Here is a 56,711-nt window from a genome sequence, read left to right as displayed (position 1 = left end):
GGTTGCCCCATTTGTGAAGCAACATAACGACAAATTAACCATTACGCTGTGGCTGAGCGGAGAAAATCCGCCGTCTCGCGTGACGTTGCGCTCAGAATTCGATAATGAAGAAATCTCACTGGCGATGCGCAAACAGCGCCGCCAGCCGCAGCCGGGCGTGACGGCGTGGCGAGCGACGCTCAATATCGCGTTAGGGCAACCCCGTCGCCGTTACAGCTTTAAATTGCTTTGGCATGATCGCCAGCTTTGGTTTACGCCACAGGGATTTAGCCGTTTTCCGCCTGCGCGTCTGGAACAATTTGCCGTTGATGCGCCGGATAGCGGCCCGCAGTGGGTCGCCGATCAAATTTTTTATCAGATCTTCCCGGATCGTTTTGCCCGCAGCGCGACGCGTGAAGCCGATCAGGACCGGGTGTACTACCATCATGCCGCAGGTCAGGAGATTGTGCTGCGCGACTGGGACGATCCTTTAACTCCCCAAGCGGGCGGTTCCACCTTTTACGGCGGCTGTCTGAATGGCATTTGTGAGAAGCTGCCGTATCTGAAAAAACTGGGCGCCACAGCGCTATATCTGAATCCGGTATTTACCGCGCCGAGCGTCCATAAGTACGACACGGAAGATTATCGCCATGTCGATCCGCAATTTGGCGGCGATCGGGCGCTGCTACGCCTGCGGCGTGAAACCCAGGCGCAGAGCATGAGGCTGGTGCTGGATGGCGTGTTTAATCATAGCGGCGACTCGCATGCGTGGTTTGACAGGCATAACCGCAGCACTGGCGGCGCGTGCCATCACCCGGACTCGCCGTGGCGCGACTGGTACTCCTTTTCACCACAAGGCGTGGCGCTGGACTGGCTGGGTTATCCGAGCCTGCCGAAACTCGATTATCAATCAGAAACGCTGGTGGATGAGATCTATCGCGGTGAGGACAGTATCGTTCGTCACTGGCTAAAGGCTCCGTGGAATATGGACGGCTGGCGGCTGGATGTCGTACATATGCTGGGCGAGGCGGGCGGGGCGCGCCATAATTTGCAGCACGTTGCCGGCATTACCCGGGCGGCAAAAGAGGCGCAGCCTGAAGCCTATATTGTGGGGGAACATTTCGGCGATGCGCGGCAGTGGCTACAGGCCGATGCGGAAGATGCCGCCATGAATTATCGCGGCTTCACCTTCCCGCTGTGGGGATTTCTCGCCAATACTGATATCGCTTACGAACCACAGCATATCGATGCCCGGACCTGTATCGCGTGGATGGATAACTACCGCGCCGGGCTGTCACATCAGCAACAACTGCGTATGTTTAATCAACTCGACAGCCATGATACTGCGCGCTTTAAAACCCTGCTGGGTAAAGACGCGGCGCGCCTGCCGCTGGCGGTGGTCTGGCTGTTTACCTGGCCCGGCGTGCCATGTATTTATTACGGCGATGAAGTCGGCGTGGACGGTGCAAATGACCCCATGTGCCGCAAACCGTTCCCGTGGGATGAACGCAGGCAGGACGGCAACTTGCTGGCGCTGTACCAGCGTATGGCGAAACTGCGTCAGCGCAGTCTGGCGTTGCGTCGTGGCGGATGCCAGGCGCTGTATGCCGAAGGTGACGTAGTGGTATTCGTGCGGGTTTATCAGCAGCAGCGGGCGCTGGTGGCGATTAACCGGGGCGAGGCCTGTGAAGTGGCGCTGGAAGCGTTGCCGTTGCTGAACGTGGCCGGATGGCAATGTAAAACGGGAAGCGGTAACATCCGCGAGGGAAGACTTAGTTTACCCGCGATTTCCGCGACCGTATGGATGAATCGTTGAGGCGAGGTGGTTCGTAACACCTCACGCATAAAAAAGGCTCGCATTCGCGAGCCTTTTATCAATGCACTGACTTACAGGCTGGAAATGTTCTCAGCCAGGTATTTAGCCACGCCGTCCGGAGAGGCGTTCATGCCTTCTTTGCCTTTTTCCCACTGCGCCGGGCAGACATCGCCGTGCTCTTCGTGGAACTGCAGCGCGTCGACCATACGCAGCATTTCGTCGATGTTACGACCCAGCGGCAGATCGTTTACGACCTGGTGGCGAACAATACCGTTTGCGTCAATCAGGAAAGAGCCGCGCAGCGCAACGCCTTCGTCCGGATGTTCGATACCGTAAGCTTTCTGAATTTCACGCTTCACGTCGGCGACCATTGCGTATTTCACCGGGCCAATGCCGCCTTTATCGACAGGGGTGTTACGCCATGCGTTGTGGACAAACTCAGAGTCGAAAGAAACGCCGACTACTTCAACGCCGCGCTTCTGGAATTCTTCATAACGTTTATCAAAGGCGATCAGCTCAGACGGGCAAACAAAAGTGAAGTCCATCGGCCAGAAGAACAGAACGGTCGTTTTACCATTGGTGTGCTGTTTGAAGTTGAATTTATCAACAATCTCACCGCTACCCAGTACCGCCGCAGCGGTGAAATCCGGGGCCTGACGAGTAACCAGTACCATAATAATTCTCCTGCAATATTAAGGGTTTTAGAACGCAACGCGGGCAGTATAGGGAGGGCGAAGCGACAAAACAATGCGGTCTTGACAATCAATGAGACAGCTTTTGCCTATCGATCGGGTCATTATAAATCGTAATGATGACCCCTTTATGACAGCGAACGATCTTTCTGCCAACGGCGGATCTGACGCACGCCCTCGCTATCAGGCCGTCACAGCGCTTTGCGGGCGGCCTGTGCCATCATACGCGGATAAAAATGCCAGAAGCGCTCTTCTAACGCGTCGTAGTGCGCGTCCAGATCGTACCAGGAATCACGCAAGGCATCCAGCCGGGGACGGCGATTCGCCATGCCATTCAGCACGTTTTGAATGAAATCCATATCGCGATACCGCTCTAACCATTTTTCTGACCAAAGATAATCATTCAGGTTGACAAAGCGCGGCGGGGAGTCGGGCAGAATCGTCGCGACCTGCGCATGGGCGTAGCCGACAAACGCCTGAAGTGGAAAATCGGGAGAGATTTGCGTCCAGTGGCGCGATAAAAAATGATCCCACATGACGTCCAGCGTAATGGGCGCCACGCGCCGAGTTTCATGGCGGAACCACTCTCGCGCCTCACGAACTTCCGGCAGGTTGTCGGTCATGACGTCAATACGCCGATGCATATAAATACCCTCTACCACGTCAGGAGGATAATGCGTTGCCGGGTTACCGCGGACAAAATCGGCCAGAAGATTACCGGAAAGCGAGCTGTCGGCAAGGTGCGCCAGATGCAGGTGAGCAAGAAAATTCATTATTGATTCTCTGTCCAAAAAGCGGGTAACGGTTGCAGCGGGAACGCCCCGGCACTAGACTACCCGCCTCTTATTTTAGTCTGAGTCAGAGTCATGCGCGTTACCGATTTTTCCTTTGAACTACCCGAATCCCTGATTGCCCACTACCCACAGCCGGAACGCAGTCGCTGCCGTTTGCTGTCATTAGAGGGGCCGACGGGCGCGCTGACGCACGGTACTTTCACCGATCTGCTCGATAAGCTCAACCCTGGCGATTTGCTGGTCTTCAATAATACCCGCGTGATCCCGGCGCGGCTCTTTGGCCGTAAAGCCAGCGGCGGCAAGATAGAAGTGCTGGTCGAACGTATGCTCGATGATAAACGCATCCTGGCGCATATTCGCGCTTCTAAAGCGCCAAAACCGGGCACGGAACTGCTACTGGGCGACGACGAAAGTATCCACGCGACCATGGCTGCGCGTCACGGCGCTCTGTTTGAAGTTGAGTTTAATGACCCGCGTCCGGTGCTGGATATTCTCAACGCCATCGGCCATATGCCGTTGCCGCCGTACATCGACCGTCCGGACGAGGACGCCGACCGCGAACTGTACCAGACGGTCTACAGTGAAAAACCGGGCGCCGTCGCCGCGCCGACCGCCGGGCTGCACTTTGATGAGCCGCTGCTGGCGGCGCTTCGTGAGAAAGGTGTCGAAATGGCGTTTGTTACGCTACACGTAGGCGCGGGCACTTTCCAGCCGGTGCGTGTCGATACCATTGAAGATCACATCATGCACTCCGAATATGCTGAGGTGCCGCAAGAGGTGGTCGACGCGGTGCTGGCGGCGAAAGCGCGCGGCAACCGGGTTATCGCCGTCGGCACCACCTCGGTACGCTCGCTGGAAAGCGCGGCGCAGGCGGCAAAAAGCGATTTGATAGAGCCGTTCTTCGGCGATACGCAAATCTTTATTTATCCAGGTTATCAATACAAAGTGATTGATGCGCTGATCACCAACTTCCATCTGCCGGAATCGACGTTGATTATGCTGGTTTCCGCATTTGCCGGTTATCAACACACCATGAATGCCTATAAGACTGCGGTAGAACAAAAATATCGCTTTTTTAGCTACGGGGACGCGATGTTTATCACGTACAATCCGCAGGCTATTTTTGAGCGTCCGTAAGAAGGCTATCTCACTTGCCATTTTGACGCCGGGCAGTGCTCGCCATCCTCACGTACTGCGTGTACGCTCCGGTGGCTGTGCGCTGGTCGACCCCAAACTGGCTGCGCCGATGACGCCTTCGGGAATTTATTAGCTATGGAATCATTCCGTAGCGAGTCGTTAAACGTCGGACTGTTTTTCTGACGCAGGAGTGATAATGAAATTTGAGTTAGATACCACCGATGGTCGCGCGCGTCGCGGTCGTCTGGTGTTTGATCGTGGCGTAGTGGAAACGCCTGCTTTTATGCCTGTGGGTACTTACGGTACGGTCAAAGGCATGACGCCGGAAGAAGTAGAAGCGACCGGCGCGCAGATTATTCTCGGCAACACTTTCCACCTGTGGCTGCGCCCGGGTCAGGAAATCATGAAGCTGCATGGCGACCTGCACGATTTTATGCAGTGGAAAGGGCCTATTCTCACCGATTCCGGCGGCTTCCAGGTCTTCAGCCTCGGCGATATTCGTAAGATTACCGAGCAAGGCGTGCACTTCCGTAACCCGATCAACGGCGATCCGATTTTCCTCGATCCGGAAAAGTCGATGGAGATCCAGTACGATCTCGGTTCCGATATCGTGATGATCTTTGATGAATGTACGCCGTATCCGGCAGACTGGGACTATGCTAAACGCTCGATGGAGATGTCGTTGCGTTGGGCGAAGCGTAGCCGTGACCGTTTTGATAGCCTTGGCAATAAGAATGCGCTTTTTGGCATCATTCAGGGCAGCGTTTACGAAGATTTACGCGATATCTCGGTGAAAGGTCTGGTAGAGATTGGCTTTGATGGCTACGCTGTCGGCGGTTTGGCTGTCGGTGAGCCGAAAGCAGATATGCACCGCATTCTGGAGCACGTTTGCCCGCAGATCCCGGCTGACAAACCGCGTTACCTGATGGGCGTGGGTAAACCGGAAGATCTGGTGGAAGGGGTTCGTCGCGGTATTGATATGTTTGACTGTGTCATGCCAACGCGAAATGCCCGCAATGGTCATCTGTTTGTGACCGACGGCGTGGTGAAGATTCGTAATGCAAAGCATAAAAGCGACACCAGCCCGCTTGACGCCGAGTGCGATTGCTACACCTGTCGCAATTATTCACGCGCTTACTTGCATCATCTCGACCGTTGCAACGAAATATTAGGTGCGCGTCTCAATACCATTCATAACTTGCGTTACTACCAGCGTTTGATGGCGGGTTTACGCAAGGCTATTGAAGAGGGTAAATTAGAGAGCTTCGTAACCGAGTTTTACCAACGTCAGGGGCGACCCGTTCCACCTTTGAACGTTGATTAATTTTAATAATGAGGGAATTTGAATGAGCTTTTTTATTTCTGATGCGGTAGCGGCAACAGGTGCTCCGGCGCAGGGCAGCCCGATGTCTCTGATTTTAATGCTGGTGGTGTTTGGTCTGATTTTCTATTTCATGATCCTGCGCCCGCAGCAGAAGCGCACCAAAGAGCACAAAAAGCTGATGGACTCCATTGCGAAAGGTGATGAAGTTCTGACGAATGGCGGTCTGGTCGGTCGAGTGACCAAAGTAGCGGAAGCCGGCTACATTGCCATCGCGCTGAATGACACCACGGAAGTGGTTATCAAACGTGACTTCGTAGCTGCCGTTCTGCCGAAAGGCACCATGAAGGCGCTGTAATATTTCGTTTTCCCAAAGGGAACTGCCGTGTTAAACCGTTATCCTTTGTGGAAGTACATCATGCTGGTCGTCGTGATTATCGTCGGCCTGCTTTACGCACTTCCCAACCTGTATGGTGAGGATCCGGCTGTTCAAATCACTGGCGTGCGCGGCGTCGCCGCCAGTGAGCAAACGCTGATCCAGGTCCAGAAAACGTTACAAGAAGAAAAAATTCCCGCTAAGTCTGTGGCACTGGAAGAGGGCGCTATTCTTGCGCGCTTCGACACCACCGATACCCAGCTACGCGCCCGTGAAGCGCTGATGAGCGTGCTGGGGGATAAATATGTCGTGGCGCTTAACCTTGCGCCGGCTACGCCGCGCTGGTTGGCGGCTATTCACGCCGATCCGATGAAGCTCGGTCTTGATCTGCGCGGCGGCGTTCACTTCCTGATGGAAGTGGATATGGATACCGCGTTAGGTAAACTCCAGGAACAAAATATCGATAGCCTGCGCAGCGATCTGCGTGAGAAAGGCATTCCTTATACCACCGTTCGTAAAGAAAATAATTATGGGCTGAGCATCACGTTCCGTGACAGCAAAGCGCGTGATGAGGCGATCGCCTATCTGACGCCGCGTCATCGTGACCTGGTGATTTCCAGCCAGAGCGGTAATCAACTTCGCGCGGTAATGACCGATGCGCGCCTGAGCGAAGCGCGTGAATACGCCGTTCAGCAGAACATTAATATTCTGCGTAACCGTGTTAACCAACTGGGCGTCGCGGAGCCTGTCGTACAGCGTCAGGGCGCAGACCGTATTGTGGTTGAGCTGCCGGGTATCCAGGATACCGCTCGCGCGAAAGAAATTCTCGGCGCGACCGCGACGCTGGAATTCCGTCTGGTGAATACCAACGTTGACCAGGCCGCCGCTGCTGCCGGGCGCGTACCGGGCGATTCCGAAGTGAAACAGACCCGCGAAGGTCAGCCGGTGGTATTGTACAAACGCGTGATCCTCACCGGCGACCATATCACCGACTCGACGTCCAGCCAGGATGAATATAACCAACCGCAGGTTAACATCTCGCTGGATAGCGCAGGCGGCAATATCATGTCTAACTTCACTAAGGACAATATCGGAAAACCGATGGCGACCCTGTTTGTGGAGTATAAAGACAGTGGTAAGAAAGACGCTAACGGTCGCGCCGTACTGGTGAAACAGGAAGAGGTGATTAACATTGCCAACATCCAGTCTCGGCTGGGTAACAGCTTCCGTATTACCGGTATCAGCAACCCGAACGAAGCGCGTCAGCTCTCGTTGTTGCTGCGTGCGGGCGCCCTGATTGCGCCGATTCAGATCGTTGAAGAGCGCACCATTGGCCCGACTCTGGGTATGCAGAACATCAAGCAGGGCCTGGAAGCCTGTCTGGCCGGTCTGGTGGTCTCCATCCTGTTCATGATCTTCTTCTATAAGAAGTTTGGTCTGATTGCGACCAGCGCGTTAGTGGCTAACCTGGTGTTGATTGTCGGTATCATGTCGCTGTTGCCGGGGGCAACGCTCAGTATGCCGGGGATTGCGGGTATCGTGTTAACCCTTGCGGTGGCGGTCGACGCCAACGTTCTGATTAACGAACGTATCAAAGAAGAGTTGAGTAATGGCCGCACGGTACAGCAGGCGATAAACGAAGGCTATGCCGGCGCGTTCAGTTCCATCTTCGATGCGAACATCACGACGCTGATTAAAGTCATCATTCTGTATGCCGTTGGTACCGGGGCAATTAAAGGGTTCGCGATTACGACCGGTATCGGTGTGGCGACGTCGATGTTTACCGCGATTATCGGTACGCGTGCTATCGTAAACCTGCTATATGGCGGCAAGCGCGTCACTAAGCTGTCAATCTGAGGAGTGCGATGTGGCACAGGAATACACTGTTGAACAACTAAACCACGGCCGTAAAGTCTATGACTTTATGCGCTGGGACTTCTGGGCATTCGGCATCTCCGGGCTGTTGCTGATCGCGGCCATTGTCATTATGGGCGTACGCGGGTTTAACTGGGGGCTGGATTTCACCGGTGGTACGGTAATTGAAATCACACTGGAAAAACCGGCTGAAATGGACGTGATGCGCGAAGCGCTGCAAAAAGCGGGCTATGAAGAGCCGCAGTTGCAGAACTTTGGCAGCAGTCACGACATTATGGTGCGTATGCCGCCAACCGAAGGTGAAACCGGCGGTCAGGTACTGGGTAGCAAAGTGGTGACGATCATTAATGAAGCCACCAACCAGAACGCGGCCGTGAAGCGTATTGAATTCGTGGGGCCAAGCGTGGGCGCCGATCTGGCGCAAACCGGCGCTATGGCGCTGCTGGTGGCGTTGATCTCTATCCTCGTTTATGTCGGTTTCCGCTTTGAGTGGCGACTGGCGGCAGGGGTGGTCATCGCGCTGGCGCACGACGTGATCATTACGCTGGGGATACTGTCGCTTTTCCATATCGAGATTGACCTGACCATTGTGGCATCGTTGATGTCGGTGATCGGTTACTCGCTGAACGACAGTATCGTGGTCTCCGACCGTATTCGTGAAAACTTCCGCAAAATCCGTCGCGGGACGCCTTACGAAATCTTTAACGTGTCGCTGACCCAGACGCTACACCGTACGTTGATTACCTCCGGTACGACGTTAGTGGTAATTCTGATGCTGTACCTCTTCGGCGGTCCGGTACTGGAAGGCTTCTCGCTGACGATGCTGATCGGTGTCTCTATTGGTACGGCATCTTCTATCTATGTCGCATCGGCGCTGGCGCTGAAACTCGGTATGAAGCGCGAGCATATGCTGCAGCAGAAAGTCGAAAAAGAAGGGGCGGATCAGCCGTCCATTCTGCCGTAAACGCGTATTTAAGTGTTATCTGAATCCCGGTCATGCGATCGGGATTTTTTTTATTTATGTACCATGACGATAAACATTACTGACAGTATGCTGTCAGGAGCCCTGTCATACACTCCTCATGAATTTACCCACACTCGCAGGAGGATGTATGAAAAACTTGATTAACTGGTTTGAAATTCCAGTTACTGATATGGCGCGTGCAATCGCCTTTTATGAGCAAGTGATGCAGATATCGTTACGTCGGGAAACCATGGATGGGGCGGACCTGGCCGTATTCCCGTATGTTGAACCCGGACCCGGCGGAGCGCTGATAAAGCAGGATGATGTCGCTCCAGTTGCGCAGGGAGTCGTTATTTATCTGCATACCGCCGATTTGTTAGCCTCGATTGAACGTGTCGTCCTTGCTGGTGGCAAGTGTGTTCTGGAACCCATGGTTCCCGGAGATGACATTGGAACCATCGCGTTGTTTATTGACAGCGAAGGTAACCGAATAGGTTTACATCAACCTGCGTGATATTTGCTAAATGTAGAGAGTCAATATGACCAGACGCGCTGACCGTTTGTTTCAGATCGTGCAAATTTTGCGGGGTAGACGACTGACGACGGCAGCGCTGTTGGCACAGCGGCTTGCGGTTTCTGAACGGACGATTTATCGCGATATTCGCGATCTGTCGTTATCCGGTGTGCCTGTCGAAGGTGAAGCGGGGAGCGGATACCGTTTAATGGCAGGTTTTGATCTGCCACCCTTGATGCTTACCCATCGTGAATCGGAAGCACTGATGGTGGCTATACGGTTATTGAAAACCTGGGGCGGCGATTCGCTATCGCGCGAGCTTGAATCCGCCCAGGAAAAAGTGTTGGCTATTTTACCGGAAGAGAGCCGTCGTAAAGCGGAGCAGACACGGATTTACGCTCCGGATTTGGGTACATCTCCACATTCGCGCAGCGCGTTTGATCTTATCCATCAGGCCGTTTCGGCGCAGCAGGTGTTGGCGCTACATTATCGTGATGAAGCGGGGCATCTCTCTTCGCGGGATATACAACCGCTGGGATTGTTTTTCTGGGGAGAGCACTGGCTACTGGTTGCCTGGTGTGAGAGACGGGAAGACTATCGGTGTTTTCGCCTCGATCGCTGTTTACAAATTACTCCGCTTAACCGGCGATTTCGTGAAACAATCGACCGTTCTTTGCGTGATTTTTTGCGTAAAGTTGAGCACGAAAAAATGCCGTAAGATGTGATAGCGATACCTCTAACGCTTGTAAAACGGGTTGATTGGTCATCAGTTTGCCTGAAATAGCCTTCCTTACCTGGATATATAAGTTGCACAGAATCATTGCTAAAAGCCCGGCTTCGCGGGAAACTGCGCATAACCCTTTGTATTATTCAGGTACCTGTTAATTATGGCTATCATCCCCAAAAACTACGCGCGCCTGGAAAGCGGCTATCGTGAAAAAGCGCTGAAGCTGTTTCCGTGGGTGTGCGGACGTTGTTCTCGTGAGTTTGTGTATTCAAATCTGCGTGAGCTGACGGTGCATCATATCGATCATGACCACACCAATAACCCGGAAGACGGCAGCAACTGGGAGCTATTGTGCCTCTACTGCCACGATCATGAGCATTCCAAATATACCGAAGCCGATCAGTACGGTTCGACGGTCATTGCCGGGGAAGATGCGCAAAAAGATGTCGGCGAGGCGACTTATAACCCGTTTGCCGATCTGAAAGCGATGATGAACAAAAAGAAATAAGCAGACTGCTGACAAAGCTGTTGGTGCTGTTGAATGTTAGGTTACGCTTCGCTCCACCCAACGGAATCCGCAATATAAATGAATTATTGGTTTTCGTAGATCGGATGCAATCCGACATTTTTTCAGCCCCGGAGTTTGTCGCCAGCCCCAAACGTCCTGTAACGCATACATTGTCACTGGAATCCCGATCGCAAGGTTGGGATTTTTTTGTTTTTAAGTCCTGCCGATACTGGCGAGCAGAGTAGAATCAGCGGTAAGCCGGGGCAACCCGGTGAGGCGCAATGTTGCGGGGGCTTGATCCCCGGTGGCCTTGTCGCTGGAAAGAGAAAACCCCCGCACATTGTTCGGTATTCACCGGCAACATTACGGGGGCTAACTTGACCCTAGACAAGTTGAGGATAGCCGCGAACCGTTGCCATTGCAACAAAGGCGGCAATATGACGCTCACAGAGTTGAGCATTACTATCTGGCACGATCTGGCGGCACCAACGCTGGTCGGGATTGCGACAGGTCTGTTTTTAGGCTGGTGGCATCGCCGGAAGTAATGTGAAGTGGGCGCGACTCGCCGCCGCATGGCAGCATGCGCCTGAAACGGGCCAGAGGGCGACCTCTGGCCTTTTTTGCAGGTTTAGAAGTTGTAACCCACGACCAGGTAGCCGCCCCAGCCGGTAGATTTCGCGCTGAAATCGCCGTCGCCCCAGTTCAGTTTTGCGCCATTCTGCCACTGTCCGCCGTTATGGAAGTAACGCGCAACGACCGAGTAGTGCCAGTGATCGTAGTTCAGCGCCAGGATATGGCTGGAAGCGATGGAGTTGCTGGTACGGTTCGGATCGTCGCCTAAATCAGATCCCCAGTCAAAGTTGGTAAAGCCGATATAGCTCAGTTTACCGCCCCACAGATCGGTGATGGGGACGAAGTATTTCACTTTGAAACGGTAGCCGTCCCATTCGTTTTCATTGGACGCGCCGTAGTTTTGCCACTGATATTTCGCATACACGTTCAGCGACAGACCCATCGGCAGGCCGGTGTCGATATCGGTCCCCAGACCCATATACCATGTGCTCTGGCGGCTGGCTTTGTTATCGCCCATATCGTAGATGTAGTTGTTGGCGAAATACCACTCTTTAAACGGGCCGAAGCTCAGGTCTGCGCCGGTCAGCTTATCAATTGAGAAACGCGGTTCGATTTCCATGAACAGCGGAGAACCGTCGGACCAGATACCTTTATCGTTGCCGTTACCCCAATCAAAGGTTTTGGGAATATCGATATAGCCGTAGAAATCAAACCAGTCTTTTTTGGCAAATGCTTCATATTCCAGATAGACGTCGTTGTTCAATTTCGGCGAGAAACGGGTATGGTAGCTGCCTACCACGTTTACGCTCTGGTGCCACCAGTCGGACAAATACTGCGGCTGATCATTTTCTGCTGCGTTAGCAGTAAAAGATGAGGTGAGCGCCAGCGCTGCGCTGACTGCGAGTAAAGTTTTTTTCATATGTATGCCACTGTTTGAAATCCCTTACGGGAGTGAAAAGAACGCAATTTGCGTTTCTAAATATTTCGTGTTTCTGCGGAGCCTATTATAAAAATCATTGCTCACAAAAATATGTCTTGTTTCACATATCTATCATTTACGTAATCGATTGCGTTCACGTTTGCGCATTTTAGGTGCGGCGACAGTACTGCCTTTCATGAATATTACCAATCTATGTCATAAATGACGAAAATGTCAGTAGGGCAACAAAAGTCGCGCGGGGGATGTTGCGGAACGCACAAAACGCTCCGCCAGAACGTTTATTGATTAACAGGCTGAATATCATGGATGCGAATGAAGCCTAACTGCGCCGGTGTGATCCCCTTCAACGGTAACGAAATATTGACATCACTGGGCGCCAGCAAACTGGCAGGGGCATTTACCAGAAGGCTCTGTGCATTCACCTCCTGATAGTTCTCCGTAGTGCCCTGAATTTGCCCGTACTCTACGGTAGCGCTGAATGCCGGCAGCGGATCGCGGGACTCGCCCTGAATGCGTAACGTTGCGTGCGCGCCGTCTGCGACAGGCGTAATCTCCAGCAATGTCATACATAGCGTACCGATCTGACTCTCCAGCCGGGCAGGCGTATTGGCGCCAGGCAACAAATAGACGCCGCGGGTTGACTCCGCATTCAGCTTATTTTGTTGGGTAATTTTTACCGTTTCCTGATTCAGTTGGGTCATCTCTTTATTCAGGGTGCTAATGCTTTGATGCATCTGGCGAACTTCGCTCTGTGGCGCGCAGGCGGTCAGGCTCAAGAGACTTCCCACCAGGAGAATTCTTAGGTAACGTCTTGTCATGTCGATCATTTCCTTCATGGTTCGATAGCGTAATGGTAGTGCGCTATACGCACAAAGGCACCGATCCTTTATCTCAAAAGCGCTCCGCCTTTGTTGTCGCGCCAGTTCAGGGTAAAATAGTGTTTTCTAAATCATCTGGTCAGGACGCCGTATGCATTGCCCATTTTGTTTCGCCGTAGATACCAAAGTCATTGACTCTCGTCTTGTAGGCGAGGGCTCGTCCGTGCGCCGCCGTCGGCAGTGCCTGGTGTGTAATGAACGCTTTACGACCTTTGAAGTGGCTGAACTGGTCATGCCGCGCGTGATAAAAAGCAACGATGTGCGCGAACCCTTTAATGAGGATAAGCTGCGTAGCGGCATGTTGAGAGCGCTGGAAAAAAGGCCCGTCAGCGCAGATGATGTTGAAATGGCATTGAACCATATTAAGTCACAATTACGTGCCACTGGGGAGCGTGAAGTTCCCAGCAAGATGATTGGCAACTTGGTCATGGAGCAGCTGAAAAAACTCGATAAAGTCGCGTATATTCGCTTTGCCTCCGTCTATCGCAGTTTCGAAGATATCAAAGACTTTGGCGAAGAAATCGCTCGCCTACAGGACTAAGCCATGCAGGATGAGTTTTACATGGCGCGGGCGCTAAAACTGGCGCAGCGTGGACGTTTCACCACTCACCCGAACCCTAATGTCGGCTGTGTCATTGTTAACAATGGCGATATCGTCGGCGAAGGTTATCACCATCGCGCCGGAGAGCCGCATGCCGAGGTCCATGCGCTGCGGATGGCGGGCGCAAAAGCCAAAGGCGCAACCGCCTATGTCACGCTTGAACCCTGTAGCCATCATGGGCGAACGCCGCCATGTTGTGATGCGCTGATTGCGGCCGGCGTCGCGCGCGTGGTCGCCGCGATGCAGGACCCGAACCCACAGGTCGCCGGGCGTGGGCTGTATCGCCTGCAACAGGCGGGTATTGCGGTCAGCCACGGGTTAATGATGAGTGAAGCGGAGGCGCTCAATAAAGGCTTCCTCAAGCGGATGCGTACCGGATTCCCTTATCTTCAGCTTAAACTGGGCGCCTCCGTGGATGGACGGACGGCGATGGCCAGCGGCGAAAGCCAGTGGATCACCTCGCCGCAGGCCCGGCGCGACGTTCAGCGCTTGCGTGCGCAAAGTCACGCTATCTTAACCAGTAGCGCGACGGTATTGGCTGACGATCCGGCCTTGACGGTGCGTTGGGCGGAGTTAGACGCCTCTACGCAGGCGTCTTACCCGCAGGAAAATCTGCGCCAGCCGGTGCGAATTGTTATCGACAGCCAAAACCGGGTAACGCCTGCGCATCGTATTGTGCAGCAGCCTGGCGAAACGTGGATTGCGCGTACCCAGGAAGATAGCCGCGCGTGGCCCGATTCGGTTCGTACTATCAGCGTGCCGGCGCACAACGGACATTTGGATCTGGTTGTGCTGATGATGCAGTTAGGCAGGCAGCAGATTAATAGCATATGGGTTGAAGCCGGACCGGGACTGGCAGGCGCGTTGTTGCAAGCCGGGCTGGTGGATGAACTGATTGTCTATGTCGCGCCTAAATTGTTGGGAACCCAGGCGCGGGGATTATGCGAATTGCCGGGGCTTGAGAAGCTCGCCGACGCGCCGCAATTTACCTTCAGCGAAATACGTCATGTCGGCCCGGATGTTTGCCTGCATATGGTGAGCGCATGAGTTCTCCCGTCGAAAGGGGAGCAGCGCTCAAATTATTATGATAAAATCCGCCCCCCTGCGGGGCCAAATGAACCCTGGAAGAGAGAATATGAACATTATTAAAGCTAACGTTGCAGCCCCTGACGCTCGTGTCGCCATCACTATTGCGCGTTTCAATCAGTTTATCAACGACAGCCTGCTGGATGGCGCGGTTGATGCCCTGACGCGTATTGGTCAGGTAAAAGATGATAATATTACCGTAGTGTGGGTGCCTGGCGCCTATGAACTGCCGCTGGCGACCGAAGCGCTGGCGAAAAGCGGTAAATACGACGCCGTGGTTGCGCTGGGAACCGTGATTCGCGGGGGGACTGCGCACTTTGAATATGTGGCAGGCGGCGCCAGCAATGGCCTGGCAAGCGTTGCCCAGGACAGCGGCGTGCCGGTAGCCTTTGGTGTTCTGACCACCGAGAGTATTGAACAAGCCATCGAACGTGCTGGTACAAAAGCCGGTAATAAAGGCGCAGAAGCTGCGCTGACCGCGCTTGAAATGATTAATGTATTGAAAGCCATTAAGGCCTGATTTTTTGTAAGGGGAATTCCGTGAAACCTGCTGCTCGTCGCCGCGCCCGTGAGTGTGCCGTCCAGGCGCTTTACTCCTGGCAGTTATCCCAGAACGACATCGCTGATGTTGAATACCAGTTCCTGGCGGAACAGGACGTAAAAGACGTCGACGTTCTCTATTTCCGTGAACTGCTATCCGGGGTGGCGACTAACAGCGCGTACCTGGATGGTTTAATGAAACCGTATCTGTCCCGCCTGCTTGAAGAGCTGGGACAGGTTGAAAAAGCCGTGCTGCGTATTGCGTTGTTTGAGCTGTCAAAACGCAGCGATGTGCCTTATAAAGTGGCCATCAACGAAGCGATTGAACTGGCGAAAACCTTTGGCGCTGAAGACAGCCACAAATTCGTCAACGGCGTACTGGATAAAGCAGCTCCGGTGATTCGTCCCAACAAAAAGTGATTCACAGGCCGGAAAGATAGCGGGCGATCGATACCCGCCGTCTCCGGCCTTTTCTTTTTTTCTGCTGAGGCATAACGTATGGCATGTGGCGAGTTTTCCCTGATTGCCCGTTATTTTGACCGTGTAAGAAGCTCTCGTCTTGATGTTGAAACCGGTATTGGCGACGATTGCGCGCTCCTGAATATTCCTGAAAAGCAGACCCTGGCGATCAGTACCGATACGCTGGTGGCGGGCATCCATTTCTTACCCAATATCGATCCTGCCGATCTGGCGTATAAAGCGCTGGCGGTGAATTTAAGCGATCTGGCGGCGATGGGCGCCGATCCGGCATGGTTAACGCTGGCGCTCACGCTTCCTGACGTCGATGAGGCGTGGCTTGCCGCGTTCAGCGACAGCCTGTTTGAACAACTGGATTACTACGACATGCAGCTCATTGGCGGCGATACCACGCGCGGCCCGCTGTCGATGACGCTCGGTATTCATGGCCTTGTGCCAGCCGGTCGGGCGCTGAAACGTTCTGGCGCAAAACCGGGCGACTGGATTTATGTTACTGGCACGTTGGGCGATAGCGCTGCCGGGCTGGCGATTCTACGGGGTGATTTTCGCGTGGGAAGCTGGGGGGATGCCGACTATCTGGTCAAACGCCATCTGCGCCCGACGCCGCGTATTTTACAAGGGCAGGCGCTACGCGATCTCGCCAGTTCAGCGATCGATCTTTCCGACGGTTTGATCTCCGATCTTGGTCACATTCTTCAAGCCAGCAACTGCGGCGCGCGAATCGATTTGGAGGCGCTGCCTGACTCCGAAGAACTATGGGGACATGCCAATGATCCCGAACAAAAGCTTCGCTGGATGCTATCCGGCGGCGAAGATTATGAACTGTGCTTTACCGTCCCGGAGCTGAACCGTGGCGCGCTGGATGTCGCGCTTGGTCATCTGGGCGTGCCGTTTACCTGTATCGGGCAAATGACGGCGGATATCGAAGGGATCGCCTTTGTGCGTGACGGAGAACCTGTCACTTTTGACTGGAAAGGATATGACCATTTTGCCACGCCATAAAGATGTTGCGAAAAGCCGCCTGAATTTGCGCAATCCGTGGCATCTGCTCGCTACCGGCTTTGGCAGCGGCCTGAGCCCCGTGGTGCCGGGCACGATGGGCTCGCTGGCGGCGATCCCCTTCTGGTATCTGATGACGTTTCTGCCGTGGCAGCTTTATTCGCTGGTCGTGATGTTTGGGATCTGCATTGGCGTTTATCTTTGCCATCAGACGGCGAAAGATATGGGCGTACACGACCACGGCAGTATTGTCTGGGATGAATTTATCGGTATGTGGATAACGCTAATGGCGTTGCCGACGACGGACTGGCAGTGGGTGGCTGCCGGGTTCGTTATTTTCCGCATTCTGGATATGTGGAAACCCTGGCCGATCCGTTGGTTTGATCGCAACGTGCACGGCGGCATGGGGATTATGATCGATGATATCGTCGCCGGGGTGATATCCGCCGGCATACTGTATTTTATCGGTCATCACTGGCCGCTCGGTATTATTTAAAGGGGTTGCCGGATGGCGGCGTAAACGCCTTATCCGGCCTACCCCCGAACAATATGTCGATTTCACAGGCCCGATAAGCGCCGCGCCATCGGGCAATGGCGGATTATTTAAATCCCACCACCGGATGCTGTTTGTACGGCGTTTCGAGTTCGGCAATCTGCTCCGGTTTGAGCGTTAAATCAACGGCATTCAGCAACTCATCTAACTGTTCTTCACGCGAAGCGCCGATAATCGGCGCGGCGACGCCTCGTTTGCTGAGCAGCCAGGCCAGCGCAACCTGCGCCCGCGTTGCGCCAAGCGCCTCGCTGACGCCAGCCAGCCGTTCCGCTATTTGCGCATCATTTTTATCGCTTTCATCGTATAAATTTTTACCCACGTCATCCGAGGCCAGCCGGGCCGTGGTTTCTCCCCAGGGGCGAGTTAAGCGCCCGCGCGCCAGCGGACTCCACGGAATCACGGCGACCCCTTCCTGCCAGCACAGCGGTAGCATCTCACGCTCTTCCTCACGGTAGATCAGGTTATAGTGATCCTGCATAGTGACAAACGGCGCCCAGCCGTGTTGTTTTTGTAGCGCCAGCGCCTGGGCAAATTGTGAGGCGTGCATTGAGGAAGCGCCGATATAGCGGGCTTTACCCGCCTTCACCACGTCGTTTAGCGCTTCCAGAGTTTCTTCTATCGGCGTGGTGTAATCCCAGCGGTGGATTTGCAGGATATCGACATACTCCATTCCCAGACGGGTGAGGCTATCGTCAATAGAGCGCAGGATTTGCGCGCGGGACAATCCTTCCGGCAGATCGCCGACGCGATGGAAGACTTTCGTCGCTACCACCACCTCGTCGCGCCGGGCGAAATCACGCAGCGCACGACCAACAATCTCTTCGCTGCTGCCGTCGGAGTAGCTGTTGGCGGTATCAAAAAAGTTAATGCCGCCCTCAAGGGCGCGCTTGATGATGGGACGGCTGCTCTCTTCGGGAAGCGTCCAGGCGTGATTGCCGCGACTTGGCTCGCCGAATGTCATGCAGCCCAGACAAAGGCGGGACACCCGAAGATCTGTATTTCCTAACGTGTTGTATTGCATGACTCCGCTCCTGTTATACCCGTCACTCTTCAAGCATAGCAGGAGCAAAGAGGGGATTATGCCAGCCAGGCCTTGATTTTGGCTTCAATGCCTGCAGCGTCGAGCCCCAGTTCCGCGCGGGCTTCTTCCTGCGTTCCTTGCGGGATAAAGAAATCCGGAAGACCGATATTCAGCACAGGTACAGGTTTACGATGGGCCATTAGCACTTCGTTTACGCCGCTGCCAGCGCCGCCCATAATGGCGTTTTCTTCCAGCGTCACCAGCGCGTCATGCTGCGCGGCCATCTCCAGAATTAACGTGTCGTCCAGCGGCTTAACAAAGCGCATGTCGACCAGCGTGGCGTTCAGCGCTTCGGCGACTTTCGCCGCCTCAGGCATTAAGGTGCCAAAGTTCAGAATCGCCAGTTTTTCGCCATGACGCTTCACAACGCCTTTACCAATAGGCAGTTTTTCCAGCGGGGTTAGCGCCACGCCCTGTGCATTACCGCGTGGATAACGTACTGCCGTCGGGCCGTCGTTATAGTGATACCCGGTAAATAACATCTGGCGACATTCGTTTTCGTCGCTTGGCGTCATGATCACCATATCCGGGATGCAGCGCAGATAGGAGAGATCGAACGCGCCCTGGTGCGTTTGTCCATCCGCGCCAACGATACCGGCGCGATCGATGGCGAACATGACCGGCAGTTTCTGGATAGCGACGTCATGGATGACCTGATCGTAGGCGCGTTGCAGGAAAGTAGAGTAGATCGCCACGACGGGCTTATAGCCGCCAATCGCCAGACCTGCGGCGAAGGTGACGGCATGCTGCTCGGCGATGGCGACGTCAAAATAGCGATCCGGGAATTTACGTGAAAATTCCACCATGCCGGAACCTTCGCGCATTGCTGGGGTGATCGCCATCAGCTTGCTGTCTTTGGCGGCGGTTTCACACAGCCAGTCACCGAAGATTTTTGAATAACCTGGCAGACCGCCGCTGCTTTTCGGCAAACATCCGCTGGAAGGATCAAATTTAGGCACCGCATGGAAAGTGATCGGATCTTTTTCCGCGGGCTCATAGCCGCGGCCTTTTTTGGTCATGATATGCAGGAACTGCGGCCCTTTCAGGTCGCGCATGTTCTTCAATGTGCTGATAAGCCCCATGACATCGTGACCATCGACCGGCCCGATGTAGTTAAAGCCCAGCTCTTCGAACAGTGTTCCCGGCACAACCATGCCTTTAATATGTTCTTCGGTACGCTTGAGCAGTTCTTTAATTGGCGGTACGCCGGAGAAGACCTTTTTTCCGCCTTCGCGCAGAGAAGAGTAAAGTTTACCGGAAAGTAGCTGCGCCAGATGGTTGTTGAGCGCGCCGACGTTTTCCGAAATTGACATTTCATTGTCGTTCAGAATGACCAGCATATCGGGCCGGATATCGCCTGCGTGATTCATTGCTTCAAACGCCATACCGGCGGTGATGGCGCCGTCGCCAATCACACAGACGGTGCGGCGATCTTTGCCTTCTTTCTCCGCCGCCACGGCAATGCCGATACCGGCGCTGATGGAGGTGGAGGAATGCCCAACGCTCAGCACATCGTATTCGCTTTCTCCGCGCCACGGGAACGGATGCAGACCGCCTTTCTGGCGAATGGTGCCGATTTTGTCGCGACGACCGGTAAGGATTTTATGTGGATAAGCCTGGTGTCCAACATCCCAGATTAGCTGGTCAAACGGGGTGTTGTAGACATAATGCAGCGCCACGGTAAGTTCTACCGTGCCCAGCCCGGAAGCGAAGTGCCCGCTGGAACGGCTTACGCTGTCGAGTAAGTAGCGGCGTAGCTCGTCGCAGAGTTTCGGCAGACTCTCTTTCGGTAACAGTCGTAACTCCTGGGTGGAGTCGACCAATGCCAGGGTAGGGTATTTGGCTATATCAAAACTCATCGCAAGCTCATTGGATATGGGGTTTATTTATCACGCTGGATTATGTAGTTCGCTAGCGCTTCCAGTGCCGAGGTGTCCAGTGATTGCGCGGCCAGCTGATGTAACGACTGACGGGCGTCCTCTATCAGGTCCCGGGCTTTATTCCGGGCTTGCTCAAGACCCAGAAGTGCAGGGTAGGTACTTTTGCCAAGCTGCTGGTCTGCGCCCTGACGTTTACCTAACGTTGCAGTATCGCCCACCACATCCAGAATGTCATCCTGAACCTGGAAGGCAAGGCCGATACTCTCTGCATAGTGGTCAAGTATCGGCAGAGTATTCCGTCCTTTATCGCCCGCGCTCAACGCGCCAAGTCTAACGGCGGCGCGAATGAGCGCGCCGGTCTTATGGCGATGAATGCGTTCCAGCGCGTCCAGAGTGATCCGCTGGCCTTCTGCCGCCAGATCCAATGCCTGACCGCCGCACATACCGGCGATACCGCTGGCGTTTGCCAGTTCGGCGATCATCGCGATACGATCGCGATCGGCGACTTCCGGCATCGGCGCGTCGCTGATAATGGCAAACGCCAGTGTCTGCAACGCGTCTCCCGCCAGGATTGCGTTGGCTTCGCCAAATTTAATATGGCAAGTCGGCAGGCCGCGACGCAAATCGTCATCGTCCATTGCTGGCAGGTCGTCATGGATCAGCGAATAGGCATGAATGCATTCGACCGCCGCAGCTGGCGCATCCAGCGTTGCCGTACTGACGCCAAACATTTGACCAGTGGCGTAAACCAGAAATGGCCGCAGGCGTTTACCGCCTAATAATGCGCCATACTGCATGGCTTCGACCACGGGAGTGTTCTGAAAGGGCAGTGGCGCGATAAAACGGCTCAGCGCCTGATTCGCTTGCGTTACGCAAGCCTGTAGCTGCTGCGTAAAGTCCATTTACTCATTATCCGCGATAAAAGGCTCAGGTGAAGCCTCTTCATTATCAGACAGCAAAATTTGCACGCGCTGTTCCGCCTGCTGCAGTTTTGCCTGCCCCTGACGCGCCAGTTGTACGCCGCGCTCGAATTCATTCAGCGCGTCTTCCAGCGGCAAATCGCCGCTTTCCAGGCGGGTAACAATATGTTCCAGCTCGCTCAGCGCAGTTTCAAAGCTGGCGGGCGCCTCATTTTTCTTCGGCATGATGACTGTTTGACTCTCTGTAATGGCAGTACAAGTCTATGGTAACGGACTCACACTGATAAGCAAATAACGCGCAATGGTAAGGGGAAATGCGCAAGATGTCCGTGATAGTGATATACTTCCGCGCCTGGATGCAGCCGTAGGTATGGGCTGCTGTACTATTTCTCCACGACAAGCCTTAGATAGCTTGCTAAAGAACCATTGCCGCCATGAAGTTTATCATTAAATTGTTCCCGGAAATCACTATCAAAAGCCAATCTGTGCGTTTGCGCTTTATAAAAATTTTAACCGGGAACATCCGTAACGTTTTAAAGCACTACGATGAGACCCTCGCGGTTGTCCGTCACTGGGATAACATTGAAGTTCGCGCCAAAGATGAAAACCAGCGTCTGGCGATTCGCGACGCGCTGACCCGCATTCCGGGGATCCACCATATTCTTGAAGTCGAAGATGTGCCGTTCACCGATATGCACGACATTTTCGAGAAAGCGTTGGCGCAGTATCGCGAGCAGCTTGAAGGCAAAACCTTCTGCGTGCGCGTAAAACGTCGCGGTAAGCATGAGTTTAGCTCCATTGAGGTGGAGCGCTATGTCGGCGGCGGATTAAATCAGCATATTGAATCGGCGCGCGTGAAGCTCACTAACCCGGATGTGACGGTGCATCTGGAAGTGGAAGATGATCGCCTGCTGTTGATCAAAGGGCGTTATGAAGGTATTGGCGGTTTCCCGATTGGCACCCAGGAAGATGTGCTGTCGCTGATCTCCGGCGGTTTTGACTCCGGCGTCTCCAGCTATATGCTGATGCGTCGCGGCTGCCGCGTACACTACTGCTTCTTTAACCTTGGCGGCGCGGCGCATGAAATCGGCGTTCGCCAGGTGGCGCATTACCTGTGGAACCGCTTTGGCAGCTCCCATCGCGTGCGTTTTGTGGCGATTAACTTCGAACCGGTGGTCGGCGAGATTCTGGAGAAAGTTGACGACGGCCAGATGGGCGTGGTGCTCAAACGTATGATGGTACGCGCGGCGTCGAAAGTGGCGGAACGTTATGGCGTACAGGCGCTGGTGACCGGCGAAGCGCTGGGCCAGGTGTCCAGCCAGACGCTAACCAACTTGCGCTTGATCGATAACGTGTCTGACACGCTGATCCTGCGCCCGCTGATCTCTTACGATAAAGAGCACATTATCAACCTGGCGCGCCAGATTGGTACGGAAGATTTTGCCCGTACGATGCCGGAATACTGTGGCGTGATTTCAAAAAGTCCGACGGTGAAAGCCATTAAAGCGAAAATTGAAGCCGAAGAAGAAAATTTCGACTTCAGTATTCTCGATAAGGTGGTAGAAGAAGCGAGCAACGTCGATATTCGTGAAATCGCCCAGCAGACCCAGCAGGAGGTGGTGGAAGTAGAAACCGTGAGCGGTTTTGGCGCCAACGATGTGATTCTGGATATCCGTTCTGTCGATGAGCAGGATGACAAGCCGCTGAAAGTGGAAGGCGTCGACGTCGTTTCGCTGCCTTTCTACAAGCTGAGCACTAAATTTGGCGATCTCGATCAGAGCAAAACCTGGCTGCTATGGTGCGAACGCGGCGTAATGAGTCGCCTGCAGGCGCTCTATCTGCGCGAGCAGGGGTTTGCCAATGTGAAGGTGTATCGCCCGTAATGACCATTTGCCCCGGACCGATACGCGCCGGGGCAAAGCGCCTCCCGTTAATGCAGAGGGGCGAGCGCGTGTAGTAGCTGGCTGGCGATATCTGGAATGGCTTCTGTGCTAAAAAATCCCATCGTCACCGCAATCGCAATTAACTTCTCTTTACTATCCAGAAGCGGGCAGGCAATAGACTGCGCGCCAGGGATCCCTTGCGTTGGATTGTAGCGAACCGCATAACCCTTCATTTTTGCCTGGCTAATCAGCTCTGCTTGCGTTTTGTCTTGCGCCTCAAAGCCGGAAAAACTCATCCATATTTGCCCTGCGGCGCTGGCGTGGAGCGGAACCGGCGTATTGGGAAGAAAATCGATATCAACGTTACGGAAGCTGCGATGATAATGTTTAAGCACTAACCCGGCATCCGTCGCCACCACAACGCCGGTGGAGTGATTAAAGGTATCGCGAAACGTGATCAATACGTTGTTAAGGTCGCGGATCGGATCGTGTTCAAATGAACGACTTTCTACCAGTTGGCGTAGCGTTGCGCCCAACAAATAAAGCCCTTTCTCATTTTGGCATAACATGCCAGTACGACACAGGGAGACCAGATATTTATGTAAGCGGCTTTTAGACAGGTTACAGCCTGTCGCGATATCAATAGCCCTGGCCTGACCGTTCTGGCTGGCAACAAAAGTCAGAATGTTAACGGCGATATCAACCGAATTCACGCCTTGAGATATTTCAGCCATATTTTTTCTCTTCTCAAATTCCCCGCAATTATACCATCGTGCGGGAAATCATGACTGCTTTTGCCTTTTAAAAAGATCTACCACTAAGTGATTAGATCTTGATACATCTCAAGTTAATCAATGGTGTACTTTGGTTCACTAATGGTGAATATTCTGGAGATTGAATCATGGAAGCATTACGTCATATTCGTTTAAAAAGAAGAACCTTATTGAAAGGGTTGGGAGTCGTGGGGCTGGCCTCGTTGAGCGCGAGTTTTCTAACGTTACGGCAGGCTAACGGTACGCCGCTGCCGCGTTTTCGCCTGAAGGCGTCGGATTACCGCACATTTCAGTCGACCTGTGCCATGGAGTGTCTGCACTGCAATCTCACCGCTTACGTATGGAAAGATCGCTTAATGAAAATCGAAGCGACGAAAGGTTTCAACGTGAAGTGCTGTTTGCGCGGAATTAGCCGCACGAAATGGGTGTACCACCCGTTACGTCTGACACAACCTTTGCTGCGGACGGGAGAAAAAGGCGAAGGCAAATTTAAACCGATTACCTGGAATGCGGCGCTGGATTTAATTGAGGAGAAAATTCGCGAAACCCTCGCTACGGACGGCAACAAAGGTTTATTACTGACTGCCGCATCAGGGAACATGGACTCCATCAAGAATGATATGGGTAAGGCATTTTTTGATTATCTGGGCGGCTCGACAAAACATGCCGGATCGTTATGCTGCGCCGCCGTCACTGCGGCTATGATGCCGATGGTCGGTTTACGCTATGCCGATACCCGCGACACAATAGCCGAAAGTCGTTATATCCTGTGCTGGGGAAATAACCCGGCAGTGACCATGCACGCCTATTTTAAACATTATTCGCAGGCGCAACGTAATGGGGCGCGGCTGGTGGTTATCGACCCCCGATTTAATGAAACCGCAGCCAAAGCGGACGAGTGGGTGCCGATTGTCCCCGGTACGGATATCGCGCTGGCGCTGGGAATGATTAACATTATTATGCAGGAAAAGCGGCACGATGCTGATTTTCTGCGCGCGCATACGGGCGCGGTGTATCTGGTGGATGACCAACAGCAGCTCATGCGCGCCGATCCACAGGATAAAGATAGCTATCTGGTCTTTGATACCGTGACCAAAACGTTGAAGCGGCATGATGAAGCGGGCGTGGTTCCGGCACTGCTCAGCGAGGAGCTGCCGACCAATAGCGCATTTACCACGGTGCTGGATGCGGTGTGGGAACAGGCGAAACCCTGGACGCCGCAGAAAGTAGAAACCGAAACCGACGTGCCTGCGCAGACCGTGTTACGCCTGGCGCGCGACTATGCCTCTACCCAGCCGGCGATGATTATCCAGAATATGTCAGGGGCGCAGCGAACGGAGTTTGGCACCTATGTCGCCGCCAGCCAGTTTTACCTGGCATTGATCACTGGCAATATCGGTAAACGTGGCGCGGGCGTTTGTGATGCTGGCGGCGTCAGACAGATGGCAAAATTTTCGCCGATTATTCCTCCTGCGTCCCATGCGGCAAAAATCCCCCCGATTCCCATTCCTAAAATCGGCGACTGGATCGTTAATGAAAAACCGCATCCTATTAAGTTCTGGTGGAACATGACGCTGGGCGCGATGACGCAACTTCCCAATACTAATCAGGTCCGGGAGGCCTTTAAAAAAGTACCGTTTGTCGTGGTAGCGGATAACCTGATGAGTTCGTCTGCGTTGTATGCCGATCTGGTGCTGCCCGTCACGACGATTTTTGAAGATGTCAGTTTAATGGCGGGCGTGCGCAGCCACTATGTACAGTTAATGGAAAAAGCGGTAGAGCCGCCTGGAGAAGCAAAGCCCGACTACTGGATTTTTGCCCGTCTGGCTGAACGTTTTGGTTTTGGCGAGGTGTTTAATCAACCTATCGAGCACTATATCGACGCCTGTCTTAAAGGATCGGGTATCACCCGTGAAATGTTGAAGAAAGGACCGGTGTGTCCCGTTGAGGAGGACTGGGTTCCCTTCAAAGATGGTCAGTTCCGCACGTCTACTGGCAAGGCCCATTTTTATATTGAGGAGTGGGCGAAAAAGCAATTTCTGCCCGTAGTGACGTGGAAACAGGTCAGCGAGTCGGTGAAAGGATCGCCAGAACTTGCCCGCCAATATCCGTTGATGGCGGTACAGCGCAAACTGGCGCGTAGCGTGCATTCCAGTCATGGTATGAATGAATGGATTCTGGAAGTTCAGCGTAATCGCCCTAACGTGATGATCCATCCGGAAGATGCGCGTCAGCGCCAGATTAAGGCGGGAGAATGGGTCGTCGTCTTCAACCATCGTGGCGAGCACCGGGCCATTGCCGACGTCACAACGCATATTAAGCAAGGCGTGGTGAGCCTCGATAATGGCTGGTGGGAGCAGCAAGGCGGAAGCAGTAGCCATGTGACCAACGATCAGGTGGAGCTATTGAGCAACGGACACTGTTGTAACAGCACACTGGTTGATGTGAGAAGGGAGGCTTAATCGTGACGAAGCAATATGGATTTCTTATCGATATGCAGAACTGTTATGGCTGCAAGACCTGTAGCATGGCCTGCAAATCCGAAAATATGACGCCGCTTGGCGTGTTATGGCGTCGGGTGCGCGAATGCCGTACCGATGAACCCAACACGCAGGCGTTTATCAGCATGTCCTGCAATCATTGTGACGATCCCCAGTGTATGAAGGTGTGTCCGGCGGGCACGTATACCAAGCGGGCGGACGGTATTGTGGTACAGGATCATGAACGCTGTATTGGCTGCCGGATGTGCATCATGGCCTGTCCGTGGAGCGCGCCGGTTTACGATCCGCAAGAGGGAAAAACCAGTAAGTGTAATCTGTGTGCGGAGCGGCTGGATGAAGGATTGCTGCCGCGCTGCGTGGAATCCTGTCCGGCAGGCGTGCTGCGCTTTGGTGATATTGAGGAGCTACGCAAAGAATACACTACGGAGTGGACGGTGCTGGAAAAACGCTACGGCTTGCCGGATCACAATCTCAGCGGACCTAATATCGTCATTATTCCGGCGCGGAGCTAAGGAGCGAAAAATGGAACACTATGAATTGCCATTGGTCTTTTTCACCGTTTTCGCGCAATGGGGAATTGGTGGCGTGCTGGCGTTAACGCTGTGTCAGCATTTCAGCTCGGCGAAATTTAGTGCAAAACAGCAGCGCCTGTTAGCGTTGCTATTCTGGATCGTTACGGTGACAGGTTCACTGGCCTCTCTCGTGCATCTGGGGACACCTGCTGGCGCATACCGCTCGCTGGTTGGGTTAGGCAAGTCCTGGCTTAGCCGGGAAGTGATAGCCTTTATTTTGCTGAATGGCGCGATGTTTTGCTGGTTAGCGTTAGGCTGGCTTAAGCCGAATCATTATCTGGTGCGCATTTTGGGCGGGGTGACGGCGCTGGTGGGGCTGGCTTCTATTCTGGTGACGTCGCAAGTCTATTATCAGATGGCGCTGCATCCGCTGTGGCACACGGTCGCTACGCCGGTGGGGTTCCTGGGCACGGCGGTACTGCTTGGTTTTATGAGCGTCGCGGTGGCGTATAGTTATTGGTATAACTCGTTTTCAGCGTTGTGTCGGGGAGGCATTGTGCTTGGCATCGTGCTGAGCGCAGGCGCGTTGTGGGTCCGATACCGTGTTCCGGGCGCTGATGCTGCAAGCCCGTTACTCTGGTGGCAGTTATGCGCCAGCCTTTGTGTCACGGTATGGGGCGTTTCTCGTTTGCGCTACGGTGTGCATAGTTGGGCGTGGATCGCCTTCATTGTGACCGGTGAGCTGGCGGGAAGAATGCTGTTTTATAGCAATGTGATGAGCGGATCGCCGTGGTTCTAATCAGCACGGAAGCTGAGTATTGCCCGGTGGCGCAACGCTTACCGGGCCGACGGTTCTTGCACATTTGTAGGCCGGATAAGGTGTTTACGCCGCCATCCGGCAATCATTCTTATTCGTAGTAGTTATAAATCCCCGCCGCCATCACCAGTTGCGAAGCCACTTCATGCGCTTTTTCACGACCAGCCAACAGGTCGATGATTTTCAAACCAAAATCGATAGCGGTACCCGGTCCCTGGCTGGTTAATAATTTTACCCGCGCATCCCACACCACACGCTTATCCTGCCACTGTTCGGCGGGGATCTTATCTTTCAGCGCCGGAAAACCGGTCATATTGCCGATAGGGAAGATATCGTGCGGCACGAGCACTGTAGCGGCTGCGGCACAAATGGCTGCGACAATGCGCCCGGAGCGGTGAAACTGTTTTACGGTTTCGACCAGCAGCGGGCTGTCGCGAAAGCACTCGGCGCCTTTAATTCCGCCGGGCAACACGATGATGTCATAATCGCCGTCGGCAACTTCAACCAGCGGCGCATCCGCCAGTAGCTTTACACCGCGCGAGCAGACAATCGTCAGGCCGCCATCGCTGGCGACGCTGGCGGTAGTGACGTGGATTCCGCCGCGAACCAGCAGATCGATAGTGGTGACCGCTTCGGTCTCTTCACTACCAGGGGCGAGGCATACCAGTGCCTGAGCGCTCATACTCACTCTCCTTTCGCTTTACCATTTCAAACAGGCGGCTATTTTCCGGAACGGCGAGACCGTGCACGCGGGCGCGCTTGAGTAAATAACCGGTGATGTAGTCAATTTCGGTATGGCGCATGGCGCGCACGTCCTGCAACATGGATGAGATGTTTTCTGCCGTACTGTCAATCACTTGCTCAACATAATAGCGTAAATCGTCTGCCGATGTGTGGTAGCCTTCACGTTCAATCACGGCGGCGACCTCTTCGCAAATTGCGTTAATTTCATCAGTATGATGGCGCAGCTCGCCGTTCGGGCAGTTCCAAAGCGCGGTGAGCGGGTTGATAACACAGTTGACCGCCAGTTTGCGCCACATCTCTGCGCGGATATTGTTATGCCAGGCGACATCGGGCAGTACCCCCTGCAGGATATCGGCGAGATAACTGTAATCGCCGTCTTGCTCGCGCGCCGGGCCAATATGCGTAGTACCGTTGGCGACATGAATAATGATATTACCGTCGCGGCGCGCAGCATGGGTGATAGTCCCCATCAACATCGGCTGTTGGATATTTTGCAGTTCTTCTATGGTTCCCATTCCATTATGAATGAGCAGGATAGGCGATGTCACCGGTAGAGTTGACGCCAGGGTTCGTACTGCGTCGGAAACCTGCCACGCTTTCAGCGTGACTAATAACAGTTCGCTCTTCGCCAAAAAATCTGGATCGTTTGCCGTCAGTGATTCGTTGAAAAAGGAACCATCGGTGTCGATCAGATTTACGCTGCAATAAGGTTGTGGCACCCGTAGCCAGCCCTGTACGTCATGTCCGTGTTTGCACAGTGCCGAAAGCCAAAGTTGTCCTAAGGCTCCGCATCCCAGTACAGTAATTTTCATTGTTCCTCCTCACCTGCAACAGCGCCAGGTGTTATGGCGCTAATTATAGCGTCATCAGCTAAGCTTCTCGTTAAGCCTCGTTGCAGGTATTATGCAACGCAACGAAAATGAAGGGAGAAGAAAAGATGCCATCTTTCGATATTGTTTCTGAAGTTGATCTGCAGGAAGCGCGTAACGGCGTGGATAACGCGGTTCGCGAGGTTGAGTCTCGTTTTGACTTCCGTGGCGTAGAGGCGACTATTGAACTGAACGATGCCAATAAAACCATCAAGGTGCTGAGCGAGTCTGATTTCCAGGTCAATCAGTTGCTCGATATTCTGCGCGCCAAGCTGCTTAAACGCGGTATTGAAGGCGCTTCGCTGGATGTACCGGACGAGTTCGTGCATAGCGGTAAAACCTGGTATGTGGAAGCGAAGCTGAAGCAGGGCATTGAAAGCGCCGTGCAGAAGAAAATCGTCAAGCTGATTAAAGACAGCAAACTGAAGGTGCAGGCGCAAATTCAGGGGGAAGAGATTCGCGTGACGGGCAAATCACGTGACGATCTGCAATCGGTAATGGCGCTGGTTCGCGGCGGTGATTTGGGCCAGCCGTTCCAGTTCAAAAACTTCCGCGATTAAGTTGTTATGCCGGATAGAGCCTCGCCGCCATCCGGCAATGCAGTATTTATCCTTTGCTGATAAGCTGTTCAACTTCAAAGCGATTGGTCACTTTGCTGTCGATTTTGACGTAAGCGGAATGCTCTTCCGCCACGATCAGCGCTTCGCTTACGCCTTTCATTGCCAACAGTCGCTGTTTTAGTCTGTCGTCAGCAACAATATCCGCTGGAATTTCCACGCGCAGGCTGCTGACATAGGGCGGCTCTTTCATGGTACTTGCCACTGCCAGCCATACCATCGCCAGTACGGCCCCGGCAAGGAAAACGGTTTGCCCATCAAACGTGCCGTCTATCCAGCCGCCCAGCGAGCCGCCAAGCGCCACGCCAAGAAACTGACTGGTAGAATAGACGCCCATCGCCGTTCCTTTATACCCCGCGGGCGACTCTTTGCTAATAAGCGAAGGCAGCAGCGCCTCCATCAGATTAAAGGCGAGGAAAAAGAGTTGTACGCCAATCACCAGCTCCCAGAAATGCTGGCCCGCTCCCCACAACACGATTTCTGCGACGACAATGAGCCCCACGCAGAACAGGAATACCTGCTTCATCCGCCGTTTGACTTCAGCATAGATAATAAAAGGCACGACGGCGGCAAAGGCGATCACCATGGTTGCCAGATACACCTTCCAGTGTTCGGCGGCAGGAAAACCGGCATCGGCAAGCTGGCCGGGCAGGGCGACAAAGGTGGACATCAATAAAATATGCAGACACATAATGCCGAAATTGAGCTTGAGCAGCCTCGGCTCCGCCAGCACTTTACTGAAGCTGCCTTTGACCATCCCGGATTCGCGATTCAGCACATGGTTGGTACTGTTGGGAACCACCCAGATCGTCAAAATAATGCCCAGGGTGGCGAGGGCGGCGATCATCCAGAACAACGCGTTCAATCCCAGACTATGGGTAACGATCGGCCCTAATACCATCGCAATCGCGAAGGTGATACCAAAGCTGACGCCGATAAACGCCATCGCTTTGGTACGGTTTTGCTCGCGGGTGAGGTCAGACAGGAGCGCCATGACGGCGGCGGCAATAGCGCCGGACCCTTGTAGCGCTCGCCCCAGAATAATGCCCCAGATTGAGTGAGAGAGCGCGGCAATGACGCTGCCCGCGACAAATACCGCCAGTCCGCCGACAATCAGCGGCTTACGGCCAATGCGGTCGGACAGCAGCCCAAAGGGAATTTGAAAGATAGCCTGCGCCAGCCCGTAAATGCCGATCGCAATGCCGATTAATGCTTCGCTGGCGCCCTGTAGCGCCATACCGTATGTGGTCAGTACTGGTAGAACCATAAACATACCCAGCATACGCAACGAAAAGACGGTCCCTAAACCCCATGTGGCGCGCAGCTCCCCTGGCGTCATTTTATAATCGTTCATTGCCACCTCTGTATAAAAGCTGGGAGTAGTGTAGTGCGGGGAGTGTGCCGGGTAAATAGAGGGTTAATTAGCAAATATTATGTTTTTGAAACAGTTGAGCTAAAAAAGAGATAAATTGTTAACACGATAGGGGCGATCGGGAGAGTCAGCATAGCCTTGTGCTCATTCATATTCCGATCTCCTTGAGCTGTAGTGGCTATCTGAGCCATATCAGTATAGTGTAGCGGTTAGCCACGGCCTTCAGGCGGTGTGCGCTGTTGCTCCATGTTGCAATAGCAGAACTCGTCAAGCCAGACTGTCAGCGAACCGCGCTGCCTGAGTGTGGCTGGCCGGTGGGTGACTTTAAACTTTTGCTTTGCCATAGGAAGCCGATTCTGAAACGACTGCGATGATCAGATCCGCCCATCTTCTGAAAATTTGATTTATTCAACAACGCCGAGACTGATAGCAAACTTTCTGCGTGATGGCGCGCGTTTATCAGGCAGAAGATTCGTCAGCAGTCGCATTTATTATATTATTCAAGGAGTGAATTCGTTATGGAAATTAAATATTTATCATTATGTATTTTGGCGGGTATTTTATTTGTTAGCCAGGTGAATGCTTCAGATAACAACGGTAAAGATGATGTAAAATATGCTGCGCTTACCCAGAAGGATCTTGATGCTTTGCCCGTAGAGAAAAGAGCTTCGGTTCTGGATGAACTGGGGTTTATCCATGAATACGGTATTGGTGTGCCGATGAATCGCGAACGGGCGTTGCAGTATTACAAGCAGGCCTGTGAACTTGGCGGTAACTATGGTTGCTATAATGTGAAGTATGCTTATCAGTATGGCGACGGAGTGGCGAAAGATAGCGCTCAGGTCAATAAGTATGCTAAAAAAATGAATCTGGATAATTTATTGATTGAGCAAGACTATATCGATAAGTTTTCGCAAGAAATTTACGCGGCAAAAGCATTGGCCGATACGGATAAATCGCAGCGGCCAGAATTTATTAATGCACTATTTAATCTCCTAAATAATAGGCCAGAGAGCGATGCGCTTTTTTTTAGTCGTATCGGATTTAATCAGGAAAAAACGTTCCGCCTTGCTACGCTATGGGTACAGGACGGCGATCCACAAATGGATTATCAACTGGGGTTACTCACCCTTAATGATTTCTCTGGTCATTATGTGGATGAGCCTTATAAGGCCAGGCCAGCCTCGTTGAAATGGTTTCGCGCCGCCGCGGAAAAAGGCGTCGTTGAGGCCCAATCTCTCTTGGGGGGTATTTATTCGGGGGGAGAGGGCGATGAGTGGGGGATTAAGCCAGACATTCAGGAAGCACAAAAATGGTATGGGCAGGCGGCTGAACAGGGTGACAGCGATGCACAGATTGCGCTAGGTAAAATCTATTATTCTGGCGCAACAGGGCGCACTGATTACGCTAAAGCGCTGGCATTATTTACGCAGGTTGAAAATGATGGTACTAATTCTCGCTCAACGATGCCGTTGAGTTGGATGTATTATAACGGTTTAGGTACTGCACCTGATTGTGATAAAGCCTGGTCGTATTACAAGAAAGCATCTCGATATGTAGGTAAGAAAGTTGAGGAAAAAATATTTTTGAGTAAATGCGCAACGGATATTCAGAGTCGAAAAAACAACGCGGATGCTTTACCCAAAGTAACCCTAAAAAAAGAGAGTATTTTCTCTCGCGGGATAACGGCTAAACCGAAAGAATGCGCACTAATTTTTCAGATTGGCACAGATAAAATCCGTAACATGGCGAATTTGCATATTACGCTTGAGCTGAAAAATGATGATGGAGTGGCAACTGAGGAAACGTTAATGATTCCGCCATTCGGTTTGAATACTCTGGGGATAGATATGCAAAATCATGATGTTGATCCTCTCGTTACCTCATACGATCTCCCACTGTATACGCAAGATTTTTGTCACGGGATCGGCGATATCCATTTTACGCTGAAATCCGCTACGGCAACGATTAACGATAAGAATGTTGATTTGCTGAAAGCTGACAGTGTGCGCTTTTTAGATAAAAAATAAGGGAATGAAAAATGATAAAACGGAAATGGAATCTTTTGCTTCTGCTTGGGCTTTCTTTCGCATCGGTATGCCAGGCAGGTGATGATATTGACGCGTTGTATAGCCGTATTGCGCAGAAAGATATTCAGGCGCTAAATGAGCTAAAAGCGTTAGCCAAAGATAATAACGCTCAAGCGCTGGCGGAGTTGGGGTTTATTTATGAGTACGGCGTTGCTGTGCCGAAAGATACGATACAGGCTATCAAGTATTATGAGCAGGCTTGTCATGTTGAAGAACCCTATGGCTGCTACAACGCTCGTTATTTTTATCTGCATGGCCTGGGGGTGATGCAGGATGACGTTTTGGCAAAAGAGCTTGCGGATAAAACCAGTAAAGCAGACATCGATACTGATGCGCAGACGGTGACGCGCCTGATAGCCGACGAAATAGATACGGCAAAGCAAGCCGCGGAAAGCGATATTACTCAGCGTTCCCGGTTTATTGAAACATTACGCCAGTATGCCGGCGGCGGGAGCGCGATGGCCGCGCGCATCACGCGCCTGGGTTATTCAAAGGCGGATATCCTGCACCTTGCGGAGCTGTGGGCGCAGGAGAGAGACCCTGAACTTAACTTTATCGTTGGTAGCCTCTATGACTCTGGTTTTGTTGAGGTCGACGATAAAGAGGCGCGTTCGTTGCAATGGTTCCGCAAGGCTGCTGAATTGGGCCAGGCTGATGCGCAGAATATACTCGGTTACTTCTACTTGAATGGAAAACGAGGGATTAAGCGCGATCTGCAGAAGGGGGTGCAGTGGTACGAGTTGGCGGCTGCGCAGGGTAATGCCGATGCGCTCATAAATCTTGGTGAGATCTATTACTCCGGGACGCAGGTTCCGCTTGATTACGCTCGGGCGTTTGAATTCTTTGATCGGGCGGCGAAGATGGGCAAGTCTCGCGCTTTAAACTATCTTGCCTGGATGTATACCAACGGTCAGTTTGTCGACACGGATTGCCGGAAGGCAGCGGAGTTGTTTGCTCAGGGGCGAACAAGTTTTGCAGACGATCCCCATTTTCAGGTGACCTGCGAAAAAGACCGACAGGCCCGCGCTGAGGCTGTGGCAATGCGTGAAAAGAATTTGCCGAAGTTAACCTTCAATCGTGATCGTGTTTTCGGTGCGAGCCAGGGCAGCGGCTATGCATGCGAGCTGGAGTTTGTCGTCAAAACGGACAGAATCAGCAGTATAGAGAATTTACGCGTCTCACTGGCGCTGAAAAATAAGGCCGGGGCGATGTCACAGCAGGTTATCGCATTTGAGCCTTTTGGGCTAAATACGCAGAACCGCAATTTACAAGGGTATAAGTCTGATACGCTCCGTGAATCGACATTACAACCTGTCTATCAGCCGGAATTTTGCGATGTTGATAGCTATAGCGTGACTGCTGTGACGGGAATGGTTAACGGTAAAGAGATGGATATGCTTAAGGCAGGGGTTTTTCTGTAACTGCGAGCGAAAATAATGGCGTATCAAGCGATACGCCATCAAAAGTCTTACCAGACGTAAGTCAGCAGATTCTGCGAATTCGGCACCATAAAATCAACGGACATCATGATACTCAGCGCGGTAATCGCAATGATAGAGAAGCCGAACAGCTTGCGCGCCCAGACCTTATCATCTTCCACTTTGTAACCGCGTAGCGCCATGCCGAGCCACCAAACGCTGACCGCCGCGGCGACCACCAGGTATTTGTAACCGGCATAACCGCCCAACGTGAGCATTAGCGTTGCAACGGCAAACGCAATGATATACAGCGTGATGTGGTTTTTAGCGACTGAGATTCCTTTTACCACCGGCAGAACCGGGATATTGGCCGCCTGATAGTCCTTAAAGCGGAAAATGGCGATGGCGTAAGAGTGCGGCATCTGCCAGAGGCTGAAAATAGCCAACAGGATCGCCGCGCCGCTGTCAAAGTCGCCCGTTACGGCGCAGTAGCCAATCACCGGCGGCGCTGCGCCGGAGAGAGAACCAATCAGCGTTCCGTAAACGGAGTGACGCTTCATGTACAAGCTGTACACGCCAACGTAGACCACGAAGCCCATCACCCCCAGCCAGCAGGCCAGAGGATTAGCGCCAAACCACAGCAGCATAAAGCCAGCAATACCCAGCAGGGTGGCGTATACCAGCGAGACGCCAGGAGAAATCAGGCCTTTGACCAGCACCCGATTCTTGGTCCTTTCCATCTTCCTGTCGATATCCCTGTCGATGTAGTTGTTAAATACACAACCCGACGCCACAACCAGTGACACCCCGACCAGCGTATAGATGAACAGGGGATAGTCAATGCTGCCCTTTGAGGCCAGCAGAAATCCCCCGATCACCGAGATCAGGTTGCCAAAGATGATGCCTGGTTTCGTTACTTGCAGGTATTGCTTAAACATCATACTCGCCGCTCTTAGTGCATCATCATGTTGTAGTTGAGGTTCCACATAATCCAGATGGAGCCCACAACCAGGATGGCGATGATCAGCACGGTAAAGATGAAGGCCGTCATGTTCCAGCCTTCATCAGATTTGGTGTTCATGTGCAGGAAACACACCAGATGCACCAAAATCTGCACCACTGCCATTGCCAGGATAGATCCCAGAATAACGGCCGGAGAGGCAGCGCCGGTCATCACCATCCAGAATGGAATAACCGTCAGGATGACCGACAGGATAAAGCCGGTCATGTACGTTTTTACGCTGCCGTGGGATGCGCCGCCGCTCTCGGTAGAATGACTCATTACATCGCCCCCATCAGATAAACAACAGTGAATACGCAAATCCAAATCACATCCAGGAAGTGCCAGAACAGGCTCAGGCACATGATGCGGGTACGGTTAGTGCTGGTCAGACCGCGACGGGCAACTTGCACCATCAGCACCGCCATCCAGATCAAACCGGAAGTGACGTGCAGACCGTGCGTGCCGACCAGCGCGAAGAACGCAGACAGGAAGCCGCTGCGATCCGGGCCCATACCGTTAACAATCAGGTGATGGAATTCATAGAGTTCCATCCCGATAAATCCGGCACCGAACAAGAAGGTCAACGCCAGCCAGGAGATAACCTGGCTCTTGTTGTTCTTGTGCATGGCGATCGCCGCCATGCCGTAGGTAATGGAGCTAAATAACAGCAGGAAGGTTTCAACCAGAACGAACGGCAGTTCGAAAATGTCCTTACCTGTCGGGCCGCCAGCGGTGCCGTTCACCAGAACGGCATAGGTAGCAAACAGAATAGAGAACAGAATGCAGTCGCTCATCAGGTAGACCCAAAATCCGAAGATTTTGTTCTGGCCTGCGTCATGGTGCCCGTGTTCGTGCGCGTGGGCAGTCGCGTGCGTTAAAGTATCAGTTGCCATTTTTCAGCCCTGCCTTAGTAATCTCATCGAAATGCTGGTTTTCCAGTTTTTCGACTTCCGGGACCGGCACGTAGTAATCCACATCTTCATCAAAGCTTTTTACAATCCAGCTGATGATCATGCCTGCGAAACCCACTATCGCCAGCCACCAGATATGCCAGATCATGGCGAAGCCAAATACCGTCGCGAAGGCGGCGATAACAATACCGGCACCGCTATTTTTCGGCATATGAATCTCTTCATACTGTCCAGGCTGTTGGTACGCTTCGCCTTTTTCTTTCATTTCCCAGAAGGCGTCACGTTCGTGAACGTGCGGCACAACGGCAAAGTTATAGAACGGCGGCGGAGACGAGGTTGACCACTCCAGCGTACGGCCACCCCATGGGTCGCCGGTCAGATCGCGGTTCTGATCGCGGTCGCGAATAGAAACGAAGATCTGAATCAGTTGGCACAGGATACCCAGCGCAATCAGCGCGGCGCCGGCGGCGGCAACCATCAGCATCGTATGGAACTGCGGATCAATTTGCTGGCTGAGGCGACGGGTCATGCCCATGAAGCCCAGTACGTACAGCGGCATAAAGGCTACAAAGAAACCGATAATCCAGAACCAGAAGGCGCGTTTACCCCAGGTTTCGTTCAGCTTGAAGCCAAACGCCTTCGGCCACCAGTAGGTCATACCCGCGAAGCAGCCAAACACCACGCCGCCGATGATCACGTTATGGAAGTGCGCAATCAGGAACAGGCTGTTGTGCAGGACGAAGTCCGCGCCCGGTACCGCCAGCAGCACGCCGGTCATACCGCCGACCGAGAAGGTCACGATAAAGCCGATGGTCCACATCATTGCGGAATGGAAGACGATACGGCCCTGATACATGGTGAACAACCAGTTGAAGATCTTCACCCCGGTCGGGATGGCGATAATCATGGTGGTGATACCGAAGAAGGCGTTAACGTTCGCGCCTGCGCCCATCGTGAAGAAGTGGTGCAGCCAAACGATAAACGACAGTACGGTAATACAGACGGTCGCCCAAACCAGCGAGGTATAGCCGAACAGACGTTTACGCGAGAAGGTCGCTGCGATTTCGGAGAATACCCCGAAGACCGGCAGAATCAGAATGTACACTTCCGGATGGCCCCAGGCCCAAATCAGGTTGATGTACATCATCATGTTGCCGCCCATATCGTTGGTAAAGAAATGGGTGCCCAGATAGCGATCCAGGGTCAGCAACGCGACGGTAACCGTCAGAATCGGGAAAGAGGCGATGATCAGTACGTTGGCGCACAAAGAGGCCCAGGTAAAGACCGGCATCTTGAACATTGTCATACCCGGCGCACGCATCTTCAGGATCGTCACGAAGAAGTTGATACCGGTTAACGTCGTACCAATACCCGAGAGTTGCAACGCCCATATCCAGTAATCGACCCCGACGCTGGGACTGTACTCTATTCCCGATAGCGGCGGATAAGCCAGCCACCCTGTCTGCGCGAATTCACCCACGCCCAGCGAGAGGTTAACCAGGATAACGCCGACAACGGTGAACCAGAAGCTCAGGTTGTTCAGGAAAGGGAACGCAACGTCGCGCGCGCCGATCTGCAGCGGAACCACCAGGTTCATCAGACCGATAACGAAGGGCATCGCCACGAAGAAGATCATGATTACGCCGTGAGCGGTAAAGATCTGATCGTAGTGGTGCGGCGGTAGAAAACCCGCTTCGCCGGCGGAGGCAAGCGCCTGCTGGCTACGCATCATGATGGCATCGGCGAAACCACGTAACAGCATCACAATCGCGACGATGATATACATGATGCCGAGGCGTTTATGGTCAACCGACGTTAACCACTCTTTCCATAGGTAGGTCCACTTACCGAAGTAAGTAATCGCTGCCAGTATCGCCAGTCCCCCGACGATAATTGCAGCGATCGTTACCATGACGATAGGTTCATGGAACGGTACTGCATCCAGTGATAATTTTCCGAACATCTTATCTTCCTCAACCCTTGGAGTTGGCGGATTCCGCGTGGCTCATGTCCATACCTTCCATTCCTTCATGCGAGCTGTGCTCACCTTCAGGTTGGGTCATGTCCATGCTCTTACCGTGGTCCATGAATTTGTTAATAACGTCCTTGAACAAATCTGGTTTCACGCTGGAGAAATATTCCACCTTGTTGTACTCGCTTGGCATAGCCACTTTCTCGAACGCCGCCATATCATTCATGGTGTTCGGAGACTGCTTCGCTTTTGCGACCCATTGGTCGAATTCTGCGCGGTCTTTGGTGGCGATAGCTTTAAACTTCATACCAGAGAAGCCCGGGCCGCTATAGCTGGCGGAGATGCCATCGTAGGTTCCGGGTTCGTTGGCGATCAGATGCAAACGTGTTTGCATACCGGCCATGGCATAAATCTGGCTACCCAGACGCGGGATAAAGAAGGAGTTCATCACGGAGTTGGAGGTCACTTTGAAATAAACCGGCGTGTTCGCCGGGAAGGCGATCTCGTTGACGGTGGCGATACCCTGCTCCGGATAGATGAAGAACCATTTCCAGTCCATGGAAACCACTTCGATGGTGATCGGTTTTTCGTCATGCGCCAGCGGCTTGCTTGGTTCAAGCGCGTGCGTGGTTTTCCAGGTCAGTACGGCAAGGAAAATGATGATCAAGATAGGCACCGTCCAGACCACAGCTTCCACTTTATTGGAGTGTGACCAGTTCGGGCTATACTTCGCATCCTTATTACTCGCGCGATACTTCCAGGCGAAACCAACAGCCATCAAGATGGCGGGAATAACGACGATCAACATCAGGCCAAATGCCGTCAGTATCAGCGAACGTTGCTCCAGTCCAATCTGTCCTTTGGGATCCAGCAGCGCAGAATTACAGCCACTGAGTAATGCAGTGCCTGCAATTAATGACAACCATCCCAAACTTTTATTGTATTTCCTGAGTCTCATTTAACGACCTCAATTCCACGGGACCTGGTGGCGTTTAAAGTGTAGGGGCATTTTACGGTAAGGTTGCATTACTGTAAACATGATTGGTTCTGTGTTACCAAGTTCTGCCGCGCATGTCACATATGTTGCCAAGTATGTCGAAATAACTTTAAGACACTGTTGAAACTTTGCGTTATAACGGATGAGGTCTGTAAGTGGGATGTTGAGGGATAATTGGTATAACCAATGTAAAAATAAAACAATTACTTAACAATTTATTATCAATGAAAGGACAATCAACGGCAGAAATTTAAATTTAATCGGCTGAATCGTGTAAAGAAAATAGGTAGCGTAGAAATTACCAATAATTTCCAAAATTCTGTTGCGCACAAAAAGACAAATATATTTTTTATCAATTGATGGTTATTTAGCCGTTATAATTCCGGGTCGTTATTACAACGGCAAATAATGTTTTAGAGCAGGCGTGTTTTTCGTAGCGCCAGGTAATCCAGTAACCCGCCAAAGACAATGCCGCACACGGCAACCGCTACCGCAGTCTCAAGCAATCCGGACAGGAATGAGAAGTTAGTGTAATCCAACGCGTTCATGGTCAGCAGGAGTACCCACACCGCCAGCAAAGCGACGCCCGCGAGCAGGATTGAAAGCGCGAAATTGTAGGCGCCACGGTATTGCGTGCGGGGAATGAAACGCTCGCTCTGCCAGCTATATTCCAGCGTTTGCCGACAGACCAGCAACAGTAACAGCCCGGGAACGGCGGCGACAACTGAGAAGAGGTAGAATGTCGGCCAGCCGTGCGCTTCAACGAACCAGCCCGCTACGGGACCAACATAAACGCGGCCTACTGCGGAGAGGGCCGACAGTAGGGCAAACTGTGTTGCGGAAAACGACTTATTACATAGCGTCATTAATAAGGCGACAAAGGCGGCAGTACCCATCCCGCCGCACAGATTTTCGAAAAAGACCGCCGCGCCCATGCTGAACATGTTTTTATCGGTAATGGAGAGCAACCAGTAACCGGCGTTGGACGCGCCTTGCAAAATGCCGAAAATCAGCAGCGCGCGAAACAGCGAAAGACGCTGCATTAATATGCCGCCGTATAACGCGCCGACGATCGTCGCCAGCAGGCCCAGCGTTTTATTGACCACGCCGACTTCGCCGGCGTCAAAGCCGACGCCGCGAATCAAAAAGGTGGTGGTCAGGCTCATGGCGAAGGCGTCACCCAGTTTATAAAGCACAATGAGCAGTAAAATCAGCCAGGCGTTATTACGGCCAAAGAAATCGCGTAGCGGCGCGACGACGGCCTGTTCCAGCGATTTCGGGGACGGGATAGTATCGGTCGGTTCCGGCGCCAGTAAGGTGGCGATAATGCAGGGGATCAGCAATGCCGCCATCAGCCAGTACATGCCCTGCCAGCCGAGCCAGCGATCGGCCAGCCATAGCGCCAGTCCGCCGGAAACCAGCATCCCCAACCGGTAGCCAAGCACGCTGATTGCCGCGCCAGCGCCGCGTTCTTCTGCGGGTAAAACATCGGTTTTCCAGGCGTCGAACACGATATCCTGCGAGGCGGAGCAAAAAGCAATCACCACCGCCAGCGCCGCCATCCAGCGTAGCTGCGTGCCGGGTTCAAGAAAGCCCATCGCCGCAATCGCCGCCAGTAACAACAGTTGGGTGGCGAGTAACCAACCGCGACGACGACCTAAAAAAGGCGGCGTGTAGCGGTCCATCAGCGGGGACCAGAGAAACTTAAACACATAGGCCTGACCAACCAGCGAGAAGAAGCCAATCGTTTTAAGATCGATATTCTCGACGGTCATCCACGCCTGTAGCGTACCGGAAGTGAGCGCCAGCGGGAGGCCGGAGGCAAAACCCAATATCAGCAGAATGGCTGAACGCGGTTGCTGGAAAATACGTAAATATTGACTTGACATAGGCATCTACAGACCCGGCTTCTGCCGGGTCTTGTTGTTGCTATTAACGGGCGTTTTGCTTGATAAAATCGTGAATACTGGTGTCCTGAGACATATCAGCAATGGTATCGGTCAGAACGCTGTTTACCGCGTCGGCAATATTCTGGTTAGAGGCCTGGAACGCCCCTTCAATAGAGTAGTTGGCGCGATAGTTTTTGGTCATCTTGCTGCCATTTGCCGCGGTCGCAATAATCGCGATATCCGCTTTGGTCGCGATGTTGTAGCGCACGCTGCCCTGGGAAACATCAGCATACAGTTGGTTAACAATAATCTGCAGATTAACCGCGCCGTTAGGCCCGATCATATAGCCCCGCGCCGTCATCTGTTTTTCCAGGACTTCTTGTAACAGGAAGCGTAAATCGCGGGAGGCGGTTAACGTTACCAGCTGGTTGTTACGCGTGACTTTCGCTAACGCCTGATCCTGGCGCTGGTCCGCGCCGGTAATGCTAACGGTGACGCCCATCAGGCTCGGGTCCTGCTGTGGCAAGGTGATCTTCGGCGCGACGTCAATGGTCGTCGGCGGTGTGGCGCATCCTGCCAGCATAAACAGAGCGACTAACGGAAAGAGAAGTTTTTTTAACATATTCAGGCTCTCAATGACGCTTAAAACGTGATAGGTAAAAATTCCCGCCATCATAACACCGCTAACGGCGAGGGGAAGTGGTCAACGCAGGTAAATTCGTCGTAATGTCCGATTTGGTATTGATAACGGCGCGAGCGGGGATTTTGAGCGCTAAAAGAATGATTAAGGCAGTAAACTTCATACGTTTGACTGAAATAATCAGACGAAAGCTAAATTTTTGTTGTCATGCTGTAATGGAAACGGTAAAAGCGGCTAGTATTTAAAGGGATGGGTGACATCACAGCGTTGTCGGAGGAGATTTTCATGATGATACGTGAGCAAATAGAAGAAAAATTAAGGACAGCGTTCGACCCCGTGTTTCTCGAAGTTGTGGATGAAAGCTATCGTCACAATGTTCCTGCAGGATCGGAAAGCCATTTTAAGGTCGTGCTGGTGAGCGATCGCTTTACAGGCGAACGTTTTCTTAATCGTCATCGGATGATTTACGGTACGTTAACGGCGGAACTCTCCACAACCGTACATGCGCTGGCACTGCATACTTATACCCTCAAAGAGTGGGAAGGGTTGCAGGATACTATCTTCGCGTCGCCTCCTTGTCGCGGCGCGGGAAGCATCGCGTAGCAAAACGGATTTGCAACTACCTCCGCTTTTCCAGTATGTTGCTACAGAATTATGTGAAAACGGCCTGCGGGCCGTTTTGTTTTGTCTGAATTTTGAGCGTGTCGTACAGTATTCAGACAAAAATTAGCCGAGAATTGTGAAAACCGCCGCAGCATCGCACAATCACCGTTCTCGACTCACAAAAGTGATGCCGCTATAATGCGCCGTCTTATATATGAACGTCTTCGGGATGATTCTGACGACAGGGAATGTGATTGATTATGAGAACATCCCGGTTCCGCGAAGCAAATAGCACGTGCTTGCGGAGTAGAGTTGACCGAGCACTGTGATTTTTTGAGGTAACAAGATGCAAGTTTCAGTTGAAACCACTCAGGGCCTTGGCCGCCGTGTAACGATTACAATCGCTGCTGACAGCATCGAGACCGCTGTAAAAAGCGAGCTGGTCAACGTAGCGAAAAAAGTACGTATTGACGGCTTCCGTAAAGGCAAAGTACCGATGAATATCGTCGCTCAGCGTTATGGCGCTTCTGTTCGCCAGGACGTGCTGGGCGATCTGATGAGCCGCAACTTCGTTGACGCGATCATCAAAGAAAAAATTAACCCGGCAGGCGCGCCGAACTATGTTCCGGGCGAATACAAAGTGGGTGAAGACTTCACTTACTCCGTCGAGTTTGAAGTCTATCCGGAAGTTGAGCTGACCGGCCTCGAGTCCATCGAAGTTGAAAAACCGGTTGTTGAAGTCACCGACGCTGACGTTGATGTGATGCTGGACACCCTGCGTAAGCAGCAGGCGACTTGGAAAGAAAAAGACGGCGCTGCTGATGCGGAAGACCGCGTGACCATCGACTTCACCGGCTCTGTAGACGGCGAAGAGTTCGAAGGCGGCAAAGCGACCGATTTCGTTCTGGCGATGGGCCAGGGTCGTATGATTCCGGGCTTTGAAGACGGCGTTAAAGGCCACAAAGCTGGCGAAGAGTTCACTATCGATGTGACCTTCCCGGAAGAGTACCACGCTGAAAACCTGAAAGGTAAAGCGGCTAAGTTCGTTATCAACCTGAAGAAAGTTGAAGAACGCGAACTGCCGGAACTGACCGAAGAATTCATCAAACGTTTCGGCGTTGAAGATGGTTCCGTAGCCGGTCTGCGCGCTGAAGTACGTAAAAACATGGAACGCGAGCTGAAAGGCGCGGTGCGTAACCGCGTTAAGTCTCAGGCGATCGAAGGTCTGGTAAAAGCTAACGACATCGACGTACCGTCTGCGCTGATCGACAGCGAAATCGACGTTCTGCGTCGTCAGGCTGCGCAGCGTTTTGGTGGTAACGAGAAACAGGATCTGGAGCTGCCGCGCGAACTGTTCGAAGAACAGGCTAAGCGTCGTGTAGTTGTCGGTCTGCTGCTCGGCGAAGTCATTCGTACCAACGAGCTGAAAGCGGACGAAGAACGCGTTAAAGGCCTGATCGAAGAGATGGCGTCTGCTTACGAAGATCCGAAAGAAGTGATTGAGTTCTACAGCAAAAATAAAGAGCTGATGGACAATATGCGTAACGTCGCTCTGGAAGAACAGGCTGTTGAAGCGGTTCTGGCAAAAGCGAAAGTGTCTGAAAAAGCCACTTCCTTCAATGAGCTGATGAACCAGCAGGCGTAATTTTTCGCGTTAAAAGCACGAAATTTGCACAAAAACCCGTCACCTTTCAGTGACGGGTTTTTTTTGTCACGCATTTTGCATGGTAAGGGTGCGAAAACCGCGTTTCAGTGTTAGCGTTAGAGCAAAAGATTGTTATGCTTGAATTATGGCGATGCCGTACCCATTACAGAGGGACTGGCTGATAATCCGTCCATCAGGTTACAATCAGTACAGCAGGTTTTTTCAATTTTTATCCAGGAGACGGAAATGTCATACAGCGGAGAACGAGATAATTTGGCCCCTCATATGGCGCTGGTGCCGATGGTCATTGAACAGACCTCACGCGGTGAGCGCTCTTTTGATATCTATTCTCGTCTACTTAAGGAACGCGTCATATTTCTGACCGGCCAGGTCGAAGACCATATGGCTAACCTGATCGTGGCGCAGATGCTGTTCCTGGAAGCGGAAAACCCGGAAAAAGATATCTATCTGTACATTAATTCTCCTGGCGGCGTAATTACTGCGGGGATGTCCATCTATGACACCATGCAGTTTATTAAGCCAGACGTCAGCACCATTTGTATGGGACAGGCGGCCTCTATGGGGGCGTTTCTGCTGACTGCCGGGGCGAAAGGCAAACGTTTCTGCTTGCCGAACTCTCGCGTCATGATCCACCAGCCGCTGGGCGGCTACCAGGGCCAGGCGACGGATATTGAAATTCACGCCCGCGAAATTTTGAAAGTAAAAGGGCGCATGAATGAACTTATGGCGCATCATACGGGTCAATCTCTTGAGCAGATTGAACGTGATACTGAGCGCGATCGCTTCCTCTCCGCGCCTGAAGCGGTAGAGTACGGTTTGGTTGACTCAATTTTGACCCATCGTAATTGATGCCCTGGACGCAAGTGTGCCGCTATACACTTCATCCTTCACGCTACCTCGGTGTTGGCTGTTAGCGCGCCTCCCGGTGACTTACTTATGTAAGCGCCTGCGGAGTCGCCGAGTTGCCGCCTTGATGTAGCTCGAATGATTTTGTGTATATACTAATGAAGGGCGGCACAACGCTGATTAGCGGCTTGCGCCTGAGAATGGCATTTGCGTCGTCGTGTGCGGCACAAAGAACAAAGAAGAGGTTTTGACTCATGACAGATAAACGCAAAGATGGCTCGGGCAAATTGTTGTACTGCTCTTTTTGCGGCAAAAGCCAGCATGAAGTGCGCAAGCTGATTGCCGGTCCATCCGTGTATATCTGCGACGAATGCGTCGATTTATGTAACGACATTATTCGCGAAGAAATTAAAGAAGTTGCTCCGCACCGTGAACGTAGTGCGCTGCCGACGCCGCATGAAATTCGTACTCACCTGGACGATTACGTTATCGGCCAGGAGCAGGCGAAAAAAGTGCTGGCGGTGGCGGTCTATAACCACTACAAGCGTCTGCGTAACGGCGATACCAGCAATGGCGTCGAGTTAGGCAAAAGCAACATTCTGCTGATTGGACCGACCGGTTCCGGTAAAACGCTGCTGGCGGAAACGCTGGCGCGCTTGCTGGATGTGCCGTTCACTATGGCGGATGCAACCACGCTGACCGAAGCGGGTTACGTGGGGGAAGACGTCGAGAATATCATTCAGAAACTGTTGCAGAAATGCGACTACGACGTGCAAAAAGCGCAGCGTGGGATTGTCTACATTGATGAAATCGATAAGATTTCGCGTAAATCAGACAATCCGTCCATTACCCGCGATGTTTCCGGCGAAGGCGTACAGCAGGCGTTGCTGAAACTGATCGAAGGCACTGTCGCCGCGGTTCCACCGCAGGGCGGTCGCAAACATCCGCAGCAGGAGTTCTTACAGGTAGATACCTCTAAGATTCTGTTTATCTGCGGCGGCGCGTTTGCCGGTCTGGATAAAGTGATCGCTAACCGTGTTGAAACCGGCTCCGGCATTGGTTTTGGCGCGACGGTGAAAGCGAAGTCCGACAAAGCCAGCGAAGGCGAGCTGTTGTCGCAGGTTGAACCGGAAGATTTGATCAAATTTGGTCTGATTCCTGAGTTTATCGGTCGTCTGCCAGTGGTAGCGACGCTGAACGAACTCAGCGAAGAAGCGCTGATTCAAATCCTGAAAGAGCCGAAAAACGCCCTGACCAAGCAGTATCAGGCGCTGTTTAACCTGGAAGGCGTCGATCTGGAATTCCGTGACGAAGCGCTGGACGCTATCGCCAGGAAAGCAATGGCGCGTAAAACCGGTGCCCGTGGTCTGCGTTCTATCGTCGAAGCGGCGCTGCTGGATACCATGTACGATTTGCCATCTATGGAAGACGTCGAAAAAGTGGTGATCGACGAGTCCGTTATTGCCGGTCAGAGTAAGCCGTTGCTGATTTACGGCAAACCGGAAGCGCAGGCTTCTGGCGAATAATTAAACATTCATACAATCAGTTAGCCAAAAAAGGGGGGATTTTATCTCCCCTTTCGTTTTTCCTGTAAACACGCCGTTGAATGTGTGGGAAACATCCCCATATACTGACGTACATGTTATAGGTGGTATGGAGCACAGCTATACTATCTGATTACCTGGCGGACACTAAACTAAGAGAGAGCTCTATGAATCCTGAGCGTTCTGAACGCATTGAAATCCCCGTATTGCCCTTGCGCGATGTGGTGGTTTATCCGCACATGGTCATACCCTTATTTGTAGGGCGGGAAAAATCTATCCGTTGTCTGGAAGCGGCTATGGACCATGATAAAAAAATCATGCTGGTCGCCCAGAAGGAAGCATCAACGGATGAGCCGGGTGTAAACGATCTTTTCACCGTCGGGACCGTGGCCTCTATTTTGCAGATGTTGAAACTGCCTGACGGCACCGTAAAAGTGCTGGTCGAGGGGTTACAGCGCGCGCGTATTTCCGCGCTGTCTGACAACGGCGAACATTTCTCCGCGAAGGCGGAGTACCTTGATTCGCCAGCCATTGATGAGCGAGAACAAGAAGTGCTGGTGCGTACCGCTATCAGCCAGTTCGAAGGCTACATCAAGCTGAACAAAAAAATTCCGCCGGAAGTGCTGACGTCACTCAATAGCATTGACGACCCTGCACGTCTGGCTGACACCATCGCCGCGCATATGCCGCTGAAACTGGCGGATAAACAGTCCGTACTGGAGATGTCCGACGTTAACGAACGTCTGGAATATCTGATGGCGATGATGGAATCTGAAATTGATCTGCTGCAGGTTGAGAAACGCATTCGCAACCGCGTGAAAAAGCAGATGGAGAAATCCCAGCGCGAGTACTATCTGAACGAGCAAATGAAAGCGATTCAGAAAGAGCTTGGCGAGATGGACGACGCGCCGGACGAAAACGAAGCGCTGAAGCGTAAGATCGACGCGGCGAAAATGCCGAAAGAGGCGAAAGAGAAAGCGGAAGCGGAACTGCAGAAGCTGAAAATGATGTCTCCGATGTCGGCGGAAGCGACCGTGGTGCGCGGCTACATCGACTGGATGGTGCAGGTGCCGTGGAATGCGCGTAGCAAGGTCAAAAAAGACCTGCGTCAGGCGCAGGAAATCCTCGATACTGACCATTATGGTCTGGAGCGCGTGAAAGACCGCATCCTTGAGTATCTCGCGGTTCAAAGCCGTGTAAATAAAATCAAGGGGCCGATCCTGTGTCTGGTGGGGCCGCCGGGGGTAGGTAAAACCTCGTTGGGCCAGTCCATCGCTAAAGCAACAGGGCGTAAATACATCCGTATGGCGCTGGGCGGCGTGCGTGATGAAGCGGAAATCCGCGGTCATCGCCGGACTTACATTGGCTCTATGCCGGGTAAACTGATCCAAAAAATGGCCAAAGTGGGGGTTAAAAACCCACTGTTCCTGCTCGATGAGATCGACAAAATGTCTTCTGACATGCGCGGCGATCCGGCTTCCGCACTGCTGGAAGTGCTGGATCCGGAGCAGAACGTGGCGTTCAGCGATCATTACCTGGAAGTGGATTACGATCTCAGCGATGTGATGTTTGTCGCCACTTCCAACTCCATGAACATTCCGGCGCCGCTGCTGGATCGTATGGAAGTGATCCGTCTGTCCGGTTATACCGAAGACGAGAAGCTGAATATTGCTAAACGTCACCTGCTGCCGAAGCAGATCGAGCGTAACGCGCTGAAGAAAGGCGAACTGACGGTCGACGATAGCGCGATTATCGGTATTATCCGCTATTACACGCGTGAAGCGGGCGTGCGTAGTCTGGAGCGTGAAATCTCCAAACTGTGCCGCAAAGCGGTTAAACAACTGTTGCTCGATAAGTCGTTAAAACATATCGAAATTAACGGCGATAATCTGCACGACTACCTCGGTGTGCAGCGCTTTGATTATGGCCGCGCGGATAGCGAAAACCGCGTAGGTCAGGTGACGGGCCTGGCGTGGACGGAAGTGGGCGGCGATCTGTTGACCATCGAAACCGCCTGCGTACCGGGCAAAGGCAAGTTGACCTACACCGGCTCGCTCGGTGAAGTGATGCAGGAATCCATTCAGGCGGCGCTGACCGTGGTGCGCGCGCGCGCGGAAAAACTGGGTATTAATCCGGACTTTTACGAAAAACGCGATATCCACGTTCACGTGCCGGAAGGCGCAACGCCGAAAGACGGTCCAAGCGCCGGTATCGCGATGTGTACCGCGCTGGTTTCCTGCCTGACCGGTAATCCGGTGCGCGCAGATGTGGCAATGACCGGCGAGATCACGCTGCGTGGTCAGGTGTTGCCGATCGGCGGCCTGAAAGAAAAACTGTTGGCGGCGCATCGCGGCGGGATTAAAACGGTCTTAATTCCATTCGAAAATAAACGTGACCTGGAGGAAATTCCGGACAACGTGATTGCCGATCTGGATATTCACCCGGTTAAGCGTATTGAGGAAGTTCTGACGCTTGCTCTGCAAAACGAACCGTCTGGAATGCAGGTTGTAACCGCAAAATAGTGACCTCGCGCAAATAGCGCTAATAAAAACAGGGCTGGCAGGCTATTTCGGACTTGCCAGCCTTTTTTTGTATAGCTAATTTAGATGGTTGATTGGGTCTGCCACCATTAACGGGTGTTGTAAGGGCGTGGCAGGCCTGATATAACTGCTGCGCGGTCGTACTTCGAAGGATTCAGGTGCGATATAAATTATAAAGAGGAAGAGAAGAGTGAATAAATCTCAACTGATCGAAAAAATTGCTGCAGGGGCTGATATCTCTAAGGCTGCGGCTGGACGTGCGTTAGATGCGATTATTGCTTCTGTTACCGAATCTCTGAAAGAAGGGGATGACGTTGCACTGGTAGGCTTTGGTACTTTTGCTGTTAAAGAGCGTGCTGCCCGTACTGGTCGCAACCCGCAAACAGGTAAAGAGATCACCATCGCCGCTGCCAAAGTGCCGAGTTTCCGTGCAGGTAAAGCGCTGAAAGACGCGGTAAACTAAGCGTGATCCCCTCGGGGGATGTGACAAAGTACAAGGGCGCATCAACTGATGTGCCTTTTTTATTGGCGATTCGGGACTTTCTGTGCGTTGCGGGCTGACAATTGCCCTCGTTTCTTGTCACAATAGGCTTTTGTGCGCCGCGTTCAGAAAATGCGATGCGCGTGAAGTCTCTATACGCAAATCATTCAGGTTGCGTCGACGCGGCGACTGAGCGAATCACTCGGTAGCCAGCGGAGAAGCCGCCTGAAAGATAAAGTGTAAAGTCACCTACAGCGGAGTGTGGTTACACCATGATGGACAGCTTACGCACGGCTGCAAACAGTCTCGTGCTCAAGATTATTTTCGTTATCATTATCGTGTCGTTCATTTTGACCGGCGTTAGTGGTTACCTGATTGGCGGAAGCAATAACTACGCCGCAAAAGTGAATGGCCAGGAAATCAGCCGGGCACAGTTTGAGAATGCGTTTAATAACGAACGTAACCGTATGCAGCAGCAGTTGGGCGACAGGTATTCTGAACTGGCGGCCAACGAAGGTTATATGAAAAGCCTGCGCCAGCAGGTGCTGAATCGTCTGATAGATGAAGCGCTGTTGGATCAATATTCCCGCGAACTGAAACTGGGCATCAGCGATGAGCAGGTAAAGCAGGCGATTTTCGCCACTCCCGCTTTTCAGGTGGACGGTAAGTTTGACAACAACCGCTATAACGCGATTGTGAATCAGATGGGAATGACCGCCGATCAGTACGCTCAGGCGCTGCGTAACCAGCTTACCACTCAGCAACTGATCAACGGCGTGGCCGGTACTGATTTTATGCTGAAAGGGGAAACCGACGAACTGGCGGCATTAGTCTCTCAACAGCGCGTGGTGCGTGAAGCCGTTATTGATGTCAACGCGCTGGCGGCGAAGCAGCAGGTAACCGATCAGGAAGTGTCCAGCTACTACGATCAGAATAAAGTCCGCTTTATGACGCCGGAACAGTTCCGCGTAAGCTATATCAAGCTGGATGCCGCGACGATGCAGGCACCGGTCAGCGATGCGGATATTCAGGCCTATTATGACCAGCATGTAGATCAGTTTACTCAGCCGGAGCGTATTCGTTACAGCATTATCCAGACCAAAACGGAAGATGATGCGAAAGCGGTACTGGATGCGCTGAACAAGGGCGAAGATTTCGCCACGCTGGCGAAAGAGAAATCTACTGATATCATCTCTGCGCGTAATGGCGGCGATATGGGCTGGCTGGAAGAGTCTGCCACGGTGCCGGAACTGAAAAACGCCGGATTAAAAGAAAAAGGCCAGATATCTGGCGTGATTAAGTCGTCTGTCGGTTTTCTGGTGGCGCGTCTGGATGATATTCAGCCTGCCAAAGTGAAACCGTTAAGCGAGGTTCGCGACGACATTGCCGCGAAAGTGAAACAAGAAAAAGCGCTGGATGCTTACTATGCGTTGCAGCAGAAGGTGAGCGATGCGGCAAGCAACGACAATGAGTCGTTAGCAGGCGCTGAACAGGTCGCTGGCGTAAAAGCGGTTGAAACCGGCTGGTTTAGCCGTGACACCTTACCGGAAGAGCTGAACTTCAAACCGGTAGCCGATGCTATCTTTAATGGCGGTCTGGTGGGCGAAAACGGTACGCCGGGGCCGAATTCAGACATTATCACCGTGGATGGCGACCGGGCTTTTGTCGTGCGCGTGAGCGAACATAAACCTGAAGCCGTGAAGCCGTTGGCAGAAGTGAAAGAACAGGTCACTGCCCTGGTGAAGCATAACAAAGCGGAACAACAGGCGAAGCTGGATGCGGAAAAACTGCTGGTCGAGCTGAAAGCGGGCAAAGGCGCGGAAGCGATGAAAGCGGCGGGTCTGAGTTTTGGCGAGCCTAAAACGTTAAGTCGTACCAGTCAGGATCCGGTGAGTCAGGCGGCCTTTGCGTTAAGCCTTCCGACGAAAGATAAGCCAGTTTATGGCGTGGCGAACGATATGCAGGGTAACGTCGTTCTGCTGGCGTTTGACGAGGTGAAAGCGGGCGCCATGCCGGAAGCGCAGAAAAAAGCGATGGTGCAGGGCATCACGCAGAACAATGCGCAAATTGTCTTTGAGGCGCTGATGAGCAATCTGCGTAAAGAGGCGAAAATCAAAATCGGCGACGCTCTGGAACAGCAGTAATCGTCGAGGCGCTTCGCAAAAAATTGCAAAACGTTGTATCCCACAAAGGCCGCTTTCGCGGCCTTTTCCATTTCTGAGAATTGCCGTTTGTTCGTTTTTCTCCGTCCCGCTATCGTGGCTGCACTGTTAACAAACAAGGAGAAAACAGTATGAAACACGGAATTAAAGCACTGCTTATTACGCTTTCTTTAACCTGCGCGGGCATGGCCCATAGCGCGCTGGCGGCGACGCCTGTCGCAAAAAATGCAGCGGTGGAAACAAAAGCGGATACGCCTTCTTCATCCTCCGCCAAAGCGGAATTACCTGCTAAAGCCAGCGATGATGAAGGTACCAGGGTGAGCATTAATACCGCGTCTGCGGAGGATCTGGCGCGGGTGATGAACGGCGTTGGGCTGAAAAAAGCGCAGGCTATTGTGAGCTATCGGGAGGAGTATGGTCCTTTTAAAACGGTGGATGATTTAAAGCAGGTGCCGGGAATGGGAAGCGCGCTGGTGGAGCGTAATCTGGCAGTTTTAACATTGTAATCACTTGCACAGTGGCAAAAATTTGCCAGACTGTAGAGGTCATACCAGTTATGACCTCTGTACTTGTCGTTTACTTATAACAACAACGTAAGGTTATTGCGCTATGCAAACACAAATCAAAGTTCGTGGATATCATCTTGATGTTTATCAACATGTTAATAATGCCCGCTATCTGGAGTTTCTGGAAGAGGCCCGTTGGGATGGGCTGGAAAACAGCGACAGCTTTCAGTGGATGACGGCCCGCAATATTGCCTTTGTGGTGGTAAACATCAATATAAATTACCGTCGTCCGGCGGTATTGAGCGATCTACTGACCGTGACCAGCCAGGTACAACAGCTTAACGGTAAAAGCGGCGTATTAAGCCAGACGATTACGCTGGAGCCAGAAGGGCAGGTGGTGGCCGATGCGCTCATCACGTTTGTTTGTATTGATTTAAAAACGCAAAAAGCGCTGCCGCTGGAAGGCGAATTGCGTGAAAAGCTGGAACAGATGGTGCAATAACGCCTCGCTGTCTGATGGCGTTGAACTTGTCCGGCCTGGCGATATTGACCATGGTGCATATCGCCAGGCCGGATAAGGTGCATGCGCCGCCATCCGGCAAAACAATCACCTTAACCCGGTTTTTTGCTTCATTGCAGTCATCACCGCCGCTTTATTCGACAGATAATGATTCAGGCCGTTAGCGCGCAGATTACAGGCCGCGCAATGACCACAGCCATCGCCTTTAATGCCGTTATAGCAGGTCAGCGTCTCTTCGCGAACCAAATCCAGTTGGCCCCAATAATCGGCCAGCGCCCAGGTTTCAGCTTTATCAATCCACATTAAGGGCGTTTCGAAACGGATATCTTTCGCCATGCCCAGATTCACCGCGTGATTCAGCGCTTTGACGAACTCATCGCGACAGTCTGGATAGCCGGAAAAATCGGTCTCGCAAACGCCGGTGATCACCGCTTCGGCTTTGACCTGATAAGCGTAAATCGCCGCCAGCGTCAGAAAGAGAATATTGCGTCCCGGTACGAAAGTATTGGGTATACCGTCAGCGTTCGGTTCATAGTCCGGCACCGGAATGCTATCCCGCGTCAGGCTGCTGACCGCCAGTTCGTTCAGCAAAGTGACATCCAGCACTTTATGCGCGCGTGCGCCAAGTTTTAACGCCAGTGCGCGCGCGACATCAATCTCTGCGCGGTGGCGCTGACCATAATCAAACGTGACACAATGCACTTCATCATACTGATGCCGCGCTTGCGCCAGACAAGTGGTGGAGTCCTGACCTCCACTAAATACAACAACGGCGCGTTTCATAGTTATCCTGATCAATGACGAAAGCCAATATGGTAACGCGTACGGATAATCCCGACCAGCTTCTTCACGGCGAAGGCGGCGGAAGCCAGGCTTCGCTAAATTCAAACCAGCCGCGAGGGGTCAGTCGAACGCCGTTAACGCCCGGTGGGGCGCTGATGCGATAGTGATAATTAAACAGCGGCGTAAGTGTGGCGTCATCCATCAGGTTGGCAAAAACTTGTTGTAGCGCGGCGCGGCGATCTTTTTCATTGGGCTGAATTTGCAGAGCGTCAAGCGTAGCCTGCAGATGGGAAAACGCAGGCGCGTCCAGGACATGCGGCCAGATCTGATCGCAACGTAGCCACTGCTCCAGCGTATATTCCGGCGCTTCGCCGATCAGCCTGTCGCCCATCATCAGATCCGCTTGCGCCAACGCAGGGCAGTTATCCCAGTTTTTGGCATTATGAAAAATCAACGTTAACTCACAGCCGAGCGTCGCCAGGTAATGTCGAAGCTGTTCCGCCATCGTATGCAGCTCTACGGGAAGGTGATACGCCAGGGTAAGTTTTTTCGGCAATGGGGTTTCATCAACGTCCTGCCATTGCGGGATTGTCCAGCCGGGTAGCAGCCCCTGACTTGGCATAATCAAGTTCTCATCTACCGGCAAGGTTTTCAGCAGCGAAGTATGATGGATAATATGTATCAGACGCCGCGCCTGCTGTACGTTGAGCCGTGAGCCCTTTTTGAGGGTTAAATAACAAAAGCCAAGACTGATACCACTACTTACCTGACTCAGCGTCGCCAGCTCTTCCGGTTTGCCGATGGCAATCTGCACCGGATGGCGGCAACTGGTGCCCAGATCCTGGGCAAACAGTTGCGGGGTGATCCAGAATTCAATCGCTTTCAGCAGCGGATGGCTGAGGTGATAATGGTCATGACTTTCCAGACGCACCAGTTCCGGCGTGAACAACGCCAGGCGAAAAGGACCGGTGCCGATAAGCGGCAGGTCAGGATGCGCCAGACCGCTACAATAGCTCGCCAGACGATGCGCCAGCCAGTAATCAGGTCGGTGAAGGAGAAAGGTCAGGCACTGAGGATGCGTTACTTCGATCCGTGCGACGCTAATAAACAATTTGCTTAGCGCCGGTAGGGTAAGCAGCCTTTCCAGGCGTTCGTGTAGCTGCGCGGTATCCACCGCATCGCCATTATGCCAGTGCAGCGTGGAGCGAATATAAAAATCCCAGCGTAAACCGTCGGCGGAAACCTCCCAGTGATGCGCCAAATCCCCGCAAGGATATTGGCTATCGCGGTCGAAGCGCGTTAACCCGGAAAAAACTTGCCCTGCGAGATGCTGTTCCGCGCGGCCTGGCAGGAAACCCGGCTGCAGCGGATCAAGCGGACGATAGTAGGGAATACGCAATGTCGGCGTATCGTTTTGCCATTGGCCGCCCATAAAAGGCTGGAGCATCGCCCGTAACTCGCCCGGCGCCAGCTGCGCCAGTTCCAGTACGTTGAGCTGCTGCCCTTTTTCCAGCGCCTGTTCCATCATGGCGGTGCGGAGCGATTCCGGCGTGACCAGAAACTGGAGCCGTCCACGTTTCCCGCGCCCGGACTGCGCCTCCCATCTTAGCCAACCTGCCTGCTGGGCCTGACGCAGCAGCGTTCGCAGATGGCGCTCGCTACAAAAACAGCGTTCGGCCAGTTCGCTAACGGTGACATGTTGCGTTTCCCCGGCGGAAGGCTGCCAGAGGCGTTGATATTGATTAAGTCGATTCAGTAGCCTCATAGAAACCCGGAACACTTCCTTTTATCTGTTCACTATTACTTCCGTATATCTCAGGTAATACTGAACAACAAGTTAACCGCGTCACAGTGTGGAGAAAGAGATGGCCCGTCTGGCAGCATTTGATATGGATGGCACGTTATTAATGCCCGATCACCATTTGGGTAGAGAAACGATCGCCACGCTGGCGCGTCTGCGCGAACGCGATATCACCCTGACATTCGCTACGGGTCGTCATGTGCTGGAGATGCGGCATATTCTGGGGACGCTTTCACTGGATGCTTATCTTATTACCGGTAACGGGACGCGAATTCACTCGCTGGAAGGCGACGTGCTGCATCGTCAGGATCTCGATCCTCAGGTTGCCGATACGGTGATGCACCATGCCTGGGATACCCGAGCCAGTATGCATGTGTTTAATGACAACGGCTGGTTTACAGGCCAGGAGATCCCCGCGCTACTCCAGGCGCACGTCTACAGCGGCTTTCGTTATCAGGTTATCGATATAAAAAGCATTCCGGCCCATCAGGTGACGAAGATCTGTTTTTGCGGCGATCATGACGATCTGATCCGTTTGCGCATTCAGCTCAATGAGGCGCTGGAAGAACGCGCGCACCTCTGTTTCTCTGCCGTCGACTGCCTGGAAGTGCTACCGCTGGGGTGCAATAAAGGATCGGCGCTGGCGGTATTGAGCAACCATTTAGGGCTTTCACTGGCAGATTGCATGGCGTTTGGCGACGCGATGAACGATCGGGAAATGCTGGGCAGCGTCGGGCGGGGGCTCATTATGGGCAATGCCATGCCGCAGCTTATCGCCGCGCTGCCACACCTTTCGGTTATCGGACATTGTGGTAATCAAGCGGTATCACACTTTTTGACGCATTGGCTGGACAATCCGCATCTACCTTATTCCCCCGAATGAGAGATCTCTTCCAGCAAGCCAGACATTCAGTCTGGCTTTTTTTTGTCTATGGAAAACCCCCAGCTAGGCTGGGGGTTCCGGAAAGCTTTCAGCTTTAAGCCAGTTATTAAAACCCCTTTTGATTTGTTAAAACATCT

54 protein-coding genes and 2 pseudogenes (1 of these 56 running past the window's edge) are annotated in these 56,711 nt (G+C 52.8%); 33 read left to right on the top strand and 23 right to left on the bottom strand.

Translation table 11 applies throughout. The annotated features are described in order from the left end of the window. Positions 1 to 1,795, top strand: the 3' portion of a protein-coding gene (gene malZ, locus ACLJR2_RS09380) for a maltodextrin glucosidase (RefSeq protein WP_000930718.1). 23 nt of this gene lie to the left of the window's left edge; the window shows 1,795 of its 1,818 coding nt (coding positions 24-1,818); its start codon lies off the left edge, out of view; its stop codon occupies positions 1,793 to 1,795. Positions 1,796 to 1,866: 71 nt separating this feature from the next. Here the strand turns inward: malZ and ACLJR2_RS09375 are convergent, their stop codons facing one another. Next, positions 1,867 to 2,469: a peroxiredoxin gene (locus ACLJR2_RS09375; protein ID WP_000244731.1), complete on the bottom strand. Its 603-nt coding sequence runs from the start codon at positions 2,467 to 2,469 to the stop codon at positions 1,867 to 1,869. Between the two features lie 209 nt (positions 2,470 to 2,678). After that, the gene (gene acpH / locus ACLJR2_RS09370; RefSeq protein ID WP_001009858.1) at positions 2,679 to 3,260 is read right to left on the bottom strand and encodes an ACP phosphodiesterase; all 582 of its coding nucleotides are present in this window, start codon (positions 3,258 to 3,260) and stop codon (positions 2,679 to 2,681) included. 93 nt (positions 3,261 to 3,353) lie between these two features. On the opposite strand from acpH, the gene queA reads away from it, so the two are divergent. The 9 genes from queA (at position 3,354) to ACLJR2_RS09325 (ending at position 11,248) form a co-directional block, all read left to right on the top strand. Beyond that, positions 3,354 to 4,418, top strand: a complete 1,065-nt coding sequence (gene queA / locus ACLJR2_RS09365) for a tRNA preQ1(34) S-adenosylmethionine ribosyltransferase-isomerase QueA (protein ID WP_001266519.1) — start codon at positions 3,354 to 3,356, stop codon at positions 4,416 to 4,418. A 196-nt stretch (positions 4,419 to 4,614) separates the two neighbouring features. Beyond that, complete coding sequence (gene tgt / locus ACLJR2_RS09360; RefSeq protein WP_000667305.1) at positions 4,615 to 5,742, top strand: tRNA guanosine(34) transglycosylase Tgt; 1,128 nt, start codon at positions 4,615 to 4,617, stop codon at positions 5,740 to 5,742. Positions 5,743 to 5,764: 22 nt separating this feature from the next. Then, positions 5,765 to 6,097 (top strand): preprotein translocase subunit YajC, encoded by a 333-nt coding sequence (yajC, locus tag ACLJR2_RS09355; RefSeq protein ID WP_000007628.1) that lies wholly within the window; start codon positions 5,765 to 5,767, stop codon positions 6,095 to 6,097. Positions 6,098 to 6,124: 27 nt separating this feature from the next. Next, the gene (gene secD, locus ACLJR2_RS09350; RefSeq protein ID WP_000934811.1) at positions 6,125 to 7,972 is read left to right on the top strand and encodes a protein translocase subunit SecD; all 1,848 of its coding nucleotides are present in this window, start codon (positions 6,125 to 6,127) and stop codon (positions 7,970 to 7,972) included. Positions 7,973 to 7,982: 10 nt separating this feature from the next. Further along, positions 7,983 to 8,954 (top strand): protein translocase subunit SecF, encoded by a 972-nt coding sequence (gene secF / locus ACLJR2_RS09345; protein WP_000046629.1) that lies wholly within the window; start codon positions 7,983 to 7,985, stop codon positions 8,952 to 8,954. A 148-nt stretch (positions 8,955 to 9,102) separates the two neighbouring features. Then, on the top strand, positions 9,103 to 9,468 hold the full coding sequence (locus tag ACLJR2_RS09340; RefSeq protein ID WP_000793037.1) for a VOC family protein: 366 nt from the start codon (positions 9,103 to 9,105) through the stop codon (positions 9,466 to 9,468). A gap of 25 nt (positions 9,469 to 9,493) precedes the next feature. Next, positions 9,494 to 10,186 carry a helix-turn-helix transcriptional regulator gene (locus tag ACLJR2_RS09335; protein ID WP_000198318.1) on the top strand — a complete coding sequence of 231 codons (693 nt, stop codon included), beginning with the start codon at positions 9,494 to 9,496 and terminating at the stop codon, positions 10,184 to 10,186. Between the two features lie 169 nt (positions 10,187 to 10,355). Continuing rightward, positions 10,356 to 10,703, top strand: a complete 348-nt coding sequence (gene yajD, locus ACLJR2_RS09330) for an HNH nuclease YajD (RefSeq protein WP_000974818.1) — start codon at positions 10,356 to 10,358, stop codon at positions 10,701 to 10,703. A gap of 437 nt (positions 10,704 to 11,140) precedes the next feature. Further along, on the top strand, positions 11,141 to 11,248 hold the full coding sequence (locus ACLJR2_RS09325; RefSeq protein ID WP_000176312.1) for a type I toxin-antitoxin system toxin Ldr family protein: 108 nt from the start codon (positions 11,141 to 11,143) through the stop codon (positions 11,246 to 11,248). An 83-nt stretch (positions 11,249 to 11,331) separates the two neighbouring features. Here the strand turns inward: ACLJR2_RS09325 and ACLJR2_RS09320 are convergent, their stop codons facing one another. Continuing rightward, positions 11,332 to 12,195 (bottom strand): nucleoside-specific channel-forming protein Tsx, encoded by an 864-nt coding sequence (locus tag ACLJR2_RS09320; RefSeq protein WP_000752021.1) that lies wholly within the window; start codon positions 12,193 to 12,195, stop codon positions 11,332 to 11,334. 299 nt (positions 12,196 to 12,494) lie between these two features. Continuing rightward, a complete protein-coding gene (locus ACLJR2_RS09315; RefSeq protein ID WP_043991110.1) occupies positions 12,495 to 13,034 on the bottom strand; it encodes a DUF3251 domain-containing protein in 540 nt (179 codons plus the stop codon). A gap of 151 nt (positions 13,035 to 13,185) precedes the next feature. On the opposite strand from ACLJR2_RS09315, the gene nrdR reads away from it, so the two are divergent. The 6 genes from nrdR (at position 13,186) to pgpA (ending at position 17,293) form a co-directional block, all read left to right on the top strand. Further along, a complete protein-coding gene (gene nrdR, locus ACLJR2_RS09310) occupies positions 13,186 to 13,635 on the top strand; it encodes a transcriptional regulator NrdR (RefSeq protein WP_000543533.1) in 450 nt (149 codons plus the stop codon). Between the two features lie 3 nt (positions 13,636 to 13,638). After that, positions 13,639 to 14,742 carry a bifunctional diaminohydroxyphosphoribosylaminopyrimidine deaminase/5-amino-6-(5-phosphoribosylamino)uracil reductase RibD gene (gene ribD, locus ACLJR2_RS09305; RefSeq protein ID WP_001150218.1) on the top strand — a complete coding sequence of 368 codons (1,104 nt, stop codon included), beginning with the start codon at positions 13,639 to 13,641 and terminating at the stop codon, positions 14,740 to 14,742. A gap of 88 nt (positions 14,743 to 14,830) precedes the next feature. Then, the gene (ribE, locus tag ACLJR2_RS09300; protein WP_001021372.1) at positions 14,831 to 15,301 is read left to right on the top strand and encodes a 6,7-dimethyl-8-ribityllumazine synthase; all 471 of its coding nucleotides are present in this window, start codon (positions 14,831 to 14,833) and stop codon (positions 15,299 to 15,301) included. Positions 15,302 to 15,321: 20 nt separating this feature from the next. Beyond that, the gene (nusB, locus tag ACLJR2_RS09295; protein ID WP_000801129.1) at positions 15,322 to 15,741 is read left to right on the top strand and encodes a transcription antitermination factor NusB; all 420 of its coding nucleotides are present in this window, start codon (positions 15,322 to 15,324) and stop codon (positions 15,739 to 15,741) included. 78 nt (positions 15,742 to 15,819) lie between these two features. After that, entirely contained in the window at positions 15,820 to 16,800 is a 981-nt protein-coding gene (thiL, locus tag ACLJR2_RS09290; protein WP_000752137.1) for a thiamine-phosphate kinase, read from the top strand. Then, on the top strand, positions 16,778 to 17,293 hold the full coding sequence (pgpA, locus tag ACLJR2_RS09285; protein WP_000154063.1) for a phosphatidylglycerophosphatase A: 516 nt from the start codon (positions 16,778 to 16,780) through the stop codon (positions 17,291 to 17,293). The genes thiL and pgpA overlap by 23 nt, the downstream gene beginning before the upstream one ends. 7 nt (positions 17,294 to 17,300) lie before the next feature. Here the strand turns inward: pgpA and ACLJR2_RS09280 are convergent. The 5 genes and pseudogenes from ACLJR2_RS09280 to xseB form a co-directional block, all read right to left on the bottom strand. Further along, positions 17,301 to 17,389: pseudogene (locus ACLJR2_RS09280) on the bottom strand (hypothetical protein); the annotation flags it as partial. Positions 17,390 to 17,396: 7 nt separating this feature from the next. Continuing rightward, positions 17,397 to 18,371: an aldo/keto reductase gene (locus ACLJR2_RS09275; RefSeq protein ID WP_001199865.1), complete on the bottom strand. Its 975-nt coding sequence runs from the start codon at positions 18,369 to 18,371 to the stop codon at positions 17,397 to 17,399. 56 nt (positions 18,372 to 18,427) lie between these two features. Continuing rightward, positions 18,428 to 20,290, bottom strand: a complete 1,863-nt coding sequence (dxs, locus tag ACLJR2_RS09270) for a 1-deoxy-D-xylulose-5-phosphate synthase (RefSeq protein WP_000006785.1) — start codon at positions 20,288 to 20,290, stop codon at positions 18,428 to 18,430. Between the two features lie 23 nt (positions 20,291 to 20,313). Then, positions 20,314 to 21,213, bottom strand: a complete 900-nt coding sequence (gene ispA, locus ACLJR2_RS09265; RefSeq protein WP_000348073.1) for a (2E,6E)-farnesyl diphosphate synthase — start codon at positions 21,211 to 21,213, stop codon at positions 20,314 to 20,316. Beyond that, positions 21,214 to 21,456 (bottom strand): exodeoxyribonuclease VII small subunit, encoded by a 243-nt coding sequence (gene xseB / locus ACLJR2_RS09260; protein WP_001124944.1) that lies wholly within the window; start codon positions 21,454 to 21,456, stop codon positions 21,214 to 21,216. Between the two features lie 209 nt (positions 21,457 to 21,665). Between xseB and thiI the strand changes: the two genes are divergently transcribed. Continuing rightward, on the top strand, positions 21,666 to 23,114 hold the full coding sequence (thiI, locus tag ACLJR2_RS09255) for a tRNA uracil 4-sulfurtransferase ThiI (protein ID WP_000668655.1): 1,449 nt from the start codon (positions 21,666 to 21,668) through the stop codon (positions 23,112 to 23,114). A gap of 47 nt (positions 23,115 to 23,161) precedes the next feature. On the opposite strand, the gene ACLJR2_RS09250 is transcribed toward thiI, so the two are convergent. Next, positions 23,162 to 23,848: a helix-turn-helix domain-containing protein gene (locus ACLJR2_RS09250; protein WP_000808044.1), complete on the bottom strand. Its 687-nt coding sequence runs from the start codon at positions 23,846 to 23,848 to the stop codon at positions 23,162 to 23,164. 167 nt (positions 23,849 to 24,015) lie between these two features. Here ACLJR2_RS09250 and ACLJR2_RS09245 point away from each other — a divergent pair, with 167 nt between their 5' ends. Genes ACLJR2_RS09245 through ACLJR2_RS09235 form a run of 3 tightly spaced genes read left to right on the top strand, consistent with a single transcriptional unit; the run spans position 24,016 to position 27,699 of the window. Beyond that, entirely contained in the window at positions 24,016 to 26,349 is a 2,334-nt protein-coding gene (locus ACLJR2_RS09245) for a molybdopterin-dependent oxidoreductase (protein WP_000387839.1), read from the top strand. A 2-nt stretch (positions 26,350 to 26,351) separates the two neighbouring features. Continuing rightward, positions 26,352 to 26,900, top strand: coding sequence for a 4Fe-4S dicluster domain-containing protein (locus ACLJR2_RS09240; protein ID WP_001533962.1), 549 nt, complete (start codon positions 26,352 to 26,354; stop codon positions 26,898 to 26,900). Positions 26,901 to 26,910: 10 nt separating this feature from the next. Continuing rightward, on the top strand, positions 26,911 to 27,699 hold the full coding sequence (locus ACLJR2_RS09235; protein WP_000401424.1) for a dimethyl sulfoxide reductase anchor subunit family protein: 789 nt from the start codon (positions 26,911 to 26,913) through the stop codon (positions 27,697 to 27,699). A gap of 109 nt (positions 27,700 to 27,808) precedes the next feature. Here ACLJR2_RS09235 and yajL read toward each other — a convergent pair whose 3' ends face one another. Continuing rightward, positions 27,809 to 28,399, bottom strand: a complete 591-nt coding sequence (gene yajL / locus ACLJR2_RS09230; protein WP_001275802.1) for a protein deglycase YajL — start codon at positions 28,397 to 28,399, stop codon at positions 27,809 to 27,811. Then, positions 28,362 to 29,273, bottom strand: a complete 912-nt coding sequence (panE, locus tag ACLJR2_RS09225; protein ID WP_000705816.1) for a 2-dehydropantoate 2-reductase — start codon at positions 29,271 to 29,273, stop codon at positions 28,362 to 28,364. Before panE ends, yajL begins: the two co-directional genes overlap by 38 nt. Before the next feature lie 125 nt (positions 29,274 to 29,398). On the opposite strand from panE, the gene ACLJR2_RS09220 reads away from it, so the two are divergent. Then, complete coding sequence (locus tag ACLJR2_RS09220) at positions 29,399 to 29,890, top strand: YajQ family cyclic di-GMP-binding protein (RefSeq protein ID WP_001138913.1); 492 nt, start codon at positions 29,399 to 29,401, stop codon at positions 29,888 to 29,890. 46 nt (positions 29,891 to 29,936) lie between these two features. Here ACLJR2_RS09220 and ACLJR2_RS09215 read toward each other — a convergent pair whose 3' ends face one another. Continuing rightward, a complete protein-coding gene (locus tag ACLJR2_RS09215) occupies positions 29,937 to 31,301 on the bottom strand; it encodes an MFS transporter (RefSeq protein ID WP_001000928.1) in 1,365 nt (454 codons plus the stop codon). A 230-nt stretch (positions 31,302 to 31,531) separates the two neighbouring features. Continuing rightward, positions 31,532 to 31,663, bottom strand: a pseudogene (locus ACLJR2_RS09210) (IS5/IS1182 family transposase); the annotation flags it as partial. Positions 31,664 to 31,837: 174 nt separating this feature from the next. On the opposite strand from ACLJR2_RS09210, the gene ACLJR2_RS09205 reads away from it, so the two are divergent. After that, positions 31,838 to 33,349 carry an SEL1-like repeat protein gene (locus tag ACLJR2_RS09205; protein ID WP_000404188.1) on the top strand — a complete coding sequence of 504 codons (1,512 nt, stop codon included), beginning with the start codon at positions 31,838 to 31,840 and terminating at the stop codon, positions 33,347 to 33,349. 11 nt (positions 33,350 to 33,360) lie between these two features. Further along, positions 33,361 to 34,830, top strand: coding sequence for a tetratricopeptide repeat protein (locus ACLJR2_RS09200; RefSeq protein WP_000595921.1), 1,470 nt, complete (start codon positions 33,361 to 33,363; stop codon positions 34,828 to 34,830). Positions 34,831 to 34,877: 47 nt separating this feature from the next. Here ACLJR2_RS09200 and cyoE read toward each other — a convergent pair whose 3' ends face one another. From cyoE to ACLJR2_RS09165, 7 genes are all read right to left on the bottom strand, one after another. Then, positions 34,878 to 35,768, bottom strand: a complete 891-nt coding sequence (gene cyoE, locus ACLJR2_RS09195; RefSeq protein ID WP_000971352.1) for a heme o synthase — start codon at positions 35,766 to 35,768, stop codon at positions 34,878 to 34,880. 11 nt (positions 35,769 to 35,779) lie between these two features. Beyond that, positions 35,780 to 36,109, bottom strand: a complete 330-nt coding sequence (locus ACLJR2_RS09190) for a cytochrome o ubiquinol oxidase subunit IV (protein WP_000019878.1) — start codon at positions 36,107 to 36,109, stop codon at positions 35,780 to 35,782. Continuing rightward, positions 36,109 to 36,723: a cytochrome o ubiquinol oxidase subunit III gene (locus ACLJR2_RS09185; protein ID WP_000179833.1), complete on the bottom strand. Its 615-nt coding sequence runs from the start codon at positions 36,721 to 36,723 to the stop codon at positions 36,109 to 36,111. The genes ACLJR2_RS09190 and ACLJR2_RS09185 overlap by 1 nt, the downstream gene beginning before the upstream one ends. After that, positions 36,713 to 38,704, bottom strand: a complete 1,992-nt coding sequence (gene cyoB / locus ACLJR2_RS09180) for a cytochrome o ubiquinol oxidase subunit I (protein WP_000467158.1) — start codon at positions 38,702 to 38,704, stop codon at positions 36,713 to 36,715. Before cyoB ends, ACLJR2_RS09185 begins: the two co-directional genes overlap by 11 nt. Positions 38,705 to 38,714: 10 nt before the next feature. Next, a complete protein-coding gene (gene cyoA, locus ACLJR2_RS09175; RefSeq protein ID WP_001239448.1) occupies positions 38,715 to 39,671 on the bottom strand; it encodes a cytochrome o ubiquinol oxidase subunit II in 957 nt (318 codons plus the stop codon). Positions 39,672 to 40,123: 452 nt separating this feature from the next. Then, on the bottom strand, positions 40,124 to 41,599 hold the full coding sequence (gene ampG, locus ACLJR2_RS09170; protein WP_000098479.1) for a muropeptide MFS transporter AmpG: 1,476 nt from the start codon (positions 41,597 to 41,599) through the stop codon (positions 40,124 to 40,126). Between the two features lie 43 nt (positions 41,600 to 41,642). Beyond that, positions 41,643 to 42,221 (bottom strand): lipoprotein, encoded by a 579-nt coding sequence (locus tag ACLJR2_RS09165; RefSeq protein WP_001537832.1) that lies wholly within the window; start codon positions 42,219 to 42,221, stop codon positions 41,643 to 41,645. 303 nt (positions 42,222 to 42,524) lie between these two features. Here ACLJR2_RS09165 and bolA point away from each other — a divergent pair, with 303 nt between their 5' ends. The 9 genes from bolA to fadM all read left to right on the top strand — a co-directional run bounded on the left by bolA (position 42,525) and on the right by fadM (position 53,089). Further along, positions 42,525 to 42,842 carry a transcriptional regulator BolA gene (bolA, locus tag ACLJR2_RS09160; RefSeq protein WP_000973433.1) on the top strand — a complete coding sequence of 106 codons (318 nt, stop codon included), beginning with the start codon at positions 42,525 to 42,527 and terminating at the stop codon, positions 42,840 to 42,842. Positions 42,843 to 43,188: 346 nt separating this feature from the next. Continuing rightward, positions 43,189 to 44,487, top strand: a complete 1,299-nt coding sequence (gene tig / locus ACLJR2_RS09155) for a trigger factor (RefSeq protein WP_001198407.1) — start codon at positions 43,189 to 43,191, stop codon at positions 44,485 to 44,487. Positions 44,488 to 44,733: 246 nt separating this feature from the next. Next, on the top strand, positions 44,734 to 45,357 hold the full coding sequence (gene clpP / locus ACLJR2_RS09150) for an ATP-dependent Clp endopeptidase proteolytic subunit ClpP (protein ID WP_000122257.1): 624 nt from the start codon (positions 44,734 to 44,736) through the stop codon (positions 45,355 to 45,357). A gap of 251 nt (positions 45,358 to 45,608) precedes the next feature. Next, positions 45,609 to 46,880: an ATP-dependent protease ATP-binding subunit ClpX gene (gene clpX, locus ACLJR2_RS09145; protein ID WP_000130314.1), complete on the top strand. Its 1,272-nt coding sequence runs from the start codon at positions 45,609 to 45,611 to the stop codon at positions 46,878 to 46,880. Positions 46,881 to 47,065: 185 nt separating this feature from the next. After that, positions 47,066 to 49,420: an endopeptidase La gene (lon, locus tag ACLJR2_RS09140; protein WP_001067723.1), complete on the top strand. Its 2,355-nt coding sequence runs from the start codon at positions 47,066 to 47,068 to the stop codon at positions 49,418 to 49,420. Positions 49,421 to 49,610: 190 nt separating this feature from the next. After that, complete coding sequence (gene hupB / locus ACLJR2_RS09135; protein ID WP_254888479.1) at positions 49,611 to 49,901, top strand: nucleoid-associated protein HU-beta; 291 nt, start codon at positions 49,611 to 49,613, stop codon at positions 49,899 to 49,901. A 290-nt stretch (positions 49,902 to 50,191) separates the two neighbouring features. Then, positions 50,192 to 52,063 (top strand): peptidylprolyl isomerase, encoded by a 1,872-nt coding sequence (gene ppiD / locus ACLJR2_RS09130; RefSeq protein WP_000969434.1) that lies wholly within the window; start codon positions 50,192 to 50,194, stop codon positions 52,061 to 52,063. A gap of 149 nt (positions 52,064 to 52,212) precedes the next feature. Next, on the top strand, positions 52,213 to 52,587 hold the full coding sequence (locus ACLJR2_RS09125; protein ID WP_000680325.1) for a helix-hairpin-helix domain-containing protein: 375 nt from the start codon (positions 52,213 to 52,215) through the stop codon (positions 52,585 to 52,587). A 103-nt stretch (positions 52,588 to 52,690) separates the two neighbouring features. Next, positions 52,691 to 53,089 carry a long-chain acyl-CoA thioesterase FadM gene (gene fadM / locus ACLJR2_RS09120; RefSeq protein WP_001194543.1) on the top strand — a complete coding sequence of 133 codons (399 nt, stop codon included), beginning with the start codon at positions 52,691 to 52,693 and terminating at the stop codon, positions 53,087 to 53,089. 105 nt (positions 53,090 to 53,194) lie between these two features. Here fadM and queC read toward each other — a convergent pair whose 3' ends face one another. Both queC and ACLJR2_RS09110 read right to left on the bottom strand, forming a co-directional pair. Continuing rightward, positions 53,195 to 53,890, bottom strand: coding sequence for a 7-cyano-7-deazaguanine synthase QueC (gene queC / locus ACLJR2_RS09115; RefSeq protein ID WP_000817202.1), 696 nt, complete (start codon positions 53,888 to 53,890; stop codon positions 53,195 to 53,197). A 64-nt stretch (positions 53,891 to 53,954) separates the two neighbouring features. Then, positions 53,955 to 55,655 (bottom strand): SgrR family transcriptional regulator, encoded by a 1,701-nt coding sequence (locus ACLJR2_RS09110; protein WP_001238162.1) that lies wholly within the window; start codon positions 55,653 to 55,655, stop codon positions 53,955 to 53,957. A 100-nt stretch (positions 55,656 to 55,755) separates the two neighbouring features. Here ACLJR2_RS09110 and cof point away from each other — a divergent pair, with 100 nt between their 5' ends. Next, the gene (gene cof, locus ACLJR2_RS09105; RefSeq protein ID WP_000113030.1) at positions 55,756 to 56,574 is read left to right on the top strand and encodes an HMP-PP phosphatase; all 819 of its coding nucleotides are present in this window, start codon (positions 55,756 to 55,758) and stop codon (positions 56,572 to 56,574) included. The last annotated feature ends 137 nt before the right edge of the window (positions 56,575 to 56,711 follow it).

Source organism: Salmonella sp. SAL03688, from assembly GCF_046551895.1.
Lineage (GTDB): Bacteria > Pseudomonadota > Gammaproteobacteria > Enterobacterales > Enterobacteriaceae > Salmonella > Salmonella enterica.
Note: the sequence above shows the minus strand (reverse complement) of the source record. Positions and strands in the feature narration are given on the sequence as shown.

What these genes read in the sequence shown, in the direction of transcription:
- ACLJR2_RS09375 (WP_000244731.1), bottom strand. Translation starts at nt 2,469, where the DNA reads ATGGTACTGGTTACTCGTCAGGCCCCGGATTTCACCGCTGCGGCGGTA.
- ACLJR2_RS09190 (WP_000019878.1), bottom strand. Translation starts at nt 36,109, where the DNA reads ATGAGTCATTCTACCGAGAGCGGCGGCGCATCCCACGGCAGCGTAAAA.
- fadM (WP_001194543.1), top strand. Translation starts at nt 52,691, where the DNA reads ATGCAAACACAAATCAAAGTTCGTGGATATCATCTTGATGTTTATCAA.
- cyoA (WP_001239448.1), bottom strand. Translation starts at nt 39,671, where the DNA reads ATGAGACTCAGGAAATACAATAAAAGTTTGGGATGGTTGTCATTAATT.
- tig (WP_001198407.1), top strand. Translation starts at nt 43,189, where the DNA reads ATGCAAGTTTCAGTTGAAACCACTCAGGGCCTTGGCCGCCGTGTAACG.
- ACLJR2_RS09315 (WP_043991110.1), bottom strand. Translation starts at nt 13,034, where the DNA reads ATGACAAGACGTTACCTAAGAATTCTCCTGGTGGGAAGTCTCTTGAGC.
- ACLJR2_RS09200 (WP_000595921.1), top strand. Translation starts at nt 33,361, where the DNA reads ATGATAAAACGGAAATGGAATCTTTTGCTTCTGCTTGGGCTTTCTTTC.
- panE (WP_000705816.1), bottom strand. Translation starts at nt 29,273, where the DNA reads ATGAAAATTACTGTACTGGGATGCGGAGCCTTAGGACAACTTTGGCTT.
- ribE (WP_001021372.1), top strand. Translation starts at nt 14,831, where the DNA reads ATGAACATTATTAAAGCTAACGTTGCAGCCCCTGACGCTCGTGTCGCC.
- dxs (WP_000006785.1), bottom strand. Translation starts at nt 20,290, where the DNA reads ATGAGTTTTGATATAGCCAAATACCCTACCCTGGCATTGGTCGACTCC.
- ACLJR2_RS09245 (WP_000387839.1), top strand. Translation starts at nt 24,016, where the DNA reads ATGGAAGCATTACGTCATATTCGTTTAAAAAGAAGAACCTTATTGAAA.
- ACLJR2_RS09125 (WP_000680325.1), top strand. Translation starts at nt 52,213, where the DNA reads ATGAAACACGGAATTAAAGCACTGCTTATTACGCTTTCTTTAACCTGC.
- cyoE (WP_000971352.1), bottom strand. Translation starts at nt 35,768, where the DNA reads ATGATGTTTAAGCAATACCTGCAAGTAACGAAACCAGGCATCATCTTT.
- yajL (WP_001275802.1), bottom strand. Translation starts at nt 28,399, where the DNA reads ATGAGCGCTCAGGCACTGGTATGCCTCGCCCCTGGTAGTGAAGAGACC.
- ACLJR2_RS09215 (WP_001000928.1), bottom strand. Translation starts at nt 31,301, where the DNA reads ATGAACGATTATAAAATGACGCCAGGGGAGCTGCGCGCCACATGGGGT.
- ribD (WP_001150218.1), top strand. Translation starts at nt 13,639, where the DNA reads ATGCAGGATGAGTTTTACATGGCGCGGGCGCTAAAACTGGCGCAGCGT.
- tgt (WP_000667305.1), top strand. Translation starts at nt 4,615, where the DNA reads ATGAAATTTGAGTTAGATACCACCGATGGTCGCGCGCGTCGCGGTCGT.
- ACLJR2_RS09185 (WP_000179833.1), bottom strand. Translation starts at nt 36,723, where the DNA reads ATGGCAACTGATACTTTAACGCACGCGACTGCCCACGCGCACGAACAC.
- cyoB (WP_000467158.1), bottom strand. Translation starts at nt 38,704, where the DNA reads ATGTTCGGAAAATTATCACTGGATGCAGTACCGTTCCATGAACCTATC.
- lon (WP_001067723.1), top strand. Translation starts at nt 47,066, where the DNA reads ATGAATCCTGAGCGTTCTGAACGCATTGAAATCCCCGTATTGCCCTTG.
- nrdR (WP_000543533.1), top strand. Translation starts at nt 13,186, where the DNA reads ATGCATTGCCCATTTTGTTTCGCCGTAGATACCAAAGTCATTGACTCT.
- ACLJR2_RS09110 (WP_001238162.1), bottom strand. Translation starts at nt 55,655, where the DNA reads ATGAGGCTACTGAATCGACTTAATCAATATCAACGCCTCTGGCAGCCT.
- yajD (WP_000974818.1), top strand. Translation starts at nt 10,356, where the DNA reads ATGGCTATCATCCCCAAAAACTACGCGCGCCTGGAAAGCGGCTATCGT.
- queC (WP_000817202.1), bottom strand. Translation starts at nt 53,890, where the DNA reads ATGAAACGCGCCGTTGTTGTATTTAGTGGAGGTCAGGACTCCACCACT.
- ispA (WP_000348073.1), bottom strand. Translation starts at nt 21,213, where the DNA reads ATGGACTTTACGCAGCAGCTACAGGCTTGCGTAACGCAAGCGAATCAG.
- pgpA (WP_000154063.1), top strand. Translation starts at nt 16,778, where the DNA reads ATGACCATTTTGCCACGCCATAAAGATGTTGCGAAAAGCCGCCTGAAT.
- thiL (WP_000752137.1), top strand. Translation starts at nt 15,820, where the DNA reads ATGGCATGTGGCGAGTTTTCCCTGATTGCCCGTTATTTTGACCGTGTA.
- bolA (WP_000973433.1), top strand. Translation starts at nt 42,525, where the DNA reads ATGATGATACGTGAGCAAATAGAAGAAAAATTAAGGACAGCGTTCGAC.
- ampG (WP_000098479.1), bottom strand. Translation starts at nt 41,599, where the DNA reads ATGTCAAGTCAATATTTACGTATTTTCCAGCAACCGCGTTCAGCCATT.
- ACLJR2_RS09320 (WP_000752021.1), bottom strand. Translation starts at nt 12,195, where the DNA reads ATGAAAAAAACTTTACTCGCAGTCAGCGCAGCGCTGGCGCTCACCTCA.
- ACLJR2_RS09325 (WP_000176312.1), top strand. Translation starts at nt 11,141, where the DNA reads ATGACGCTCACAGAGTTGAGCATTACTATCTGGCACGATCTGGCGGCA.
- yajC (WP_000007628.1), top strand. Translation starts at nt 5,765, where the DNA reads ATGAGCTTTTTTATTTCTGATGCGGTAGCGGCAACAGGTGCTCCGGCG.
- ACLJR2_RS09235 (WP_000401424.1), top strand. Translation starts at nt 26,911, where the DNA reads ATGGAACACTATGAATTGCCATTGGTCTTTTTCACCGTTTTCGCGCAA.
- ACLJR2_RS09250 (WP_000808044.1), bottom strand. Translation starts at nt 23,848, where the DNA reads ATGGCTGAAATATCTCAAGGCGTGAATTCGGTTGATATCGCCGTTAAC.
- clpP (WP_000122257.1), top strand. Translation starts at nt 44,734, where the DNA reads ATGTCATACAGCGGAGAACGAGATAATTTGGCCCCTCATATGGCGCTG.
- thiI (WP_000668655.1), top strand. Translation starts at nt 21,666, where the DNA reads ATGAAGTTTATCATTAAATTGTTCCCGGAAATCACTATCAAAAGCCAA.
- ACLJR2_RS09335 (WP_000198318.1), top strand. Translation starts at nt 9,494, where the DNA reads ATGACCAGACGCGCTGACCGTTTGTTTCAGATCGTGCAAATTTTGCGG.
- acpH (WP_001009858.1), bottom strand. Translation starts at nt 3,260, where the DNA reads ATGAATTTTCTTGCTCACCTGCATCTGGCGCACCTTGCCGACAGCTCG.
- ACLJR2_RS09275 (WP_001199865.1), bottom strand. Translation starts at nt 18,371, where the DNA reads ATGCAATACAACACGTTAGGAAATACAGATCTTCGGGTGTCCCGCCTT.
- ACLJR2_RS09165 (WP_001537832.1), bottom strand. Translation starts at nt 42,221, where the DNA reads ATGTTAAAAAAACTTCTCTTTCCGTTAGTCGCTCTGTTTATGCTGGCA.
- clpX (WP_000130314.1), top strand. Translation starts at nt 45,609, where the DNA reads ATGACAGATAAACGCAAAGATGGCTCGGGCAAATTGTTGTACTGCTCT.
- ACLJR2_RS09220 (WP_001138913.1), top strand. Translation starts at nt 29,399, where the DNA reads ATGCCATCTTTCGATATTGTTTCTGAAGTTGATCTGCAGGAAGCGCGT.
- ACLJR2_RS09340 (WP_000793037.1), top strand. Translation starts at nt 9,103, where the DNA reads ATGAAAAACTTGATTAACTGGTTTGAAATTCCAGTTACTGATATGGCG.
- queA (WP_001266519.1), top strand. Translation starts at nt 3,354, where the DNA reads ATGCGCGTTACCGATTTTTCCTTTGAACTACCCGAATCCCTGATTGCC.
- ppiD (WP_000969434.1), top strand. Translation starts at nt 50,192, where the DNA reads ATGATGGACAGCTTACGCACGGCTGCAAACAGTCTCGTGCTCAAGATT.
- ACLJR2_RS09205 (WP_000404188.1), top strand. Translation starts at nt 31,838, where the DNA reads ATGGAAATTAAATATTTATCATTATGTATTTTGGCGGGTATTTTATTT.
- cof (WP_000113030.1), top strand. Translation starts at nt 55,756, where the DNA reads ATGGCCCGTCTGGCAGCATTTGATATGGATGGCACGTTATTAATGCCC.
- xseB (WP_001124944.1), bottom strand. Translation starts at nt 21,456, where the DNA reads ATGCCGAAGAAAAATGAGGCGCCCGCCAGCTTTGAAACTGCGCTGAGC.